Here is a 57,398-nt window from a genome sequence, read left to right as displayed (position 1 = left end):
GCCGCCACGACCCGTGCGTCGGCATCCGCGCGACGCCCATCGCCGAAGCCATGCTGGCGCTGGTGGTCATGGAGCACGTGCTGCGCAACCGCGCGCAGTGCGGCGACGTGCAGGCGCAAGCCGGCAAGACCGAGGCCGCGTCGCCGCAGGCGTCCTTCCTGTAGTGTCCGCCCCGCCACCAGTGGCCGCAGCACGCGGCCACATGCTGGCATTCGCTGGTCTGTCGGCCAGCTATTTCGCGCACATCGGGTTCTTCAATCCGTACCTTCCCCTGTGGCTCAAGGATTTGGGGCTGCCGATCTTCACCATCAGCCTGCTGGCTTCGGTGCAGTCGGTCACGCGGGTGTTCGCGCCCTATGCCTGGGGCGCGCTCAGCGACCACACGGGGCAGCGCGTCAAGCTGCTGCGCTTCAGCGCGGCGGTGGCGCTGCTCAGCTCCTTCGGGCTGTGGTGGCACGGCGGCGCGTGGTGGCTCGCGTTGGTGCTGCTCGTGATGTTCACCCACACCAGCTCGATGATGTCGCTCACCGAGGCCGCGATGGCGCAACTGGTGGCCGGCGACTGGGGGCGCTATGGGCGCATCCGGCTGTGCGGATCGGCCGGTTTTCTGCTCACGGTGTTCGTGGCGGGCGAGTGGTTCGAGCGCTTCGGCATGAAGCACTTTCCGGCCTGGGCCGGGGGCACGCTGGCCATCGTGCTGATCGCGACCATGAAGCTGCCCGACGTGCGCGAGCCGCCCGCGGCGCACGACGCAGTGAAGGAGCCCATCGGGCCGGTGCTTCGCAATCCGGCGGTGCGGTGGTTCTTCGCGGCGCTGTTCTTCCAGGTGATGTCGCACTTCTCGGTGTACGCCTTCTTCTCGCTGTACCTCGATTCGATCGGCTACGGCAAGAGCACCATCGGCCTGCTGTGGGCGCTGTCGGTGGTGGCGGAAATCGTGTGGTTCTTCTTGCAGGGCCGGCTCATCGGCCTGATGCCGATGCCGCGCTGGATGCTGGTGTGCGGCATCGCGGCCGTCGCCCGGCTGGGGCTGACCGCAGGGTTGGGCGGCTGGATTGCGGCGCTCATCGTGGCGCAGTGGTTGCATGCGCTGAGCTTCGCGGCGCACCACACGACCTGCATCGCAGTGGTGTCGCGCCGCTTCCCCGGCCATCTGCGCGGGCGGGGGCAGGCGCTGTTCACGGTGATCGGCTATGGCTTTGGCGGCGTGCTGGGCGTGTTGCTTGGCGGTGCGGTCGCGCAGGCCTTTGGCTATCGCACGATGTTCACGGCGGCGGCGCTGCTGGCTGTGCTCGGCAGCTTGTGTGCGTGGCGTGTGGTGAGGCTGGATCGGATGGAGCGCGCGGCCAGTAAGAGGTAGGGCCTGACGGGGAAACAATGTGTCATGGGCCTTGCATGCCCCTGTCACCGCAGCTTTCTACGCTGCGAGCTTCGCAATTTCTCCTCCTTTCCCATGTCCGTTTCCGACGACCCGCGCGGCGCTCGCACGCCGCGCATTGCTTCGCCTGCCGAATCGAATGATTCCAAACAGAACAACAACAAGCCGCCGCGCCGCCAGATGCTCAAGCTCGGCGCATCGCTGCTGACCGTTGGCGGCAGCAGCGCCTTGCTCGCGGCCTGCGGCGGTGGTAGCGGCGGTTCACCCGCCTTGGGCCCGCTGCCGGCGCCTGCACCCGCCCCGGCATCGGCGCCGCCGCCCGCTCCGCCGGCCGTCGCAGCCAAGATCTCAAGCTTCGCGCTCGCCGTGATGCCCGACACGCAGTTCTATGCACGCTATGCCACTGCCGCCGAGAGCGACCAATATGACAAGCGCTTCGGCAGCGCACCCTTCGCCGCCCAGACGAAGTGGATCGCCGCCAATGCCAAGGCGCTGAACATTCCCTTCACCGTCCACCTTGGCGACGTGGTCGACCAGGTCGGCAAGCCCGATCAGTGGAAGGTGGCCGATGCCGCGATGAAGGTGCTCGAAGACGCGAAGCTGCCCTACAGCGTGCTCGCCGGCAACCATGACGTGCTGAAAGATATCGACTACAGCATCGACCCGGTCGGCGGCACCGATGCCAGCCGTACTCCCGCCAACGAGCCCTACATCCAGTGGTTCGGCGCGGAGCGTGCGAAGAAGCAGGCCACCTTCGGCGCGCGCGACCCCAGCGGTTTCCACGAGTACCACGTGTTCGAGGCGCAAGGCCAGAAGTTCATGGTGCTGTCGCTGTCATGGCGCATTTCTGACGCAGGCATCGCCTGGGCCCGCCAGGTGATTGCGAAGAACCCGACGTTGCCCGTCATCCTGGTGAACCACCAGTTGCTCAACATCGCGCCCGACGGCACCAGCCCGCTCGAGACCGACTACGGCAAGATGCTCTGGGAGAAGCTGATCCGCGACAACGACCAGATCTTCATGACGCTCAACGGCCATCACCATGGCGCCGCGCATCTCACGAAGACCAACGACTTCGGCCGCAAGGTCGAGGAGATGGTGGTCGACTACCAGATGGCCTACCAGGGCGGCAACGGCCTGATGCGCCTCTACGAGTTCGACCTGACCAACAAGCAGATCAAGGTGCTGTCGTTCTCGCCGTGGGTGCCGCAGAAGCCGGCCGCCACGCTCAACAGCTTCGACCAGGCCGTGCTCACCACGCCCAACGAGGCCTTTGTCATCGACATGGATTTCGCGCAGCGCTTTGCGGGCTTCAACAAGAGCTTCGGCACCGGCAGCGCCACCATCGAGAGCTCGCTGGTGGACAAGGCCCGCGCGATGATCCTCGCCAACTACAAGGAGCCCGCGACGGTCACACAACGGCCCGCCACGAACTCGGATGACTATCCCAAGGTGGCGAATACGTTGGCGCACTGGCGCTTCTTTGGCGGCACGGCGAATCAGCCGGTGCCGGTGGACACCAAGATCGACGACGTCACCGGCAATAACCCTCTGTACCGAGACAAGCTGAACCAACTCGGGGTCGCAGGTGCAGTGGAGGGAGACATCGTATGGAGCGATGACCGCCACTATCTCTCGGCCGCGCCTGGCTCGGTGCGTTTCCTGAACACCATGAGGGACAAGAATGGTGCGCCGCCGCGCATGAGCTATTTCCTGACCAAGGATGCCGCTCCGATCAACGCGCAGACACTGGAGAACGGCTACACCATCGAAGCCTTCGTCAAGCTCGACAAGAGTTGGACCGCCGACAACAATCAATGGATGAACGTCATGACGCGCGATGGCCGCCGTGGCGAACTCTCCGGCTATTCGGGCGGCGACCCCGAATCACCGCCGATGTTGTTTGCTATTTCCAGCCTGCGCGAGGTGCAGTGGGAAGTGGTGCCGAGTCCGATTGGCGCGGGTAAGCCCAAGACCAACTGGTCGGGTGAGGTCATTGCTGATCGCTGGGTGCACATCGCAATCGTGAACGACCCTGTGTCGCACGACACCACGATGTACGTCGAAGGAGCGCCGGTCTTGCGCAACGTCTCGGCCAATCCAGGGCTGGCCACGCTCTCGGCCGCATCGCCATGGGTCGTAGGCGGTGGCTCATGGTGGGATCGCAAACTCGCAGATGGCTCGTGGGGGTTCAAGCGTGTCGACGGCTTCTTCGGCAACATCGGCGAAGTCCGCGTGGTGGCAGCGGCGCTGGCCCCGGCGCAGTGGCTCACGGCACGCAAGCCGGCCTGAGCCCCCTTGGCACGGAAAGGCCGGCTTACTGCTTCTTGCCGGCCTTTCCCGCCTTCGCTGCTGTCTTCGCGGGACCCTTGCCGTTCCCCTTCTCTAAGATCGCAAAGTACTCCGAAGCCAGTTTGCGCAACGACCGTCCGATGTTCGGGTAGTCGTATTCATCGAGGTTGGCCAGCGATACGCGCCCTGACGCGTTTTTGCCGCCAAAGCCCCGGCCCGGCAGTGGCTTCGTCACGCATAGCCAAGGGCGAGCATCGGAAATAGCGCAATTCGGGCTCGCTTTTCAGTCTTCCGACCAGTGCTCACTCATCACGGGCCGAGCCTTCTCCGGCATGGCAATTGATTCGGACCAGTAATTCATCACGCATTGCCCCTCCGCGTGACTTCCTGCACTGGCAGTGGCAGGGGGCGAACTTTATGCTGATTTAATTGGCCATCTATTTTTCGCATCGATTCTTACGATAAATCAACATTTAAAATAATTGTCAAAATGTGCAGCGGGAGGTGGGCATGAAGCTCATTGCTAAAACAATATTCTTATCTTCTAAGTCTTTATTAATTAATTGGGGCTACAGGGCTGACGGGGCGTTGCAATGACGCGCCGAGTAACGATCCAGACGCCCGCAGGCGAAGCGTTGCAATTCCGCCAGCTGGTAGGCCGCGAAGCGCTGAGCCAGCTGTACGCCTTCGACATCGAGTTGCTGGGCAACAGCAACAACATCGACCCCAAGACCCTGCTGGGCAAGGCCACCACCGTGTCGGTGGAGACCGAAGGCGGCGTGCGCTACCTGGGCGGCATCGCCACCCGCTTCGGACTGGAGCAGGAAGATGCGCGGCACTCCTTCTACCGGATGCGCCTGCGCCCCTGGCTGTGGCTGGCCACGCGGCGCAGCGACTTCCGCATCTTCCAGGGCAAGAGCGTGCCCGACATCGTGATGGAAGTCCTCGGCAGCTACGGCTACCCCATCGAGAAGAAGCTCACGCGCGGCGACTACCGGCAGTGGGACTACTGCGTGCAGTACCACGAGAGCGACTTCGACTTCATCTCGCGCCTGTGCGAACTCGAAGGCATCTACTACCACTTCAGGCACGAGGCCTCGCAACACGTGCTCGTGTTCGCCGACGACATCGCCCACTCGCACAGCCCGCTGCCCGGCGGGGAAGAAGTGCGCTACCACCCGCTGGAGAAGTCCGGCATGGGCCAGCGCGAGCGCATCTATGCGTGGGAGATCGCGGAAGAAGTGCGCTCGGGCCATCACTACAACGACGACTACGACTTCCAGAAGCCCAAGGCCGAACTGTCGCACCTGCGCCAGATGCCGCCCGGGCACGACCACGACGCCTACGAACAGTACGAATGGCCCGGCGGCTTCGTGCAGCACGGCGACGGCGAGACCTACGCGCGCATCCGCAACGAAGAACAGCTGAGCCAGCGCAGCCGCGTCACCGGCCGCGCCAACCTGCGCGAACTCGCCACCGGCCACACCCTGCGCCTGACCGGCCACCCCAAGGCCGACCAGAACCAGCAGTACCTGCTCGTGGGCGTGAGCTACCACCTGCAGGAGAACCTGCAGGCCAGCGAAGGCGCGGATGGCACCGAAGGCTCCGTGCAGCGCTTCGCCTTCGATGCGCAGCCCACCAGCTACGCCTGGCGCCCGCAGCGAACCACGGCCAAGCCGCGCACCCGTGGCCCGCAAACGGCCATGGTGGTGGGCCCGCAGGGCGAGCAGATCTGGACCGACCAGTACGGCCGCATCAAGGTGCAGTTCCAGTGGGACCGCATCGGGCAGGAGAACGAACACTCCAGCTGCTGGGTGCGCGTGTCCACCGCGTGGGCGGGTGCCACCTTCGGCATGACCTCCGTGCCGCGCATCGGCATGGAGGTGATCGTCGACTTTCTGAACGGCGACCCCGACTACCCGATCGTCACCGGCTGCGTGCACAACGCCGACACCATGCCGGCGTGGCAGCTGCCCGAGCAGAAGCACCTGTCGGGCATCAGGAGCCGCGAGTTGGGCGGCGGGCGCAGCAACCACATCGTGCTGGACGACACGCAGGGCAAGATCCAGGCGCAGTTGCGCAGTGACCACCAGGCCAGCCAACTGAGCGTGGGGCACATCGGGCGCATCGAGGACACGGCGGGGCGCAAGGATGCCCGGGGGCAGGGCTTCGAGTTGCGTACCGATGGGCATGGGGTGGTGCGTGCGGGCAAGGGGCTGCTGGTCACCACCGAGGCGCGCGCGAACGCGCAGGCGCACATCACCGACATGAGCGAGACGGTGGGCCGTCTCACTCAGGCGCGCGATCTGCATGAAGGCCTGAGCGGAGTGGCGCAAGGTGCACAGGCCCACGAGGCCGGCGACCAGGACGAGGTCACCACGAGCCTCAAGGAGCAGAACGATGCCATCAAGGGACAGGGCGGCAATCGCGAGCAGGGCGACTTTCCCGAGTTCCAGGAATCGCACCTGACATTGGCCAGCGCCAAGGGCCTGCAAACCGTGGCGCAGGGCTCGACCCACATCGTGAGCAATGAGCACAGCGCGCTCACCAGCGGTGGCCATACGAGCGTGAGCGCGGGCAAGAGCCTGCTGGTGAGCGTGCAGAGCGCGATCCGCATGTTCGCCTCCAAGGCCGGCATGCGGCTCGTGGCGGCCGGTGCCGACATCGACATCAAGGCGCTGAAGGACAGCGTCAACGTGCTGGCCAAGCTCAACATCACGCAGACCGCCAACAAGATCACCATCCACGCGAAGGAAGAGGTGGTGATCAACGGCGGCTCGAGCTACAGCCGCTGGAGTTCGGGCGGGATCGAGCACGGCACCTCCGGCATCTGGCGCGAGCATGCATCGGTACACAGCCTCGTCGGGCCCGCCAACGAGGGCAAGCCTGCGCTGCCCAATCCGCCGCAGGTGCCGAAGGGGCAGCTCGACCTGTACCACCAGTACATCAAGCCGACTGGCGAAAAGCGCCAGGGCGTGGCGCAGGGCGACTTCACCGTGGTCGATTCGGAAGGCGGCACGCACGCCGGCAACTTCGACCGCAACGGGTTCGCGACCGTCTCGGGCCTGCCCATCGGCACCGCCAAGGTCACATTCGGCAAGGACCCCCGCGACCCGTGGGAGGAGGGGAGCTACTTCGGCACGCCCAAGGACTGGAAGGCAAAGGGTGCGACGGGCGCAGGCGCCGAGGGGGGCGGCGGCGCAGTATCAGGGCTTTCGGGCTTGACCAGCGGCTTTGCGGGCATGACCGGTTCGGCAGGCGGCGCCGCGGGCGCGCTCGCCGGTGTCGCGGGCATGGGCAGCAAGGCCGCGAGCACGCTGGGCCAGGTAACCCAGGCGGCCGGTGTCGCGCAGCAGGCTGTGGGTGCAGCGCAGGCCATCCAGCAAGGGGGCGCCAAGGCGTTGCTCGGCCAGGCGAGCCAGGCAGCAACCGGCATGGCGATCCAGGCGGCCGGCGCCAAGCTGGGGCCGATGGGTGCGCCGATCACCGGTGTGATGAGCGGCATGGCTTCGGGTGGCATGAAGCCGGGCGTTGCAACAGCTGCCGCCAACCCTGCACTGACAGGCCGAACACCAGGCTTCATGGGCTGACCCGCCGCGGCGCGCCGCACTCCACCAACCCAACGCGCAAGCTCGAAGAGAACAAGAAAAAATGGCAGGACCGGAAGCAGCGCCGACGCCGCAGGCGACGGAGCGCGAACCCCAGACGGCGGTTGCGCCACTGAACACCATCGTCACGGAAGACATCGCCGCCGCGAGCAAGGCGGTGGACGACTGGCTGCGTTCGTTCAGCGGCGGCTACGTCACGCTGGAGCGGTTGACGATGGTGCTGGGGAGCATCCCGATCGTTGGCAACATCATGGCGTTGGTGGATGTGTTCCTGGACATCATCAACATCGTCGAGAAGAAGGCCAAGGACGGGATCGACGCTTTCCTGAACTGGGTCAGCCTGGGCATCAACCTGATCGGGTTGATCCCGTTGCCGCCGAGCATGGCGGCAGCGCGCATGAGCCTGCGCCCCACGCTGCATCTGGTGAGGCAGGAGCTGAAGGCGGCCGCCTCGAACCTGGGCGAAGCCATCGTCACGACGCTGGTAGGACACCTGAACGCCACCATCGTCGGCGAGCTGGAGGTCTTCATCGACGGTGCCATCGCCAAGCTTGGAGACATGTTGCAAGGCTGCGCCAAGCTGGGCGACAGCATCGTGGACAACCTGGTCGACATCCTGCAGCGGGTGCTGGGCCAGAAGGACATGTTCACGGTCAGTACGCCCGTCGTGGCGGAAACCAGCGTGCACGACCCGAAGACCCAGAGCACGTGGAACCGGTTGTGGGGCAGTGCCGTCAAGTACACGAAGCAGTCGGCCAACTACGTTGCAAAGACGGCGGCCAACCACTTACCCGATGGCGTGGCGGTACAGGTCAACGGCGTGATCGGGAGTCTGCTGGACTTCAAGAAGACCTTTAGAAACCAGCTCGTGCGCCTGGCCGACAAGGAGGCGCAGGCCAGCATCATGTGGCTGCTGCACAAGCTGCTGGCTGCCATCCAGCGCAAGAAGGGACAGCGCGGCGCGATCGTCTCGCCGAACGCCGGCGCGGTGGCCCAGAAGGACAAGCCGGGCGACCAGCTCGGCCACATTGGCAAGCAGGCGGACGGCCAGAAGGACGCAGGCTGCAAGAATTGCCCGGCGCCTGTTGCGCTTGGCAAATCGATCAGCCTGGTCACCGGCTGCGAGAGCTTCACCCACACAGACTTCGTGCTCGCTGCGCCGTTGCCGATCGAATGGGCGCGCACCTACCGCAGCCAGCTCGATGCCTACGACCGCGGCATCCTGGGCGCGCGCTGGCTCACGCCCTACAGCACGCGCGTGGAGCTGATGACACCAGTCAGGGGCGAGCGCAAGGGCCAACCGAGTCTGGTCTATCACGCAGCCGATGGCCGCAGCCACGCCTACCCTTTGCTGGCAGTGGGCCAGGTCTATCGGGATTCCGTCGAGGAGGTGACCGTCTCTCGTCTGAGCGAGGCGCTGCTGACGCTGGACTTCGGCAAGCCACTGCCTCTGGGTGAGCAGGGCAACTGGCGTGAGATCTACGAGCTTGTGGAAGGCCGGTCGCACTATCGGCTTGTGACGCTGCAAGCCAGGGACGGCGCCTCCATCGGCCTGCGCTATGACCATGTGATCTCGGACACGGGCGAGCAGGTGCTGAGCGACATCATCAGCAGGCAAGGCGAAGCCATCATGGCGCACGTGGGCACGCAGCCCGATGCGCGCACGGGCCTGATCAAGTCTCTGTGGGAGTTGAAGGACGGCCAGGTCGTGCGCCAGCTTGCCGCCTACACGCACGATGCAGAACGCGATCTCGTGTCCGCGAAGGACGAGAACGGCGCCAGCTGGAGCTACAGCTACAGCCATCACCTCGTGACCCGCTACACCGATCGCACCGGCCGCGGCATGAACCTCGAATACAACGGCACTGGCGCCGATGCCAAGGCGGTGCGCGAGTGGTCCGACGATGGCAGCTTTGCACTGAAGTTCGAGTGGGACAAGAACATCCGCCTGACCTACGTGACCGATGCCCTGGGCGGCGAGACATGGTTCTACTACGACATCCTGGGCTACACCTACCGCATCATCTATCCCGACAAGCTGCAGGAATGGTTCTTCCGCGATGACGCCAAGAACGTCACCCGTCATGTACACACAGACGGCAGCACCGACGACTACACCTACGACGTCGCCGGCAACCTGCAAATGCACACGCGGGCCGATGGCAGCCGTGTTCATTTCGAATACGACCGGCTGAATCGCCTGACGGGCTTGCGCGACGCCGAAGGCAGCATCTGGAAGCGCGACTACGACGCACAGGGTCATCTCACCGAAGAGATCGACCCGTTGGGTCACAAGACCGAGTACGCCTACGACAAGGCCGGCCGGCCGGCGTGCATCACCGATGCCAAGGGCGGTTCGAAACAGCTGACGTACACACCTGCTGGCCAGTTAGCCAGCTACACCGACTGCTCGGGAAAGACCAGCCGGTGGGAGTACGACAGTCGCGGGCGGCTGACCAAAACCATCGATGCGGCAGGGCAGGCCACCCGATATCGCTACACCCCGGAAGGCGAAGCTGCTTCAAGGAGCGATGGCAATCATCCGGGGCAGCTCGAAGAAGTCTCCCTGCCCGACCAGACCCGCGAGCACTTCACGCATGACGCCGAAGGGCGCTTGCTCGCTCACACCGATGCGTTGGGTCGTCGTACTCGCTATAGCTACAACCGCGCCGGGCTCGTGGCCGGACGCACTGATGCCGCGGGCCAGACGCTGCAATACCACTGGGATCTGCTGGGGCGCCTGACTGAACTGCGCAATGAAAACGGCAGCCGCTACAACTTCAGCTACGACCCGGCGGGAAGACTGCTGGAGGAAACCGGCTTCGACAGGCAACGCAGGCAGTACCTCTACGAGGAATCCACCGGCGCGCTGGTGCAAGTCGTCGAGGCGCAGGCGCACACGACGCGATTCCGTTTCGATCCGATGGGGCGCCTCGTCGAGCGCAATGCGGGCGAGGGGCAGGTCGAGACCTTTGCCTTCGATCTCAACGGCATGTTGATCGAAGCAGTCAATTCCGACGCAAGGTTGCAGTGGTTCTACGATCCCGCCGGGAACCTGACGCGCGAGCACCAGCACCATCTGGCCAGTGCGCAGACGGCAGTCTGGCAGCACCGCTACGACGAGCTCAACCAGCGCATTGCGACCATTCGCCCCGACGGCCATGTCACGCAATGGCTGACCTACGGTTCGGGCCACGTGCATGGCTTGCTTGTCGATGGACAGGACATCCTGGGATTCGAACGCGACGATCTTCATCGGGAGATCGGCCGAACGCAGGGCAATGGCCTGAGCCAGCGGCTGAGGTACGACCCTGCCGGCAGGTTGCTGGAGCAGCAGATATCGCATGCGAAGCCGGACGCCGTTGGCGCACTGAGTCTTCGCCGGAGCTATGGCTACGACAAGGCCGGTCAGCTGACCGCCATCGGGGACAGCCGGCGCGGCAATCTGAACTACAGGTATGACCCCGTGGGCCGCCTGCTCGAAGCCAACAGCCGCCTGGGCCGCGAGACCTTTGCATTCGACCCGGCCGGCAACATCGCCGACGCCGCACGTGGCGATGCGCCGCAAGGCCTGCGCGCAGTCAGCAAGCTGTTGGACAACCTGCTGAAGGAATACGCGGGCACCACCTACCGCTACGACAAGCGCGGAAACCTGATCGAGCGTGTCAGGAACGGGAAGAAAACGGTCTTCGAGTGGAACGGCTTCAACCGCATGACCGCGGCCACAAGCGAAGAGGGCTCCACCACCTTCAGCTATGACCCTGTGGGGCGACGCATCGCCAAGCGCTCACGCGAAGCCATGACGCTGTTCGGCTGGGACGGCGACACGCTGGCCTTCGAGAGCACGCAGAGCATGGCCGGCGAGAGCGAGCGGCAGGGCCGGGGCTGGAGCGTCCACTACATCCACGAGCCGGATTCGTTTGTGCCGCTGGTGCAGATCAGGCAAGCGCGAGCCGTCGCGCTGAGCTCGACCACGGACGTGAAAACGCTGATGGATGCCAATGGCGGGGAGTACGACATCGAGCAGGACCCGCTGTGGAACGGCGAGCAACTGCCGAGGCCGGGTGCCTTCGCGAAGGAGGAGATTGCTTTCTACCAGTGCGATCACCTCGGCACGCCCCAGGAGCTGACGGATCATGAAGGCCAGGTTGCCTGGTCGGCGCAGTACAAGGCATGGGGCGAGGCAAGAGAGGTCATCAGCGAAGCAGGAAGACGGGCCGGCTTTGCCAACCCGATCCGTTTCCAGGGACAGTACCTGGACGATGAGACCGGGCTGCACTACAACAGGCATCGTTACTACGATCCGCAGGCTGGCAGATTCATCAGCAGCGATCCGTTGGGCTTGGGCGGCGGTCTTAACACCCATGCATACGTGCCCAATCCCGTGGCGTGGGTCGACCCGTTGGGCTTGCAAGCTGCGCCTGTCAAATGCAAGACAGCCAAGGGAGGCCGTTTCGCCACGGCGGACGGCGCGGCCAAGGCGGCGATGATGCGTTACAACGACAAGTCCATTCGAGACAACGTGGAGTACGGCGGCCTGGTCTACAAGACGCCGGATGGCAAATACGACTTCACCAAGGCGACCAGGGGCGAGAAGGACACCGTCAACCCCTGGGGCCCTACGGCCAAGAGCATTCCGAAGTGCGCCCAGGAAGTGGGCTACTGGCACACCCATGGGGATCACTCGGATCAATACGGGAATCGCACAACGCGGGCCAAGGACTACTACGGAAGCAACAACTTCTCTCCCGAAGACAAGGACGCCGCCAAAGCAGGAATGCAACATGATCATCCGGACTACCGAGGCTACGTCGGCACGCCAAGCGACGGCTACAAGGGCTACAACCCGAAGGCGAATCAAACCTACAGGCTTTAAGGGCCTGATCATTGCGTTGGGAATTTTCATGAACTTCAATGCCTCTGCCGCACCCATCTTCGAAGTCGAGTCGCCGGATCAGCTGCTGCTCAATACACCTGTGGTCGTTGCGTTGGGCAACGCGTACAAGCTGTTCGAGAAGACCGGGCAGGACCTGAACAATTTCAACGTTCACATCGCCGAGAGGAAAAAGGAAAACGGCGAAGACGAGAACGGAGTCAACACCATCGGCATTGCGTTCACCGCCAAGCTGCCTCCGGGGCAGAAGGGGCTTGGCAACGCCAGCAAGCTGGGGCGGTCGATTACGTACATCGCCTCCAAAACCACGGGCGAAATACTCCGGGAGCAAGGAAGCCGGTAATGACGCTCGGCACCGGGTCTGGCTCGAAAGACGTTGCGCCTGCCTGGACTCGGTGCTTTCAATTTTGCAGAGGGAGGAAGAATGAGAATGAACGAAACCATCGAAGTTGATGGTCTGGCGGCGCAGGCGATTGCGGCAGCCTGTGAAGATGCAAGGTCTTCAGGCCTGCAGCTCGCAAACTACAAACTCGTCCTGGCCGAAGAATCCGACGACTACAGCGCGTCGTGGGTGGCGAAGGGCAAGCCGCAAGGCCATCGGGGCGCCTTGCCGGGCCTGCCCGAACCCAGCCTGCTGATCGAGAAGCGCGCTGGCCGGATCCTCCGGAAGCAGCTCTCGCGTTGAGTCGACGGCGTCATCCAAGGATTCGACATGTCTTCTCAAGTCATCATCCTCGCCCACGACATGTGGCGCAAAGGCGCGGGCGGTGCGCCCGCCGGGCTCGTGGGTCAGGCCGACAGCTTCGCTTATGCAGGGCTCGACCTGGGGCTCGCTCAGTTCGCCGCAACGACCTTCACCGGCACCAGTTTCACCGCCACCAGCTTCAAGCAGGCGGGCTGGAGCGCCTGCCAGTTCACGGGCTGCAGCTTCACGCAGTGCGACTTCGGCGGCATTTCGATCACCGGCTGCACTTTCATCAACTGCAGCTTCACGCGCGCCAACTTCGATGGCGGCAGCATCAGTACCAGCACCTTCACGCAATGTCAGTGGGACGACATCAGCTTCGCGGGCGGCCACTGGAACGACGTCGGGGTGCTGAACTGCGGCGGCACCGTGGTGCGTGCGCAGGGACTGCAGGGGCGCAGCGTGGACTTCACGGGCAGCACATTCGAGCAGCTCGAGTTTCAGGGCGCGAATATCAATTGAGCCCTGACGGGCAACGCCATCACTTCATCGATTCCATGTTCATGAAAAACATCAAGACCGTCTTTATCGCCACTGCCCTCCTGGGCGCCGTCTCTCTGTGCTTGGCGCAAACGGAAACGAAAACCACGCTGACCAAGCTGCACCAGAGTTACGAGAAGCAGGGCCGCCGCGCGCTCGGCATGCCGGAGTACGGCAAGCGTGTGCAGTTCCCGGCTGTGGTTGTCGAAGCGTCTGATTCCTTCGGCGGTACGTCGATGATCCGCGCCGCCGATGTGCGCAGCAATCAGGAACTGGCGCGCCTGACCCCGGCGGACGACGCACAGAACCAGAAGATGGGCGAGATGAGCAGCGGTGCGAAGTTCACTGCGAGCTGCGAGGTCGGCTTTGCGATGGGCTCGGCGTTTCTCACGATGAAGGACTGCGTGATCCGGCCCTGAAGCCGCATCCGCAGCAAAGGCAACGTACCAGTTCGAGGCAGGGAGAGAAGATGGCAGGAAACGAAGGCCCGCAACAACAAGGCCAGAAACCAACTGAGAGAGAACCCCAGACGGCGGTAGCGCCGCTGAACACCATCGTCAAGGAAGACATCGCCGCCGCAAGCAAGGCGGTGGACGATTGGTTGCGTTCGTTCAGTGGCGGCTACGTGACGCTGGAGCGCCTCACGATGGTGCTTGGCAGCATTCCGATCATCGGCAACATCATGGCGTTGGTGGATGTGTTCCTGGACATCATCAATATCGTCGAGAAGAAGGCCAAGGACGGGGTCGAGGCATTCCTGACCTGGGTCAGCCTGGGCATCAACCTGATCGGGCTGATCCCGTTGCCGCCGAGCATGGCTGCAGCGCGCATGAGCCTGCGGCCCACGCTGCATCTGGTGAAGCAGGAGCTGAAGGCGGCCGCCTCGAACCTGGGCGAAGCCATCGTCACGACGCTGGTAGGGCACCTGAACGCCACCATCATGGGCGAGCTCGACAAGTTCATCGATGGTGCCATCGACAAGCTCGACGGCATTCTCAAGAGCTGCGCCGACCTTGCCGACAAGATCATCGACAACCTGGTGGACATCCTGCGGCGCGTGCTGGGCCAGAAGGATTTGTTCGACGTCGCGAAGCCCGGTGCGACGGAAACGCGCGTGCACGATCCGAAAACGCAGAGTACCTGGAGCCGCATGTGGGGCACGGCCGTGCGCTACACCAAGCAGTCGGCGAACTATGTCGCCAAGACGGCCGCCAGCCAGCTGCCCGCGGGCGTTGCCGGCAAGGTCAACGGCGTGATCACGCAGATGCTGGATTTCAAGCGCCTGCTTCGCAGCCAACTGTCGGCGCTGGCCAACAAGGAGGCTCAGGCCAGCATCATGTGGCTGCTGCACAAGCTGCGGGATGCACTGCTGCGCAAGAAGGGGAAGCGCGCGGCCATCGTGCCGCCGCAGGCGGGCGCCAAGGCAGAGAAGGACAATCCGGGCACGCCGCTTGGACACATCAGCAAGCAGGCACCGGCGCAGGGAACTTCGGGCTGCAAGAACTGCCCCGCCCCCGCGCGCAAGGGCGCTTCCATCAGTCTTGCCACCGGCAACGAGAGCTTCACGCACACCGATTTCGTGCTCGCCGCGCCGCTTGCGATCGAGTGGGCGCGCACCTATGCCAGCGACCTCGAGGCCTTCGACCGCGGCAGCCTGGGGGCCCGGTGGATCACGCCTTACAGCATGCGGGTGGACGTTGCCACGCCAGTGCGCGGCGCACGCCAGGGACAGGCGAGCTTGGTGTATCACGCAGCCGACGGGCGCAGCCACGCCTACCCGCTGCTGGAGGTGGGGCAGACGCATTTCGATGCCATCGAAGAGGTCAGCATCTCGCGGCTGAACGAGAGCCTGTTGGTACTTGACTTCGGCAAGCCATTGCCCGCAGGCGAGCAGAGCGAGTGGCGGGAGATTTACGAGTACGTCGACAGCAAGCAGCAGCACTTCCGGCTCGTCGCGCAGCAGGCGAAAGACGGCATGTCCATCGGCCTGCGCTACGACCACGTGATCGCCTCGACCGGCGAACGCGTGCTGAGCGACATCATCAGCAAGCAGGGCGAAGCTGTCATGGCGCACGTGGGCACGCAGCCGGATGCGCAGACCGGCCTGATCAAGTCGCTGTGGGAGCTGAAGGACGGCCAGGTCATTCGTCAACTGGCCGCCTACACGCACGACGCAGAAGGTGACCTCGTCGCCGCGCAGGATGAAAACGGCGAAAGCTGGAGCTACACCTACGCGCACCATCTCGTGACCCGCTACACCGACCGCACCGGCCGAGGCATGAACCTCGAATACAACGGCACCGGCGCAGACGCCAAGGCCGTGCGCGAGTGGTCGGACGACGGCAGCTTCGCGCTCGCGCTGGAGTGGGACAAGAACATCCGCCTGACCTACGTGACCGACGCGCTGGGCGGCGAGACCTGGCACTACTACGACATCCAGGGCTACACCTACCGCATCATTCACCCAGACAAGCTGCAGGAATGGTTCTTCCGCGACGACGCGAAGAACATCACGCGCCACGTGCACACCGACGGCAGCACCGACGACTACACGTACGACGAAGACGGCAACTTGCAGACGCACACGCGCGCCGACGGCAGCCGTGTGTATTTCGAGTACGACAAGCTGCATCGCCTCACGGGCATCCTCGATGCCGAAGGCGGCGTTTGGAAGCGTGACTACGACGCACAGGGCCATCTCACGGAAGAGATCGATCCGCTCGGCCACAAGACCGAGTACGCCTACGACAAGGCCGGCAGGCCCGTGCGGATCACCGATGCGAAGGGCGGCGTGAAGGCGCTCGCCTATTCCCCGTCGGGGCAACTGCTCAGCTACACCGACTGCTCTGCCAAGACCAGCCGCTGGGAGTACGACGAAAGGGGGCGTCTTGCCAAGGCGACCGACGCCGCTGGCAACACCACCGGCTATCGCTACACAGCCGGCCAGCTCGAACAGATCGTGCAGCCCGACGAGACGAGCGAGCATTTCGAGCACGATGCCGAAGGCCGCCTGCTGACGCACACAGACGCGCTCGGACGAGCCACGCGCTACAGCTACACGCGCGCCGGGCTGATCGCCGGTCGCACCGACGCCGCAGGCCGCTCGCTCAAGTACTACTGGGACCTGCTGGGCCGCCTGACCGAGCTGCACAACGAGAACGGCAGTCGCTACGACTTCCGCTATGACCCGGTGGGCCGCCTGCTCGAGGAAACCGGCTTCGACCGCAAGACCACGCAGTACATCCATGAGGAGACCACCGGTGTCCTCGCCGGGGTGATCGAAGCGGGGCACCGCACCGAACTCGAGTTCGATCCGCTCGGCCGTTTGAGCGAACGCCGAGCCGGCGATCAGTCGGAGCGCTTTGCCTACGACCGCAACGGCCGCCTGCTCGAGGCGACCAACAGCGACGCACGCCTGCAGTGGTTCTACGACCCGGCCGGCAACCTGACGCGCGAGCATCACCACTACCTGGAGCGCAAGCGCACGGCGGTCTGGCAGCACCGCTACGACGAACTCAACCAGCGCATCGCCACCGTGCGACCCGACGGCCACGTGACCCAGTGGTTGACGTACGGCTCCGGCCATGTGCACGGGCTGATGCTCGACGGCCAGGACATCCTTGGCTTCGAGCGCGATGACCTGCACCGTGAGGTTGCGCGGGAGCAGGGCAATGGTCTGAGCCAGCGGCAGAAGTACGACCCGGCTGGGCGGTTGCTCGAACAGCAGATCTCGCGCACCAGGCCCGGTGCCATCGAGGCAGCGGGCATTCAGCGTAGCTACAGCTATGACAAGACCGGCCAACTGGTGGCCATCGGCGACAGCCGGCGCGGCAACCTCAGCTACCGCTACGACCCGGTGGGCCGCCTGCTCGAAGCCAATAGCCGCGTCGGACGCGAGATCTTCGCCTTCGATCCCGCAGGCAACATCGTCGACGCTTTGCCGACCAGCGACCCGCTCAGGCATCCAGCCAACAAACTGCTGGACAACCTGCTGAAGAGCTACGCGGGCACCAGCTACCGCTACGACGAACGCGGCAACATGACCGAGCGCGTGCGCAACGGCTGGCGGACCGTCTTCGCGTGGGACGGCTTCAACCGCATGACGGCGGCGACCGACCAAAGCGGCATCACCACCACCTTCAGCTACGACGCGCTAGGGCGTCGGTTGGCCAAGCGCTCGGGCGAGACCATGACGCTGTTCGGCTGGGATGGCGACGTGCTCGCGTTCGAGAGCACTCAGAGCAAGTCAGCGATCGAAGAGGGCGGCGGGCACGGCTGGAGCGTGCACTACATCCACGAGGCGAACTCGTTCGTGCCGCTGGTGCAGGTGCGCCGGGCAAGCGCAGTGGCGCTGAGCGAGACGACGGATGCGAAGGCGTTGATGCAGGCCAATGGCGGCGTCTACGACATCGAGCAGGATCCTTTGTGGAGCGGCGAGCACAGGCATGTGCCGCGCGCGTTCGACAGGAGGGAGATGGCGTTCTACCAGTGCGATCACCTGGGTACGCCGCAAGAGCTGACGGATCATGAAGGAAGCGTTGCCTGGTCTGCGCAGTACAAGGCGTGGGGAGAGGCGCGGGAGGCGATCAGCGAGGCGGGGCGCCGTGCAGGCATCGCAAATCCGATTCGATTTCAAGGTCAATATTTCGACGCTGAAACCGGGTTGCACTACAACCGTCACCGCTACTACGAGCCCTTGAGTGGAAGGTACGTAAGTCGAGATCCAATTGGTTTGGATGGCGGAAATAATATTTACCAATATGCTCCAAATCCCAGTCAATGGGTGGATCCACTTGGCTTGGCTAAGAAAGATCAAAAAAGCCAAAAACCGTGCCAAAGCAAGAAAAATTCTACAGAACCTAAATTGCCTGAAAAAATTATTGCGCAAGATGGCGGGCTACGCTTGGAGCACTATGTCCGAAGCGGTGATCATGCGCCTGCGCATTTCCATTTGAGAGGTGAAGGTGGTTTGAATATTCAGATTGGGCAAAATGGAAAGCCGATTAATGGGTCTGAGGAATTAACTGCCACTCAACGGGATTTTATTGAAAATAACAAGGCAAAGTTAAGATCGTCTGTCGATAGAATTCAGCGATGGCATCGTTATAGTAACTTACCCGAGGAGTGTGAATGACTGAGATTAAGGAAGTTTGGGTTTTCAATGGGGTAAATGCGAAATTCCCTTCGGCGGTTTTCCTGGTCAAAGAGGATGCGTTCGGTTGGATAAAAAAGCATGCATTGACTGGGGTCTTGACTAAATATCCAGTGGGTATTTCGGTTTATGAGTGGGCAATTGAAAGTGGTAATTTCAAAGTGAAATCAGAAAAAGATTCAACGCCGGAGTTTATAGGAAAATTTTCGAGCGCCGCGCAAGAGCATATGCATTTTGAAAATGGAATTTTTGATTAATTGGTGTTGATGGGTCAGAGATCGGCGGAATTCAACATGCACCTCGTTATGCCGAAGAGAAGTATCAGACTGGACAAGGCTGTGGGCGCGACTATGTTGAGTTTGATGTGCTAGCGTCAAGGCTTGAATGGGCTGGGAACCCTCGGTATCACAGGCAGAAGCTAACGATTAAAGGTGACGCTCCAGCATGCAGCCTGAAAGTTTTTAGGAGAGCTTAGGTGATCGAAAAGAACAAGGAATTGCGGATCGACGGAGAGAAGCTATTGCATGTCCTGCGAGACATCGAATACGTGCTCATTTCTCTGCACAAGATTGGCTCCTACTACGCGCTCGATTTTCCCGGGAAGAAATCGGAGTACTACGCGGAAACGACAAAATTCATTGATGACGGGGAAGTGACCGGACGGCTCGCCAAGATTCGATTCATCTTGTCCGGGGCTTTCGACGAAACGCGGGGAGTCGATGACTTGACAGACATCGAGCGCGCTTTGGAGGGGCTTGAATTCTGGAAACCAGGAAGTGCGAGTTAGTTTGACTGGCTCAAGCCGTTTACGCCACACCAGACTACAACCTGTATCGGTACTACGACCTAAAGCAGGACATTCCCGATTCCAAGTGAATATGGTGACTTACGCTTTGAGGTTGTGCGGGAGCAGGGTAACGGCCTGAGCCAGTGGCAGAAATACGACCCGGCGGGGCGGCTGTTTGAACAGCAAATATCGCGTCCAAAGGCCGGGGCCATCGAGTCGGGTGTCGGCATTCAGCATCGCTACAGCTACGACAAGGCGGGCCAACTGGTGGCCATCGGCGACAGCCGGCGCGGCAACCTCAGCTACCGCTACGACCCGGTGGGCCGCCTGCTCGAAGCCAACAGCCGCGTCGGACGTGAGATCTTCGCCTTCGATCCTGCAGGCAACATCGTCGACGCTCCACCGAGCGGCGACCCGCTCAGGCATTCAGCCAACAAGCTGTTGGACAACCTGCTGAAGAGCTACGCCGGCACCAGCTACCGCTATGACGAGCGCGGCAACATGACCGAGCGGTTGCGCAACGGCTGGCGAACCGTCTTCGCTTGGGATGGCTTCAACCGGATGACGGCAGCGACGGATCAAAGCGGCACCACCACCACCTTCAGCTACGACGCGCTGGGGCGCCGGCTGTCCAAGAGCTCGGGGGAGGCCACGACCCTGTTCGGCTGGGATGGCGACGTGCTCGCGTTCGAGAGCACGCAGAGCAAGTCAGCGATCGAAGAGGGCGGTGAGCACGGCTGGAGCGTGCATTACATCCACGAGGCGAACTCGTTCGTGCCGCTGGTGCAGGTGCGCCGGGCAACAGCGATGACGCTGAGTGAGACGACGGATGCGAAGGCGCTGATGCAGGCCAATGGCGGCGTCTACGACATCGAGCAGGATCCTTTGTGGAACGGCGAGCAGAGACATGTGCCGCGTGCGTTCGACAGGAAGGAGATGGCGTTCTATCAGTGCGATCACCTGGGCACGCCGCAGGAGCTGACAGACCATGAGGGAAGCGTTGCGTGGTCGGCGCAGTACAAGGCGTGGGGCGAGGCGCGGGAGGCGATCAGCGAGGCTGGCAGGAGGGCGGGGTTCAGGAATCCGATTCGGTTCCAGGGGCAGTATTGGGATGAAGAGACGGGGCTGCACTACAACAGGTATCGGTACTACGATCCGCTGTCTGGAAGATTCGTTAGTAGCGATCCGATTCGGCTGATCGGAGGCAGCAACCTTCATGCAGCTGTTCCCAATCCGACGGGCTGGGTTGACGCTAACGGTCTTTCTCCCGCTGGAATTCTCAAAAAGGCTGGGCAGGTCAAGGCGGGGAGAAGTGTCACGGTCTGTTCGTTCAAGGAGGCGTCGGCCGTCTTGTTTGCCGCATTCCCAGACGCGCAAAAGTCAGCCGGAGCAGCAGACAAAGATCCTGCAAAGACTGCGAGGGACAAAGCTGCATTCAAATCGAATCGTCAGAACGGCACCGGAAGGGCCTCGTACCACATGGACTTCAAGACGAATCCTGCAACAGGCGTGCTTTACGGGCACGAATCACTTCCCGACGGGCATCCGCATAAAACAATGCCGCATTTCAATGTCATCACGCCCGAGGGCGATCGCGTCGATATTTTCGTGGACCGTCCCACCCAATGTCCTTTGGCGAAGAAGAAATGAGCGACGCAGAAATAATTTCAAAATTAGGTTCAATTGTTCGATCCAAGAAGGTACTCTGGATCGAAGGCGATTATGTGCGGGACGGCGAAATGGTTCATTGGGAATGTTTTATCAAACTACTGGGAGATACGGCTGCAGTTGGTTTTGATGAATATTTGGAGAAATATGAAGATGCTGTCGATTTGTATGATATGTATGTGCGAAATAAATTGCCAGACATTGAATCGGCGTTGAGATTTGTTTTGGATTCATTTCCTCTTGCGGCTGAGAAAATGCGTCGAACTTGATTTTTTAAGAACTAATTGGTCTTGAAGGCCTTGTGGTTGGGTTCGAAAATACTCTCTGAAAAACCCCGTGGTTGGTTATCAAATCTTGGAGAAAATTTCGGGTGATGCTAATTTTATCGGGCTGCATGACCAGCTTCGCCGATATAGGGAGCAAGGCACCTCATTGGAAGAAATGATGCATTGCCTCGAGAGGTTGCGCGTGCGGGCTGAGACGGTACCCATTGAGGAAAAAATATTAGAATTGATGAATGTCGTAAGCGGGCTTTGTGCCTCGACTATTCGAGTATGGCGACTCCGATGAAATTTTGCTTTGACGAAAAATCTCTTTCTCTTTTGAGGCGGGCTGGATGGCACTCGCAGCGAAATGTCAAAACAGATCTATATCTACTGAATTGGCGTAAAGACGGCTATACCGTATTCCCGCATGCACTGGAATTCGCTCGCTCCTTCGGCGGGATTCACCTAGCGCACCGCGGATATGGCAGCGACGCTCCTGACGAAAGCCATTTCGATCCGTCTGTCGCAACGCGGCGATTTGATCGGGCTTGGGCGGTTGATAAGTACGAGGGGCTTGCGAAAGAAATTCTGATTCCCGTCGGGCAAGGTTATTCAGGACATCTCACATTTCTCATCGGGACCCAGGGCGGTTTTTATGGCGGGTACGACGACTACTTCTGCAGGATAGGGGAAACTGTGGAAGAAGCATTGGCCAATATTCTTTTCGGCAGAGCGTTCGAGAAGCTTCCCGGTTGATATGGGCGTGCAGATGAATGCAAACCCTCTGCCTCTAGCCGTGAGTGAGGCACTCAACCTCGGGTTTCCGATAACTAAATCAGCTTGATTTAGTCCTTCTCCTGCCCGATAGTCCCCCTGCGCCCGGATACCGAGCCTTCAAGGCCCGAGCGATCCGGATCCAAAGACCGCAGGCGCCTCGCCGCCCGCCCAAGGAGACAAACCATGCACAGCACCTCCCGCTCCATCCTGGCCATCGCGGCCATGTCCCTCGCCGCAGTGACCGCATCTACCGCCGCTTTCGCCGCAGACCAACCCATCATCGGCCTCGTCACCAAGACCGAAACCAACCCCTTCTTCGTCAAGATGAAGGAAGGCGCGCAGGAAGAAGCCAAGAAGCAGGGTGCCAAGCTGCTCTCCGGCGCGGGCAAGGCCGACGGCGACAACGCGGGTCAGATCACCGCGATGGAAAACATGATCGCGGCCGGCGCCAAGACCATCCTGATCACGCCTAGCGACGCGAAAGCCATCGTGCCGGCGATCAAGAAGGCGCGCGACAAGGGCGTGATGGTGATCGCGCTCGACAGCCCGGCCGATCCGCCGGATGCGACCGACGCGCTGTTCGCCACCAACAACTACACGGCCGGCGTGCTGATCGGCGAATACGCCAAGGCCGCGATGGCCGGCAAGCCCGCAAAGATCATCGCGCTCGACCTGCTGCCAGGCCACCCGGTGGGCGCGCAGCGCCACAACGGCTTCATGAAGGGCTTCGGTCTGCCGGCCAACGAGGCGAAGTCGAACGAGCTGTCGAAGGCGCCCGAGATCGTCTGCATGGCGGACAGCTATGGCGATCAGGCCAAGGCACAGACGGCGATGGAAAACTGCCTGCAGAAGGCGCCTGACGTGAACCTGGTCTACACGATCAACGAGCCCGCCGCGGCCGGTGCCTACAACGCGCTGAAGCGCGCAGGCAAGGAGAAGGGCGTGCTGATCGTCTCGGTCGACGGCGGCTGCCAGGGCATCAAGGACACCAACGCCGGCATCATTGCCGCGACCTCGCAGCAGTACCCGCTGAAGATGGCCGCGATGGGCGTCGCCGCGGGCGTCGAATTTGCCAAGACGGGCAAGAAGGCCTCGGGCTATGTCGACACGGGCGTGACGCTGATCGCGGGCAAGAGCGTGGCGGGCGTCGACAGCAAGGACACCAAAACTGGCGCCGAGCTGTGCTGGGGCAAGAAGTAAATAGCTGACAGCCCCCAGGGAGTATCTCGATGGCGAAATCTGCGACGCACCACATTCCGTGGGGCGCCTTGGGGCCGTGGCTGGCCCTTCTTGGCGCGTGCATCTTCTTTGCAACCCAGTCAGACCGTTTTCTTACGGGCGGGAATCTCTCGCTGATCCTGCAGCAGGTGATGGTGGTCGGCGTGATCGCCATCGGCCAGACGCTGGTGATCCTCACGGCGGGCATCGACCTGTCGTGCGGCATGGTGATGGCGTTGGGCAGCATCATCATGAGCAAGTTCGCCACCGAACTCGGGCTGCCCGTGCCGGTGGCCATCCTGTGCGGCATCGGCGTGACGACGCTGTTCGGCCTGCTCAACGGACTGCTGGTCACGCGCATCAAGCTGCCGCCTTTCATCGTGACGCTGGGCACGCTGAACATCGCCTTCGCGATCACGCAGCTGTACTCGTCGTCGCAGACCATCACCGACCTGCCCGGCGGCCTCACGGGCCTGGGCACCACCTTCACCATCGGCAACGCCGAGGTGGCGTGGGGTTCGGTGCTGATGGTGGTGCTCTATGCGCTCACCTGGTTCGTGCTGCGCGAGACGGCGGCGGGCCGGCATATCTACGCGGTGGGCAACAACGCGGAGGCCACGCGGCTGGTCGGCATTCCGACGCAGCGTGTGTTGCTGGGCGTGTACGTGGCGGCGGGCGTGCTGTACGGCATCGCCTCGCTGCTGTCGGTGGCGCGCACCGGCGTGGGCGACCCGAACGCGGGGCAGACCGAGAACCTCGACGCCATCACGGCGGTGGTGCTCGGCGGCACCAGCCTGTTCGGCGGGCGCGGCATCGTGCTGGGTTCGTTGATCGGCGTGCTCATCGTGGGCGTGTTCCGCAACGGGCTCACGCTGATGGGCGTGTCGTCGATCTACCAGGTGCTGGTGACGGGCGTGCTTGTGATTCTTGCGGTGGCGGCCGACCAACTCTCGCGCCGGGGAGCCCGCTGATGAACACCGTCACCAACCCCAAGATCGTCATGCAGGCCAAGGGCCTGGTGAAGCGCTATGGCCAGGTCACGGCGCTCGACGGCGTCGACTTCGAACTGCGCGAAGGAGAAATCCTCGCGGTGATCGGCGACAACGGCGCGGGCAAGTCGTCGCTCATCAAGGCACTGTCGGGTGCGGTTGTGCCCGACGAGGGCCAGATCCTGCTCGACGGCCAGCCGGTGCACTTTCGCAATCCGCTGGATGCGCGCCGCGCGGGCATCGAGACGGTTTATCAAGACCTGGCCGTGGCCCCGGCCATGACCATCTACGAGAACCTGTTCCTCGGCCGCGAGCTGCGCCGCCCCGGCTTCCTGGGCAGCGTGCTGCGCATGCTCGACAAGAAGCAGATGCTGCTCGAAAGCACGGCCCGCATGGCAGACCTGAAGGTCGGCATCCAGTCGATGACGCAGGCGGTCGAAACGCTCTCGGGCGGCCAGCGCCAGTGCGTGGCCGTGGCGCGCAGCGCGGCCTTCGCGCGGCACGTGGTCATCATGGACGAGCCGACCGCCGCACTGGGCGTGAAAGAGGGCAACATGGTGCTGGAGCTGATCCGCCGCGTGCGCGACCGCGGCCTGCCCGTGGTGCTCATCAGCCACAACATGCCGCACGTGTTTGAGGTGGCCGACCGCATCCACGTGGCGCGTCTCGGCAGGCGCGCGGCGGTGCTCGACCCGAAGAAGATCAGCATGAGCGACACGGTCGCCGTGATGACCGGCGCCATGACGGCCGACCAGTTGCCCGCGGAGGCGCATGCCTGATGCGGACACTTCTGCGCGCACGCCCGACCTGTTGCGGCCCCGTGGCTCCAACCAGGTCGGCATGCGCCAGTTCAACGAACGCACGGTGCTGCAGGCATTGCGCGTTCACACCAGCCTGCCAAAGGCCGACCTCGCTCGGCTGACCGGGCTCAGCGCGCAGACCATCGGGCTCATCACCGCGCGGCTGGAAGAAGACGGACTCATCGTCAAGCAAAGCCGCGTGCGCGGGCGCATCGGGCAGCCTTCGGTGCCGCTGGCGCTGAACCCGGACGGCGCCTTTGCCATCGGCATCAAGGTGGGCCGGCGCGGCGCCGAATGGCTGCTGATCGACTTCACCACGCAGGTGCGCGAGCGCCATGCCATCAGCTACGACTTTCCCGACGTGGACGAACTGCTGCCCGCCATCACGCAACACATGCACCGGCTGCGCGACGGGCTGGGGCCGCTGGCGGCGCGCAACGTTGGGGCCGGGCTGGCCGCACCGTTCCAGCTCGGCGGCTGGCACCGCACGCTGGGCCTGTCGAAAGCGCAGTCCGACCTGTGGAACCAGATGGACCTGGCCGCCGAGGTGCGCGCGCGCACCGACGTGCCGGTGAGCTTCGCGCGCGACACGGTGGCCGCCTGCGTGGCCGAGCTGGTGGGTGGGCGAGGGCATGACCTCAAGAGCTTCCTGTACATCTTCGTCGACACCTTCGTGGGGGGCGGGCTGGTCATCAACTCGCATCTGCACACCGGTGCGCACGGCAATGCGGGCGCGCTCGCTTCGCTGCCGATGCAGCCGCCGGGCAGTCGCGGTGCATTGCCGCCCCAGCTGGTTGCACAGGCGTCGCTCTGGGAGCTGGAGCAGCGCCTGATCGGCGAGGGCCTCGACGCCATGGCCGCCTATGACGACCGCGCCTTGCAGCCTCCCTATGCCGCGACGACGCAAGCTTGGCTGGAAAGCGCATCGCAGGCGCTGGCGCATGCCATCGTGAGCGGCACCGCCATGCTCGATCTGCCGGATGTGGTGGTGGATGGTTCGATGTCGCGCTCGCTACTGCAGGCGCTGCTCGACCAGACCCGCGCCGCGCTGGACCGCTGCAACTGGGAAGGCCTGTGGCAGCCGCGTCTGCATGGTGGCAAGGCGGGGGCGCAGGCTTGTGCGCTGGGCGGCGCGATGCTGCCGCTGCACGCGAACTTTGCGCCGGACCACGATGTGTTTTTGAAGGCGGCCTAACCTGCTTTACGCGAGCGCGCGAGGCTCAATGCCTCGGCGATCAGCGGCTTCACCGTCTCGAAGGTCTTCGCACTCGGATTGATCACGCTGACCCAGTACATCTTCGCATACACCGGGTGCGGCATCAGCGTGTCGAGCGCGGCGTGGTTGGCGGTAGCGGGCACTTCGCCGAACAGTGCGCGAAAGGTCTCTTTGCCCACGCCTATGTTCAGGCGAAACACGCCCGGGCGGTTCAGCTGCGAGGCGCTGTCGAAGTCGTTGTCCTTCGTCACGATCGTGGCGAAAGGAAACTTGTTGTCCCCGTCGTGAAAGAAGAAGGTGTTGTCGTCGGCGATCTGAAAGTGGCCGCCGGCCAGCATGTCGATGATGTGTTGGGTGATGGCGTCTTCGGTCATGAGCGCGATCTTGCCTGCGTTCATCAGGAGGGCCAGCGCCGCAGTCCCAGTTCGTCCGCCAGCCGGCGGTAGGCCTTGATCTGCGCCTGCACGTAGTCGTCTAACGCTGCGCCGGTGAGCGCGAAGGGGTACAGGCCGTGCTGCTCGCGCAACGCGGCGTAGCCGGGCGCGGCACTCGCTTCGCCGAAGGCCGCGACCCATGCGCGTACCGCGGCTTCAGGCACGTCAGCGCTCAGGTACAGGCCGCGCACGGTCGGCCACACCAGGTCAATGCCTTGCTCGCGCGCGGTCGGCACGCCGGTGAGCGCGCCGCCAAGCCGGTTCTCCGACAGCACCGCGAGCAGTCGCACCGCCGCGCCGCCCGCAATGGCCTGCAGGGCTTCGGCTGCATCGCCGGGGAACACGTCGACATGCTTGCCCTGCAATGCGCTCAGCGCATCCCCGCCACCTTCGAAAGAAACGAAGCGCATGGCCTTGTGATCGCGCCCCGCCGCGCGCACCAGCAGTGCGGCCTTTACCCAGTCCTGGCTGCCCACAGTGCCGCCCGCGCCAAAGGCGATGCGCGACGGGTCTTGCCGCAGCGCGGCGACCAGGTCTTGCAAGCGCTTGTAGGGCGAGTCGCGATGCACCGCGATCACGCCGTAGTCGGTGCCCAGCGTGGCGATCCAGCGTACAGCCGAGGGCGAATGCGGACCGAAGCGGCCTTGCGCGAGGTTGAGCAGCGAGCCGCTGGAAAACGCCACCAGCGTGCCCGGGCCACCGAGCTTGCCTGTGGCGACACGGTCGAAGGCTACGGCGCCGATGCCGCCCGGCAGGTAGCGCTGGGTGAGCGGCGGGCGCACGGGTCGCACGGCCTGCAACGCGTCGCGCGCCAGCGCGCAGGTCAGCGCGAAGCCGCCGCCGGCCTTGGCGGGGATCACGCAGTCGGCAGCGTTTTTGGAGGGGTCGTTCGCGGCGGCCATTGCGCGCACGCTGAAAGGCATCAGCAACGCGCACAACGCGCGAAGTGCATGGCGGCGGGTGGGGGGCGTGGACATGAAAATGGGCCCGTCAGATGGCGGCCGGGCGAGGCCACCAGATGATCGCATGCAGCCCCGGGCCGGCCTCGCGCGCTTCGAGCCGCAACTCGCCCCGGTGCCGCTGCGCAATGGAGCGCGCAATGGCCAGCCCGAGCCCGAAGCCGCCCTTGCCGGCGCGCGCGCCGCGCCGGAAGCGCTGGCCCAACGCGGCGCGCTCTTCGTCGTTGAGACCGGGCCCGTTGTCCTCGACGTTGAGGCTCCAGCCCGCTGCGTCGCCCGCGGCAAAGAGCGTGATCGTGCCTTCGGCCGGCGTGTAGGTGATCGCGTTGCTCACCAGGTTGCCCAGCGCCTCGCGCATCAGCCCCCGGTCTGCCACGGCAAGGAACTCCGGCGTGGGCGAATGAATGCCCAGGTCGATGCGCTTGGCGCGTGCCAGCGGCAGCAGGTCGACCGCCACTTCGCGCAGCAGCGCCGCAAGGTCGAACTCGGCGGGTTCCACCGACACCGTGTCGCTGCGGCCCAGCGCCAGCAGCTGCTGCGCGCTGCGCGTCGCGCGGCCGATTTCGGTGCCCAGCGCGTCTAGCGCCACTTGTACTTGCGCCGGGTCTTGCTCGCGCCGTGCGTAGTCGGCCTGCATCTGCAGCGTGGTGAGGTGGGTGCGCAGCTGGTGCGAGGCGTCGTCCAGAAACTGGCGCTGCTGCGTCACGAGGTCTTGCGTGCGCGACATCTGCTGGTTGACTGCGGCCACTAGTGGGCGCACCTCGGCGGGCAGGTCGGTCTCGGCGATGCGCGTGAGGTCGTCGGGCGTGCGCGAGCCCACCTCGCGCGCCAGTCGCGAGAGCGGCCTCAGCGCTGCCGCGAGCGCCAGGGCGGTGCCGCACAGCAGCATCGCCAGCACCAGCCCGTCGCGCAACGCCGCGCTGCGCACGAAGCGCGCGCTGAACTCCTGCCGCGAGCGCGTGCTTTCCCCCACCTGGATCAGCACGCTGCGCCCGGTGCTGCCGGCCGGCGCGCGGTCGAGATCGCGGCGGTAGGCCGCGAGCCGTACTGCTTCGCCGAAGTAGGTGGCGTCGTAGAAGGCCGGCACGCCCATCGCCAGTTCGGTGGGCGGCGCGGGCAGGTCGGCGCTGCCGAGCTCCACCAGCCCGTCAGACGTGGACACGCGAAAGAAGACCTGGCCGCTCGCCGTCAGCTCGAAGAACTCGAACATCGTGTACGGCAGCTCGACCGACAGGCCGCCCGAGGCGGTCGAGATGTTGGCGTCGATGGACTTGAGCGCGCCCAGCAGCGAGCGATCGTAGGCCGCGTTGGCGGCGGCCAGTGCGTCGTGCCGCGTCATCCACAGTTCGAGGCCGGTCACGACCAGCAGGGCAGGGAACAGCAGCAGCGCGAGCCGCTGCCAGAGGCTGGCGCGGCGCAGGCGTTCACGCAGGCCGCTCACTCAGTCTGCTTCCAGTACATAGCCGAGCCCGCGCAGCGTGACGATGCGAACCCCGGTGCCGTCGAGCCGCTTGCGCAGCCGGTAGACGAAAACTTCGACCGCCTCGGGGTGCACCTCTTCGTCGTCGGAGAACACGCGCTCGAGGATCTGCTGCTTCGACAGCGGCTCGCCGCTGCGCTGCACCAGCACGCGCAGCACCGCCAGTTCGCGCGGCGAGAGCGCCAGCGCCTCGCCGTTCAGCGTGAAGTGCCGGCGCGCGCCGTCGTACACCAGCGGGCCGCAGGCCAGCCGCGGATGCTCTACGCCACGCGCGCGCCGCACCAGCGCGTGCAGGCGCGCTTCGAGCTCGGCCAGCGCGAAGGGCTTGGCGAGGAAGTCGTCGGCGCCCGCGTTGAGCGAAGCCACGCGCTCGTTCAGCGAGTCGCGCGCCGTGAGGATCAGCGCCGGCAAGCGCTGGTCACGCTCGCGCAGCCGTTGCAGCACCGTGTGCCCGTCGAGCCCGGGCAGGCCCAGGTCGAGCACCAGCGCATCGTGGTCGCGCTGCTGCAGCGCCCGGTCGGCCAGGCGCCCGTCGTCCACCCATTCGACCTGGATGCCCGCATGCTCCAGCGCCTTGCAGAGCCAGGTGCCCAGGGTGTGTTCGTCTTCCGCCAGCAGGATGCGCATGGCGCCGATGCTAGGGCCTGCCGGGATCAATCAGGCTTGATGTTTGCCCTTGCGATGACCTTTTGCCAGCGGGTTTGCTCGGCAGCGATGAACTGCGCGAACTGCTCGGGCGTGCCGCCAATGGCTTCGGCCGCATCGGCCGTCAGGCGCTGCATGGAGTCGGGCGACTTCACCGCCTTCATCGTCTCGGCCGAGAGCTTGGCCAGGTTGGCGGGCGTGATGTTGGCGGGCGCGAGCATGCCGTACCACTGCGTCATCTCGAAGCCCGGGAAGCCCTGTTCGGCCACGGTCGGCACGTCGGGCAGCTGGGGCAGGCGCTTGGCCGATCCGGTCGCGATGCAGCGCACCTTGCCCGCCTTGATGAACGGAATGATCGCCGCCGCGCCGATGGCCGATGCGTCGAGCCGGCCCGAGAGCAGGTCGGTCACCATCGGGCCGGTCCCGCGGTAGGGCACGTGCAGCATGAACACGTCGGCTGTCATCTTCAGGTACTCGAAAGCCAGGTGGCCCGCGCTGCCGTTGCCTGCCGAACCATAGCTGAGCTTGCCCGGCTTCGACTTGGCGTATGCGATGAACTCCTTGAGGTTCTTCGCCGGCACGTCGGGGTGCACCACGTAGAGGCTGGGCACCTTGGCCAGCAGGCTCACGGGCTTGAAGTCCTTGTTCGCGTCGTAGGGCAGCTTGGCGAAGATGTACGGGTTGACCGCCAGCGTGCCGATGTGGCCGAGGATGATCGTGTGCTGGTCGGTGCTGCGCGCCACTTCGCTCATCGCGATGTTGCCGGCCGCGCCCGGCTTGTTGTCGACGAACACGCTCTGGCCCAGCGTGCGCGAGAGCTCGGCGGCGGTCGAGCGCGCGACGATCTCGGAGCTGCCGCCCGGCGCGAAGGGCACGACGAAGCGGATCGACTTGCTTGGCCAGGCGTCCTGGGCCGAGGCCAGCGAAGGCAGCAGGCCGCCGAGGGTGAGGGCGCCGCCGGCCTGCAGCCAGTGGCGGCGGCTCAGGCTGTGGGCGTCGTCAGGGGAAAAGAGATCGGACATGGTGCTTGTGTCTCCAGCGCTTTTGGATTGAAAGCGCGCATCGTGCCCGGTCGATGCTGTCGGAAAGCTGTCAGTTGCGGTTCGTCCAGTAATCCCGACCGAATTCGCCCGCGAGCCGGGCAATCAAGGTTTCCACGCGCGCCAGCACGATTTCGACCTGCGCGCGCACTGGAGCGTATGCGAAGCGCAGGTTGTGGAAGGTCTTGCCTTCGTCGGGGTCGTCATCGCGCAGGTACAGCGTGCCGTCGTGCAGCCGCAGGTCGAGGAACCAGCCCTGCTCGTAATCGGAGAAGACTTCGCCGGGTGTGCCTCTGGTCAGCGATTCGATGAAGGCTCGGCCCTCGCTGAAGCGGTCGTGCCATGGGAAGCTCAGGAGGAAGCGGCCGGGCGCATGGACTACCGGCCTGTTCCAGAAGTAGGGGCCTTCGGCCGGGTCCTTGCCGTGGCGCGCGGCCTTGGCCAGCAGGTCGCGGTAGTGACTGCCGAGCTCGTCCTCGTGGCCGACGCAGTCGGCCGACAGCACGAAGCCTTGTGCCGCGCCCGGAATTGCCGGCTGGTACAGCGGTTCGCACAGGTTCGCCCATTGTTCAGGCGAGATGCGCGACGACGGGCCGTAGTAGAACGAGTGCTCGACGATGAATGCAATGTCGATGTGCACGTCTTCCAGGGGCTCCGACTGCGCCGCCCAGTCGGGCAATGTCGTCTGGCTCGAAGAACCCGAGGCGTTTACGGTCATGGCGCTTCTCAGATCAGATTGCGCATCGCCTGCGCCGTCTCACGCAGCACCGGCAGCACTCGCGCCACCGCATCTTCCGAGCTCTCGTGCCCCATCGGCATCGTGATGTTCAGCGCCCCCACCAGCGTGCCGTGCCGGTCGCGCAGCGGCACCGCGATGCCGCGAGAGTTCAGGTCGAGCTGTTGTTCGGAAAGGGCCCAGCCCTGCGCCCGGATGCGGGCGAGTTCGAGCTTCATGCGCTCCATGCTTGCGATGGTGTGCGAAGTGAAAACCGTCAGCTGCCGTGTCGTCAGCCATTCATTCAGCTCGGCGTCGCTGCGCAGCGCCAGCATCAGCATGCCCGAGGCCGTGACCTGCGCCGGCACGCGCGCGCCGAGCACGTAGCCGGTGCTCATGCTGCGGTTGGGGCCGTTGCGCGCGATGTAGACCACCTCGTCGCCGTCCATCACGCTGAGGTAGGCGATCTCGTTGGTGCCCGCTGCCACCCGCTGCAGAAAGGGCTGCACCACGCGCGGCAGCCGGGCCGATTCCAGGTACGACTGGCCCAGCCGCAGCACGCGCGGCGTGAGCCAGAACAGCTTGCCGTCGCTCGCCACATAGCCCATGTGCTGCAAGGTCAGCAGATAGCGCCGCGCGGCTGTGCGGGTCATGTTCGTGCGCTGGCCGGCCTGGCTGGCAGTCAGGCGCGGGTTGGCGTCGTCGAAGGCCTCGATGATGCTCACGCCACGCTCCAGGCCGGCGATCCAGTCGCGCTTGTCCAGGCCGGGCGGCGGCGCCGGGTCGTCCTTGCTGTCCTTGCTCATGGGCGGAAGTGTGCCTGCGTGGATGGGGTCGGAGTTTGCATTTGATGACAGTGAAAACCCTTGAATTGAACGATCAGTGATTTTTTGAGTTCGATAATCGCACGATTCAAGGTGCCGAAGGCTGCGTGATTCAGGCGAAGCGACTATAAAGCTCGGCATCCGCCCTCGAAAAGAGCGATTGACGAACGGAAGCACGCACATGAGCCATTCCATCCGCGGCAGCACCCAGGCTTACCTGATCCCCGGCGACCCGGTTCGCAATGTGCGGCTGCCCCGCATGTTCAACGCCGCCTTCGAGCGCTTCGGCATCGACGCTGTGCTGCTGCCCATGCAGGTGCCGGTGCGCGACTTCGCGGTGTTCTTCAAATCGGCCTTTCTCGCGCGCAACGTGCGCGGCATGGTGATCGCGCCGCCGCACAAGCCGCTGGTGGTCGACCTGCTCGACGGCTGCGGCCTCTTCGGTCGCGTGGCCGGCTCGGTCAACGTGGTGCGCCGCACCGAGGGCGACCAGCTCGAAGGCGACCTGTTCGACGGCGAAGGCCTGATCGGCGCGCTCGATCACTACAACATTCCGTTCCGCGGCAAACGGGTGCTGATCCTCGGCGCGGGCGTGAGCGCCGCAGCCATCGGCGTTGCGCTGGCCGAAGGCGGCACGGTGAACGGCGCGGAGTACATCGCGTTCTACGACAGCGCCGCAGGCAAGGCGGCCGGTGTGGCGGCCAAGCTCAACGCCTTCTTCGACGCGACTGTGGTCTCGGCCGACAGCAACGCGCCCGAAGGCTACGACCTCGTCATCAACGCCACGCAGTTGGGGCTGGTCGAAGGCGATGCGTTGCCCCTCGACGTGTCGCGCATGGACGGCCACGCGGCACTGTTCGACATTCTTCTGCGCAACCAGCCCACGCCGCTGGTGCAGGCAGCGCGAGCGCGCGGACTCAACGCACAGGCGGGCTTCGAGATGCTCATCCAGCAGATGCCGCACTACTTTCGCTACTTCGGCCATCTCGATGCGGCTGCCGCGATGCAGGCCGACGCCGACTTCCTGCGCGAAATCATCTACCCACCGGCCATGCAAGCCGAAATTGCGCAGCCCTTGCGCTACCACTCGCCCAGCGTCGCCTGAGCCCCGATTTTTCAAAGAAACAACCGACATGATTTCCGGCAAGACCACGCTCATCGCCCACATCGGCTATCCCACCGAGGCCTTCAAGGCCCCGATGATCTACAACCCCTGGTTCGACAAGCACGGCATCGACGCTGTGGTGGTTCCGATGGGCGTGAAGCCCGAGGACTACGCGGCCTCGCTGCCGCAGATCTTCAGGTTCAGCAACCTGCGCGGCGCGCTGGTGACCATGCCGCACAAGGTCACGACCATGTCGTTGGTCGACGAGGTGACGCCCACTGCGCGCGTCGCGGGCGCTTGCAACGCCATCCTCAAGCGGCCCGACGGCACGCTGCTGGGCGACCAGTTCGACGGTGCGGGCTTCGTGCGCGGCGTGGAGCGCAAGGGGCGCCTGTTCAAGGGCACGCGCGTGCTGGTGTCGGGCACGGGTGGCGTTGGCTCGGCCATTGCCGCATCGATTGCCGCCGCCGGAGCCGCCGAGCTGATGCTGTTCGACATGAGCGAGGCCTCGGCCGGCGCATTGGCCGCGCGGCTGCGCGAGCACTATCCGCAAATGAAGGTGGCCACGGGGTCGAAAGACCCGGCCGGCTACGACGTGGTCGTCAACGCCACGCCGCTCGGCATGAAGGAGGGCGACCCGCTGCCCTTCGACGTGGACCGCATCGACCCCGGCACTTTCGTCGGCGAGGTGGTCATGAAGACCGAATACACGCCGCTGCTGCAGGCCGCCAAGGCCAAGGGCTGCCAGGTGCAGGTCGGCACCGACATGCTGTTCGAGATGATCCCTGCCTACCTCGAGTTCTTCGGATTCGGCACAGCCTCCCCGGAGGAATTGCGTGCCGTGGCCCAATTGAAATACTGAAAGGCCAGGTCATCGCATGAGTATTTTTGAAGGCTTCCTCTCCACATCCGAAACGCTCGGCGCTTTCAGCGACCGCGCCTTCGTCGACGCCATGCTGCGCTTCGAAGCGGCACTCGCGCGCGCACAGGTTGCCGAAGGACTGATCCCCGAGAGCGCTGCGCATTCGATCGTCAGCAGTTGCAAGGTCGAGCTGTTCGACGTTGCCAAGATCGTGCGCGAGAGCGGCCGCGCGGGCAGCGTCGCGATTCCGCTGGTGAAGGCGCTGCGCGAAGCCGTCGGCCTCTTCAATGCCGACGCCGCGCCCTTCGTGCACTTCGGCAGCACCAGCCAGGACGTGATCGACAGCGCAATGGCGCTGGTCACGCGCGAAGCGGTCGCGCTCATCGAGACCGATCTTGCCAAGGCCGCCGACGCGCTGCTGCGCCTGGCCGTCACGCACGCCGAAACGCCGATGCTCGCGCGCACGCTGATGCAGCCGGCCTCGGTCACCAGCTTCGGCTTCAAGTGCGCGGGCTGGGCGGCGCCGCTGGTGCGCAGCCGCATCCGCCTGCGCGACGCTGCGAAGCACGCACTGCAATTGCAGCTGGGCGGCGCCGTCGGCACGCTGGCGCAGATGAAGGGGCAGGGCGCTGCCGTGCGCAAGCGCATGGCCAAGGAGCTTGGCCTGGGCGACCCCGGCGCAACGTGGCACACGCAGCGCGACGAATGGGTGGCGCTCGGCTGCGAGCTGGGCCTTATCACCGGCAGCCTCGGAAAGATCGCGGTCGACATCGCGCTGCTCGGGCAGTACGAAGTGGCTGAAGTCGCGGAGCCCAGCGAGCCGGGCCGCGGTGGTTCGTCGGCAATGCCGCACAAGCGCAACCCGGTGGCTTCGATGGTCGCCATCGCCGCCGCGCACCGTGCGCCGCAGCGCGTGGCCGCATTGCTTGGCGCCATGCCGCAACAGCACGAACGTGCCCTCGGCGCCTGGCAGGCCGAACTGGCCGAATGGCCGCAGCTGCTGATGTCGGCGCACGGCAGCGTGCGCGCAATGGCAGGCGCATTGCCCGGCCTGCAGGTCGACGCCGCGCGCATGCGCGCCAACATCGACCGGCTGCGCGCCGAACTCCCTCGCGACGCGGCCGACGAATGGTTCGACCCCGCGCTCGCTCACAACGCCGGACAGACAGCCCTCGCCGAGGTGAAGGCGCTGCAGGCCCGGCTCACAGACAAGGAACTTGCCCAATGACCGCCCCCGAAACCCCGGCCAACGACTACGAAGCCGGCCTCGTCAACCGCCGCCGCGTGCTCGGCGATGCCTGGGTCGACAAGTCGCTCGCCAACCGCAACGGCTTCAACGCCGAGTTCCAGGAACTCATCACACGCCACGCGTGGAACGACATCTGGGGCCGCCCCGCACTGGGCGACAAGACGCGCCGCTACATGGTGCTGTCGATGATGCTGGGCATCCACGCGTATGAAGAGTTCGCCATGCACGTGCGTGCCGCGCTCGACGGTCCGCCCGAGTCGCGCCTCACGCCGGACGACATCAAGGAAGTGATCATGATGGCCGCCATCTACTGCGGCGTGCCGGTGGCCAACCACGCCTTCGGCATCGCGACCGGCATCCTGCGCGAAAAAGGCCTGCTGCCTGCGTTGCCCCAGTGACCGCGCCGGTCGCCCGCAAGAAGGGCCGGTTCGACGTCACTTTCACCTTGCTGCTGCCGCTGCTGCTGGCGGCGCAGCCGGTGGCCACCGACAGTTATTTGCCGGCGCTTCCCGCCATTGGGAAGGAGCTCGGTTCGGCCAGCACCAGCCTCACGCTGTTCGTGCTGGCCTTCGGCTTTGCGCAGTTGCTGTGCGGCCCGCTGGCCGATCGCTTCGGTCGCAGGCCGGTGCTGCTGGCGGGGCTCGGCTGCTACGCCATTGCCGCGCTGGGCGGCGCGTTCGCAGGCAGCGTGGCGCTGCTCGCGGGCTGGCGCACGCTGCAGGGCTTTTCGATGGCGGCGATTCTCGTGTGCTCGCGCGCGGCGGTGCGCGACCTGTACCCCGCGCACGAAGGCCCGCACGTCATGGCGCGCGGCCTCACCGGGCTGGGCGTGGTCGGCCTGATGGCGCCGCTGCTCGGCGCGTGGCTGGTGCAGGGCGCGGGCTGGCGCTGGGTGATGGTCGCGATGGCGGTCTATGCCTCGCTGCTGTTCGCGTTGTGCTGGCGCTCGTTCGGCGAAACGCGCAAGCCGATGCTGGGCGAGGGCGAGTCGTCCGCGCCGCGCGGCAGCACGCGCGCGGTGTTCGCGAGCCGGTCTTTCCGCGCCTGGGCCTCGGTGGCAGCGACGACCTACGGCGGGCTGTTCTGCTTTCTGCTGCTGTCGCCGATGGTCTACATCGGCTATCTGGGCTGGTCGCCCGCGTGGTACGGCTGGATCCCGGCTGGCGGCTCGCTGGTCTACATCTTCAGCACCACCATGTGCCGCACGCTGTTGCGGCGTTACGGGCCGGTGCGCACCGTGCGGCTCGGTGCTTCATTGAGCCTGACCGGCGCCGTCATCCAGGCGCTCGGCTGCTGGCTGATGCCGTTGAGCGCCGTGCCGCTGCTGTTCGGCCACGCCGTGTACTGCCTCGGCCATGGCATCCACCAGCCTTGCGGGCAGGCGGGCGCGGTGGGCGACTTGCCGCATCTGGCGGGCCGGGCCGTGTCCTGGTCGGGCTTCGGCATGATGATGGTCGCGTTCTGCGTGGGGCAACTGGCCGCAAGATTTGTCGATGCCGATTTTTCCAACGGCGCCTGGCCGATGGTCGTGCCGATGCTGCTGGCCGGCTGCGTGCTGATGGCCATCGCGTTCCTCTGGCTGCCGCGTCTTCAACACCCGAAAAAGGAAACCACACCATGACCCGTTTGAATGTCGTTCGCGAGGGCGAAGGTCCGATCGTCGTGCTCAGCCATGCGCTCGGTTGCGACCTGAGCATGTGGGACGGCGTGGCCGCGCAGCTCTCGCGCGCCCACACGGTGCTGCGCTACGACCACCGCAACCACGGCGCGTCGGAGGTGGTGCCCGGCGCGCTGCGCGTCGAGACGCTGGCACAGGACGTGGCCGAACTCATCCAGCGCGAGGCGGACGGCGAGCCCGTGCATTTCGTCGGCCTGTCGATGGGCGGCATGACCGCGCAGGCGCTGGCGGTGCGGCACCCCGAGCTGCTGAAGACGATGGTGATCGCCAATTCGGCCGCTTACTACCCCGACCAGGCCCCCTGGCGTGCACGCGTCGAGACGGTGGCTGCCAAGGGTGTGGCCGCCATCGCCCCTGGCGCCGTGGCACGCTGGCTCACACCGGCCTACGTGGGCACGCCCGAAGGCGCAGTCGCCGCGAAAACGCTGCACGACGTGCTGGTGCGCACCGATGCGCAGGGCTACATCGAGAGCTGCAATGCCGTCGCGGCCATCGATTTCCGCGAGAGCAACCATCGCATTGCAGTGCCCACGCTGGTGATCGGCGGGCTGCAGGACGAGGCCACGCCAATGGCCATGTCGCAGGCCATGGTGGGTGCCATTCCAGGCGCGCGCCTGGCCACCATCGACGCCGCGCACCTGAGCGCGGTCGAACGGCCGGTGGAGTTCACACAGCTGCTGATCGATTTCTGGCGCAGCCTTTGAGAGCTACTGGCCGGGCAGCCGGCCTAGGTGTATCCCGTATTTCGTGCGAATAATGCACGTATGTGATCGATGATCGATCAAAAGCTCGCTGAATAGATTGTGGCGGGGCCCGGGTGTTCCTAAAGTCCACCCCCATGCATCGCTCCATTGCCACCGTCTCGCTCAGCGGCACGCTCCGCCAGAAGCTCGAAGCCGTCGCCGCCGCCGGTTTCGACGGCATCGAGCTGTTCGAGGCCGACTTCATCAACTTCAAGGGCACGGCCGCCGAACTGCGCCGCATCGCGGGCGACCTTGGCCTGACCATCGACCTGTACCAGCCGTTCCGTGATTTCGAAGGCATGCCCGAGCCGCAGTTCCGCCGCAGCCTCGAGCGCGCCGAGCGCAAGTTCGACCTGATGGAGGCCATGGGCGCGCCGATGGTGCTGTGCTGCTCCAACACTTCGCCGCTGTCGGTGAACGATCCGGCTCTGGCCGCCGCGCAACTGCACGAACTGGCCGAGCGCGCTGCGCGCCGCAACCTGCGCGTGGGCTTCGAGGCACTCGCCTGGGGCCGCCACACCTCGCTGTACGGCCAGGCCTGGGAGATCGTGAAGCAGGCGAACCACGCGCACCTGGGCCTGATCCTCGACAGCTTCCACACGCTGTCGCTGAAGGACGATCCGGCGGGCATCGCCAGCATTCCGGGCGACAAGATCTTCTTTCTGCAGATGGCTGACGCGCCGCTGCTGTCGATGGACGTGCTGCAGTGGGCGCGCCACCATCGTTCGTTTCCGGGGCAGGGCGATTTCGACGTGGTCGGCTTCTTCGAGCAGGTGCTGCGCGCGGGCTACACCGGGCCGCTGTCGCTGGAGATCTTCAACGACATCTTTCGCGAGACGCCGAACCGCCGCACTGCGGTGGATGCGATGCGCTCGCTGCTGTACCTTGAAAGCGAAGCGCGGCAGCGGCTGGACGACGTCGAGCCCGTGCAGCTGTTCAGCCCGCCGCCGGTGCCGGCGCTCTCCGGCCTGTCGTTCATCGAGTTCGCGGCCGACGAGGCATCTGCAGCAACGCTGTCCACGCTGGTGAAGCAACTCGGCTTCCGCCGCATCGGCAAGCACCGCTCGAAGGCCGTGACGCTGTACCGCCAGGGCGAGATCAACCTGATCGTCAACGCGCAGCCTGATTCGTTTGCGCGCGGCCGCTTCGAGGCGCACGGCACCTCGGTGTGCGCGCTGGGTGTGCGCTGTGACGATCCCCTCGCGGCCGTGGGCCGAGCCACCGCCATGCGTTCGCAGCGGCACGACAGCCCGGTCGGCCCCAACGAACTGCGCGTGCCGGCCATCGTTGCGCCGGGCGGCAACCTGATTCATTTCGTGCCCGAAGCGCTGGGCGCCAACGGCTTGTACGAAGCCGACTTCATTCTCGAAGACGACGGTGCCGGCGCGAACGACGCAGGCCTGCAGCGCATCGACCACGTGGCTCTTGGCCTGGCGCTAGACCAGCTCGACACCTGGGTGCTGTTCACGCGCGCCGTGCTCGGCCTGGAACCCGGCGAGAGCCTGGAGCTTGCCGACCCCTTCGGCCTGATCCGCAGCCGCGGCGTCGCCAACGCCGACCGCAGCCTGCGCCTGGTGCTCAACGTGTCGCTGAGCCAGCGCACCCGCACCGCGCGCACGCTGAGCGTGACCGGCGGTGGCGCGGTGCATCACATTGCGCTGAGCTGTGCCGACATCTTCGAGACGGCCGCCAAGCTGCGCGCCAACGGCACGCGCTTCGTGCCCATCTCCGACAACTACTACGACGACCTGGCCACGCGCATCGACATCGCGCCCGAACTGCTGGCGCGCATGCGCGAAGCGGGCGTGCTGTTCGACCGCTCGCCAGCCGGCGACTACCTGCACATCTATACCGAGAGTTTCGAGGGCGGACTGTTTTTCGAGGTCGCACAGCGCGTGGGCAACTACGACGCCTACGGTGCCCTCAACGCACCGGCGCGCATGGCTTCGCAGGCGCAGGATTGATTTGATTTCTTGATCTGATTTTTTCGTCAACACTGGAGACAACACATGGCAACCAACACAGCCCATGAGCCGCAAGGCAGGCACCAGTCGAAGAAGGCCGCCGCAAGCGGCTGGATCGGCTCGGCGCTGGAGTACTACGACTTCTTCATCTACGCCACCGCGGCGGCGCTGATCTTTCCGCAGATCTTCTTCCCGAAGGGCGACCCGACGACGGCCATCGTCGCCTCGCTCGCGACCTACGGCGTGGGTTATGTCGCGCGTCCCATCGGCGCCTTCGTGCTCGGCCACTGGGGCGACACGCACGGGCGCAAGCAGGTGCTGGTGCTTTGCATGTTCCTGATGGGCTTTTCGACCGTGGCCGTCGGCCTGCTGCCGACCTATGACCAGGTCGGCCTGCTGGCTCCGGTGCTGCTGGTTCTGCTGCGCCTCATCCAGGGCTTTGCAGTGGCCGGCGAAATCTCGGGCGCGAGCTCGATGATTCTCGAGCACGCACCGTTCGGGCGTCGCGGCTTCTTCGCGAGCTTCACGCTGCAGGGTGTGCAGGCCGGCCAGATTCTGGCGGCTGCCGTGTTCCTGCCGCTGGCGCACTACATGCCCGAGGAGGCCTTCAACTCGTGGGGCTGGCGCATTCCCTTCCTGCTGAGCTTCCTGGTCATCGTGGCGGGCTACATCATCCGCCGCGAGGTCGACGAGACGCCGGCTTTTGCTGAAGTGGACAAGAAGGGCGAAGTGGCCAAGGCACCGATCATCCAGGCCTTCACCGACAGCTGGGCCGACATGCTGCGCGTGGTCTGCATGGCGCTGATGAACGTCATTCCGGTGGTGGCCACAGTGTTTGGCGCGGCCTATGCCGTGCAGGCGGCCTACGGCATCGGATTCCAGAAAGACGTGTACCTGTGGATTCCGGTGCTCGGCAACATCCTGGCCGTGATCGTGATCCCGTTCGTGGGCAACCTCTCGGACCGCATCGGCCGCCGCCCGCCGATCATCGTCGGTGCGCTGCTCTCGGGGCTGCTGTCCTTCGTGTACCTGTATGCCATCAGCATCCGCAACGTGCAGCTGGCCATCGTCATGTCGCTGCTGATGTGGGGCATCGTGTACCAGGGCTACAACGCGACCTTCCCGAGCTTCTATCCGGAGCTGTTCCGCACCCGCAATCGCGTCTCGGCCATGGCCATCTCGCAGAACATCGGCACCACCTTCACCGCACTGCTGCCCGCTCTGTTCGCCGCCGTGGCGCCTCCCGGCTCGACCAACGTGTGGTTCACCGTGGGTGCCATCACCTTCGCGGTGACGGTGCTGGCGGCACTGGCCGCACTGAGTGCACGGGAAACCTACCGCATCCGGATGAACGACCTGGGCAAGCCCGATGCGGTGCCGGTCGACAAGCAGGAGTACGACCGCATGCGCGAGAAGACGCTGCAGGACGCGCGCCTGGCCAAGGCCGCGGCCTGAAAACCTTTCGTGCACCAAGGGTTGTGGCGCCGTGAAGAATGGCGCCATGACTACCCCTACCTCTTCCCACCTCAAGATCGACTTCGTCTCCGATGTGTCCTGTCCCTGGTGCGCCATCGGCCTGAGTTCGCTCGAGGCGGCGCTCAGGAAGGTGGCCCCCGAGGTCACCGCGGAGCTGCACTTCCAGCCCTTTGAGCTGAACCCGCAGATGCCGCCCGAAGGCCAGGACACCTTCGAGCACCTGAACCAGAAGTACGGCTCCACGCGCGAGCAGCAGGCGCAGTCGCGCGAAATGATCCGCCAGCGCGGCGCGGCAGTGGGCTTCGAGTTCAGCCCCGGAGGCCGTCCGCGTGTCTACAACACCTTCAACGCACACCGCCTGCTGCACTGGGCCGAGCTGGAAAGCCCGGCCAAGCAGGCGGCGCTGAAGAAGCTGCTGCTGAAGGCCTACTTCACCGACAGCCAGAACCCCTCGGACTCTGAAGTGCTGGTGCGCGCAGCCACCGAGGCCGGGCTCGATGCAGCCCGTGCCCGCGAGATCCTGAACAGCGACGAGTTCGCACGGGAAACCCGCGAACGCGAGCGCATGTACACCGACGCCGGCATCCACTCGGTGCCCGCGATCATCATCAACGACCAGCACCTCATTTCGGGTGGCCAGCCCGTCGAGGTGTTCGAGCGCGCCCTGCGGCAGATTGCCGGCGCTGCACCGTCCAGCCTGTCTGCAGCCTGACTTAGCTGGCGCTTAGGCGCTGCCTTTGCGCGGCGTTACGAGGGTAAAGAGCGTCAACGCGGAGCGGGTCCCGATGGTTGAGGATGCGTCCTCGATTCGCCATCACTCCCAGGAGCTCCGAAGATGAAGAAGAAAAGCCTAATCGCCGCACTCGCCCTCATGGCTGCGGCTTCGTTGCCCGCATTGGCCGACGAATACGGCAGGCACCCGTTCTACCTCCACGCCTTGTCCGACCTGCAAACGGCCGCCTGGAAGGTGGAGCATCGCCGCCCCGAAGACGGGCAGATCTCGCGCGACGAGCAGGTGGTGGTCGACGAGATCCACGCCGCCATCGGCGATCTCCAGCACGCTGCATGGCTGGACGGCAAGCCCCTCGAATGGCGCGAGCCCACCGATGCGTGGCTGCCGCGCGAAGGCCGCCTGCATGCCGCGGTCGACCTGCTGCGCAAGGTGCGCTCCGATGTGGCGCGCGAAGAAGACGACCCGCGCTCGCGGCCGTTCCAGCAACGCGGCCTGGCGCACGTCGACGTCGCGCTCAACACCGCACAGCACGCCATCGGCGACGTGCGCCATCACGACATGCGCAAGGAGTGATGGCGGTGCCGGCCGCCGCCTCGTTGTTCTCCATGCGTCGCGCCTCGATGGCGCTCGGTGCATGTGCGCTGGCCTTGCTCGCGGCCTGCGCAAGTGCACCGGGCGACCAGCGGCCGGTGGTGTCGGTGTCGTTGCCTTCCGCACCGCTCAATGACGCCGCCCGCCTGCGCTGGCTCGACCGCGTGAGCTGGGGTGCCAACGCGAGCAGCGACGCGCAGCTCGCAAAGCGCGGCCTGTCGCTGTGGATGCGCGACCAGCTCAATCCACGGCCCGTGCCGCTGCCGCCTGCGGCGCAGGCGCAGATCGATGCGATGAGCATTTCGCGCACGCCGCTCGACCAGCTCGTCACCGAACTCGACGCACAGCGCAAGGCGGCCGATGCGCTACCCGACGAAGACCAGAAGAAAGCCGCGCGACAGGCCTACCAGCAGCGACTCAACGACCTGGCACGCGAGGCGCAACAACGCTTCGTGCTGCGCGCCCTGTATTCGCCCAACCAGCTGCAGGAGCAGATGACGTGGTTCTGGATGAACCACTTCAACGTCAACCTGCGCAAGGACAACATCCGCGCGATGGTGGGCGACTACGAAGAGAACGCGATTCGCCCGCACGCGCTCGGCAAGTTCCGCGACCTGCTCGGCGCAACGCTGCACCACCCGGCGATGCTGCGCTACCTAGACAACGCGCAGAACGCCGCCAACCGCATCAACGAGAACTACGCACGCGAGCTGATGGAGCTGCACACGCTGGGCGTGGGCGGCGGCTATTCGCAGGCCGACGTGCAGGAGCTGGCGCGCGTGCTCACCGGCGTTGGCGTGAGCAACCAGCCGCTCGATGCGCCGCCGCCGAACGTGCGGCCGGCCGTGCGCGCCGACTACGTGCGCAAGGGCCTGTTCGAGTTCAACCCCAACCGTCACGACTACGGCCCGAAGACGCTGCTGGGCCAGTCCATCAAGAGCAGCGGCCTGGCCGAGGCCGACGAAGCGCTCGACCGCCTGGCACGCGCGCCGGCCACCGCGCGCTTCATCTCGCGCAAGTTCGCCGTGTACTTCGTCTCCGACGATCCGCCGCAGGTATTGGTCGACCGCATGGCTGCAGCCTTCACCCGCAGCGACGGCGACATCGCCATCACGCTGAAGGCGCTGTTCGAGTCGCCCGAGTTCGCCGCCTCGCTGGGCCGCAAGTTCCGCGACCCGGTGCACTACGTGATGGCCGGCGTGCGGCTCGCCTACGACGACCGCGTGGTGGTGAACGTGAACCCGATGCTCAACTGGATCAACCGCATGGGCGAACAGCTGTACGGCCACGAGACGCCCGACGGCTATCCGCTCAACGAGGCAGCCTGGGCCAGTGCGGGGCAGATGAACACGCGCTTCGAGATCGCGCGTGCCATCGGTGCGAACGGCGCCGTGCTGTTCCGCACGGATGACAAAGCGCCGCTGGAAAAGCCCGCGTTCCCGCAATTGGCCGATTCGCACGCGGTGCGCGCAATGCAGGTCGGCATGAGCGCGGACACGCGCGAGGCGCTGGCGCAGGCGAAGAACCCGCAGGAGTGGAACACCTTCCTGCTGGCGTCGCCAGAGTTGATGCGTCGTTGATCAAGAAGAAGGACACACCGTCATGCAACGTCGAGAACTCTTGAAGCTCATGGCCGCCGCCCCGTTCGCGGGCGCCGCCGGCCAGTTGATGGCCGCGCCCGCGGCCGAAGGTGCAAAGCTGCTGGTCGTGTTCCTGCGCGGCGCGTATGACTGCAGCAACCTGCTCGTGCCCACGAGCAGCGACTTCTACTACGCCTCGCGCCCCAACATCGCCATTGCACGCCCCGGCACGCCCAACGGCGCGCTGCCGCTCGACGGCAACTGGGGCTTGCACCCCGCGCTGGCACAGAGCGTGATGCCGATGTTCCAGCAGAAGCAGGCATCGTTCATCGCCTTCGCGGGCACCGACGACCTCACGCGCAGCCACTTCGAAACGCAAGACTCCATCGAGCTCGGCCAGGCGCTGGACAAGCGCCGAGACTACCGCTCGGGCTTTCTCAACCGGCTGGCGGGTGTGCTCGGCGCAGGGCCTGTTACCGACGTGTCGCCCATCGCCTTCACCGACCAGTTGCCCATTTCAATGCGCGGCAGCGCCAAGGCCGCCAACATGGCGATCGCGGGTAACGCACGTTCGGGCATCGACGCGCGGCAGAGCCAGATCATCACGAGCATGTACCGCAACACCGCGCTGGCCCAGCCGGTGGCCGAGGGCTTCCAGGTGCGCGACGAGGTAACGCGGGCGGTGCAGGCCGAGATGGACGCCGCCAGCCGCAACGCCATGACCGCCAAGGGCTTCGAGCTGGTGGCGCGCCGCATGGCCTTGCTGATGCGCGACCGCTTCGACCTCGGCTTTGTCGACGTCGGCGGCTGGGACACGCACGTGGGGCAGGGCGGCGCCACCGGCTACCTCGCCAACCGTTTCGAAGAACTGGGCCGCGGCGTAGCCGGCTTCGCACAGGAGATGGGCGACGACGCATGGCACCAGACCGTGGTGGTCGTCATCAGCGAGTTCGGCCGCACCTTCCGCGAGAACGGCAACCGCGGCACCGACCACGGACACGGCACCGTCTACTGGGTGCTCGGCGGCGGCCTCTCGGCGCAGGCTGGCGGGCGCGTCGTGGGCGAGCAGCAGGCGCTGACGCAGGCCACGCTGTTCCAGAACCGCGACTACCCGGTGCTCAATGAATACCGGGCGGTGTTCGGGGGGCTGTTCAAGCGGATGTATGGGTTGTCGCCCGCGCAGCTTGCGCGGGTGTTCGATGGGGTGGCGCCGAAAGATCTGCAGCTGGTCTAGCGCGCGGAGGCCAAGGCCGAAGCCGAAGTACGCGAAGTACGGTCAGGCGATCATCGACTCGAGGTCCGCAGCAAGCTCACGCGGCGCCGGCATTTCCTGGACCATGTCCTCGGTGATACCGACGGCCAGCGCCGACTGGCTCGGCCAGAAGCCACCGATATTGCTCAGGTCCACCCCCTGGCGTTCCAGTGCCACGCGCCACACGGCCAGATGAAGAACGCCGCCGAGCGGATCGGCATGTTCCGACTTTGCCGGGCTCACGAAGCTCGAAAGCCCACCGACGAGGTCGGGAGCGAAGCCCCAGCGCTGCGCCAGGGATGCACTCACATCGCCGTAGTGATACCCGAATTCGACGAGCTCGAGTTGCGCGCGCCCCAGTGCGTCCAAGGGGTGAACGGCATTCAGCGCGGCCATGCGATCGGGCATTGCCTGCGCCATGATCAGGTGGCCGATGGCATGCATGCTGCCCGCGGTGAACGCCAGGTTGGGGTCGACGTGCCGGGTCTTCGAAGCCAGATACCTCGAGACCGACGCCACGCGCAAGCTGTGGGCCCAGAAGGCCGGAAGGTTGACTCCGTCCACCTTCCGGAAGGCGCCCGACAGACCCGAACTCACCACGAATGACCGGATGGCGGAGAGCCCGAGCATCAGGATTGCGCCCTGGATCGAGGAAATCTTTCGCCGGAGCCCGAAGAACGGCGAGTTGACCATCTGCAGCACCCTGGCCGCGAGCACCTGGTCAAGCTCGATCCGATGCGCGATGGCCGCGAAAGGCACGTCGTCGTCGCGCAGCATCTCAATCAGGTCGGACACCACCTTCGGCACGGTGGGGAGCGACTCGTCATTGGCAAAGAGTTCGTCGAGTGTCATGGCGTTATGGGTGTATTGCCTTTGTATGCAATGGATTTTCCTCCAGTGCAGGGCCTGCCAGAGCCTCTATCGGCGCGAATGTGTAATTTCTACGGATTCCGGTGGGACCGAGAATCGGCGCATGCCCCACGCCGTCTCCCTCCTTCGCGCCGCCCGCCTGGCGCGAAGCTCCAAGCCCTTTCTCGCCCGTGGTGGCTTCAAGCGCGAACGCTGCGCGGGCTGCCGCCTGGTGCCCAGCCATTGCATGTGCGCCGTGCGCCCTTCGGTGGCAACGCGCGCGGGGGTGTGCCTGCTCATGGCCGACATCGAGCCGCTCAAGCCCACCAACACCGGTTGGCTGGTCGCCGACGTGGTGGCCGATACCTTCGCCTTCGGCTGGGCCCGTACCGAAACCGATCCCGCGCTGCTGGCACTGCTGAACGACCCGCAATGGCAACCCTACGTGGTGTTTCCGGGGCAGTACGCGGCGCCCGAGCGCGTGGTTCTGACCGTTCCGTCGCCTGAGGTGACCAGCACCGGCACCGCGAAACGCCCGCTCTTCATCCTGTTCGACGCGACATGGGCCGAGGCACGCAAGATGTTTCGCAGGAGCCCCTACCTCGACCGGCTACCGGTGCTGAGCCTGCAGCCGGAGCAGATCACGCAGTACAAGCTGCGCAACTCCGGCCGCGACGACCATTTCTGCACCAGCGAGGTGGCCGCGATGTGCATGAACCTCGCAGGCGAGCATGCCGCCGAACAGACGCTGGATGCCTACCTGGTGGTGTTCACGCACCACTATCTGAGCGCGAAGAACCAGCAGCCCGTGGCGTGGGATGGTGCAGCGCATCAGCGCCTGCGCGAAGTGTCCGCCTCGCGGCCCTGAAGACTCTGCCCGCCGCCGCCGCGGCGCTGCGCGGGCGGGCGCAGCCGTGCCTCGCTCCGCCATCTACCTAGTTCCGGTGATGGTGAAGAAACAAATAGTTAACAAGAATCAACGATCTGAAACCGCCGGTAGCACTTCGGCCGGAGCGCGGGTTTCTCTTCGTGAATCGACAAAACCAAAGAGGGCAGTGGATGTTTTCCAATCGAGTGAGTTTTTACGGGCGCTGCGGTGCCGTGGCCAGTGCGATCGTGTTGCTGGCTTCCTGCGGCGGTGGGGGTGGCGGCGGCTCGGGCTTCGTGCCGATCGCCGCGCCGGCGCAACCCCAGACCCCCGTCGTCGTGACGCATACGGTCGGCGGCACCGTCACCGGCCTCACCGGCAGCCTGGTGCTCCAGAACAATGCTGGCGACGACCTGAAACTCACGGCCGACGGCAAGTTCACCTTTGCCGCCGCGCTCACCGAAGGCTCGGCCTATGAGGTCAGCGTGCGCACCCAGCCCCTGTGGCAGTTCTGCACCGTGACCAAGGGCAGCGGCAAAGCCTCGGCCGATGTCGGCGACGTGGCGGTCGCCTGCTCGGCGGCGGTGGCGCAGGTGTCCACGCTCGCTGGGTCCGGCACTACCGGCTCGGTCAATGGCAACGGTACCGCCGCATCGTTCTATCTCCCGTACAGCGTGGTCGTCGACAAGAGCGGAAACCTGCTCGTGTCGGATACGGCAACGAACCTTGTGCGAAAGATCTCGCCCGCTGGCGATGTCACGACATTTGCGGGCGGTGGCGGCAGCGGTACTTCGCAAAACGGCAACGGCACTGCAGCCTCGTTCTCGGGCCTGTCCGGTCTTGCGCTGGACTCCACGGGCAATGCCTATGCTGCGGAATTCGGCGGCAACCGCATCCGCAAGATCACGCCCGCGGCCGACGTGATCACGATCGCGGGCAGTGGGGCCATCGGGTCGCTCGATGGCCACGGCACCTCTGCCACGTTCAATACCCCTTCGTCGGTGGCCACGGACGCCGACGGCAACATCTATGTGCTCGAATTCATCGGCGCCGTTGTCCGCAAGATCACGCCTGCCGAGGACGTCACCACGCTGGCCGGCTCGGGCACTGCAGGCTTCGCTGACGGTACGGGGACTGCGGCATCTTTCGGGCAGGCCTACGGCATAGCGACTGACGCGGCCGGCAACATTTACGTTGCCGACAGCGGCAACAACCGGATCCGCAAGATCACGCCCGGCGGCGTGGTCATGCCGCTGGCCGGTTCGGGCCAGGTTGGTGCGACCGACGGGGCCGGCAGCTCGGCATCTTTCAGCAGGCCCGGCGGCTTGACGGTGGACAGCGACGGCAATGTCTACGTGGCCGACACAGGCAACAGCCTGCTGCGCAAGATCACGCCGGCAGGCGTGGTCTCCACGCTCGCCGGCCAGCCCGGTGTGCTGGGCGCGCAGAACGGCATCGGCGCGGCTGCCACGTTCAAGCAGCCTTACGGGGTGACGGTGGATGCTGCCGGCAATCTGTACGTGGCCGACACCTTCGGCAACCTGATCCGCAAGGTCACGCCGGTTCGCGCACCCTGAGGTCGTCGAAGACGCAGGGTCCACCGTCGGTAACGGAATGAAAAGGCTGCATCCGGAGCATCGGCATATGTCTCCTGGAGTGCGGGCGCGCAGAATCGCGCTCGCACTCCCGAGGACTTGACCATGACGATTCCGTACTTTGTCTTGACGCCCGACCGGCGTGAACTTCCTCTGAACGTGCTCGGCACGAAAGTGACGGTGCTGGCATCGAACGCGGCGACGCAGAGCTATGGCATCACCCTGCAGCGGGGTGACGAAGGAACCGGGCCGCCGCCGCACAGCCACGACTGGGACGAATCCTTCTACGTGCTCGGCGGCGAGGTCGAGTTTCTCTGCGACGGTGCTGCCCACATGTGCCGGCCCGGCACGCTCGTGCACGTACCGCGCGGCACGGTGCACGGCTTTCACTACGGCAAGGGTGGCGGGCAGATGCTCGAGATCACCGGGCAGAACGCGCTGGCCGCCCAGATGTTCGCCGCCGTCGACCACGAGATCCCGGCCGGGCCGCCCGATATTCCAAAACTGCTGGCGGTGCTCGAGCGCAACGGCGTTACCGTCGCGGCCTGACATCGCTTCGGCCGTCGACAGGCGCGTGGCGTGCCATCAGCTCGACGACCCAATCGATGAACACCCGCAGCTTGGCGCTGACATGCCGGTTCGGCGGAAACGCCACGTACAAGGGCATCGGATCGAGTTGCCAGCCTTCGAACAGAGGCACCAACTCGCCGCTCGGCAGATGTGGTTCGGCCATGTAGTCCGGCAGCCAAAGCACCCCCATGCCCGCCAGCCCGGCCGCGAGGTAAGCGTTGCCGTCATCGACCGACAGCACATAGCGGCCTTGCACTTCGATGCTCTCGTCGCCGAGGCGCATGGCATACGGAAAGGTCTTGCCGCTGCGCGACCACAGGAAGCCCACGATGCGGTGATGCGTGTCTTCCAGCTCCCGCGGGTGTGAAGGCATGCCTGCGCGTTCCAGATAACTCGGCGCTGCGTAGACCCCCAACTGCAGGTCGCCCACGCGGCGCGCCATCAGCGACTGGTCGGTGAGCTCGCCGCCGCGCACAACGCAATCGACGTTCTCGCCGATCACGTCCACCATGCGATCGCTCACGCCCATGTCGAGCTGGATGTCGGGGTAGCGGGCGTGGAACGCCGGCATTGCCGGCACCAGGATCATGCGGGCCAGCGGGCTCGGCACATCAACCCGCAGCCGTCCGCGGGGCAACGCCGAGGCGCTCGACAGACTGGTCTCCGCATCGTCCATGTCGGCCAGCAGGCGCACCACGCGCTCGTAGTAGGCCGCCCCGTCGGCCGTGACGTTCACCTTCCGCGTCGTGCGGTTGAGCAGCTTCACGCGCAGCCTTGCCTCCAGTTGCTGCACCAGCTGCGTCACGCTGGTCTTGCTCATGTGCAGTGTCTCGGCCGCCTTGGTGAAGCTGCCTGCTTCCACCACGCGGGCGAATGCCTGCATTGCGTCAAAACGATCCATGCCTGCTGTTCCTGTTGATCCGACGATTGTTTGGGTTCTGCAAACAGTGATTGTTGGCTTTGCCCGTTTATCGGAGAAGCACGGCTGCCTAAAGTCCCTTCATCGCCATCAAAGAAGGAAGAAGCAACTCATGGCCAAACGCGACGTCGTTTTCCCGCCCGGGCGCCAGGCGCTCTATGAAAAGAACCGCTACTCGCCAGCAGTTCGGTCCAACGGCTTCCTGTTCGTCTCAGGGCAAGTCGGCAGCCGCGAAGACGGCTCGCCCGAGCCCGACCTCGAGGCGCAGGTGCGGCTCGCGTTCGAAAACCTGAACGGGATCCTCGGGGCCGCGGGCTGCACCTTCGACGACGTGGTCGACGTCACCGTCTTCATCGTCGACCCGGAATCGAACTTCGACACGGTCTGGAAGGTGCTGCCTGACTATTGGGGCAGCGCGCCGCATCCGACGCTGACCGGCATCGGCGTGACGTGGCTCTATGGCTTCAAGTTCGAGATCAAGGTGATTGCGAAGCTTCCCTGAAAGCCACGGCACGCCAGTTCTTCGCAATCAGGGCCGAGCGGCTACTCCTCGTCGAGTCGATCCCTTCGCATGGCACGCCAGAGCGCAAGGTCGTAGGAAATCTTGAGCAACCCGCATGCGACGAGCGGCAATGAGATCCACCCGGCCGCGAACAGCGCGCCGCTGAGCGTCGGGCTGATGGCTGCGGCCAGACTCCGCGGCACGGCGGTGAAGCTCGCCGCGGCGCTGCGTTCCGCTGGCGTCACGACCGCCATCACGTAGGCCGTTCGCGTGGGCACATCCATCGACGACAGTGCGCTGCGGATCATCAGCAGGCCCAGCGCAACGGGCAGGCTTGGCGCCAGCGCTGCCAGCACCAGGCAGACGTTGGCCGGCAGGTGCGTGAAGACCATGGTGTTGAGCAACCCGATGCGTCGGGCGACCAGCGGTGCAGCGAGCTGCGACGCTGCGCTGAGCAGTCCGGTCCAGAAGAAGAACACGCCGGCCTGGGTGAGCGAGAAGCCGAATCGCTCCAGCAGCCACAGCGACATCAGCGCGTTGACCGTCAGTCCGCCGGCAAACGCGTCGACGCTGAAGAGTGCCGCCAATCGCACCACGACGCGGCGCGACGGCCCCAGGGGTGTTGGCGCGACGGGCAGGCTGTCTGCGTTGTTGGCGCCGGCGTGGGCCGGCAGATTCCGATAGAGCCAGAAGACGATCAGCCCGATTGCCGCGTAGACCACGAACATCCCGCGCAGCGCGTCGAGCCGCGCGAGCTCGCTGTGCCGAACCAGCCAGTCCGGTACGGCGGCGGCCAGCGCGCCCAAGGCTGCGCACAGGGCACCCAGGAGGCTGTAGCGTGCAAACAATGCTGTTCGTGCATGGCCTTGTGCCGCCGCTGCCAGGCGGGCGTGCTCAAGCGGAAGAAACACGCTGACGTCGCCGGAACTGGGGTTGAGCGTGCCGACCAGCGCGACCACCAACAACGGCCAGAACGAGGACAAGCCCGCAAAGCCCAGGCCCGTAGCGGCCATCAGCAAAGCAGCGCCGCGCAGCAGCCGACCGCCAGCAAAGCGGTATCCCCAAGCGCCGACCGCGAGCGTGGCCAGCGCCGAGCCCAGCATCGTCGCGGTACTGACGATGCCTACCTCCAGCGTTCCGAGCCCGATCGACAGCAGGTAGGCCGGCAGCAGTACCGCCATGTACCCGTCCCCGAAGGCGCGAAGCCCCCGCGCCGCGAGCAAGGGCAATGCGCCAGGATCGACTCCGGAAGGCAGCAGGCGCGCGAAGCCCATGCGTGGGCGAGATGCGGAAGTGGTGCTCATCGGGTTTTCACAGCCAGAAGCGCAGGGGCTTCGATGAGAGAGATGGGCTGGGGTGGCGCGGCAAGCGCAATGGGTGCGTCAGGAAAGGCGGTGTCCACGGATAGCTCCGTTGTGAGTCACCAGCGCTTGGACGGGACACCGTCTGACTTTGCAGAACGGGAGGCTGTTTTCCCGCGAGCGGCATCGTAGCAGACCCAAAACCAGATTGTGTGGTTCTACGGCTTCCAGTTCGGGATCAGCGCCGCACCTGCAAGGCAAAGACAGGCGAGCATCGCGAAAGCATTTCTCGCCCCTTGAGTGAATGCAGCGACATCGACGCCCGAGAGCCCTGAACCGCCATTCCCGAGAATCATGAGCTGCGAGCTGTAGGGCAGACCGGCCATCGCCACGCTCAACGCCAAGGCCGTTCCCATCATGATTCCGGTGTTCTGCAGCGTCGAGCGCACGCCGTTCGCAATGCCCCGGCGCTGCGGCACCACGCTTTGCAGAATCGACGCGTTGTTAGGCGTCACGAAGCTCCCGATGCCCAGGCCCAGCATCCACAGGCATGCGGCCAGTTGCCCGGCGCCGATGGCCGGCTGCAGCATGGCCGCCAACAGCGCCAGCGCGCTTGCGGCAAGCAGCATGCCCGCCACGCAGATGGCTGCGGGCGAGAAGCGCCGCATCAGGCTGCCGGCAGTAGGAGCGGCCATCAGCATCCCCAGCGCGACCGGCGCGATGCGCATGCCCGCCTCCGATGGCGCCAGCCCCGCGCAAGCCTGGAGATACAGGGCCACGAGCAGCAGTGGCGCAGCCTGCGACATCGACAGGAGCAGGATGCCTGCGTACGCCGTGCGACGCCCCGAGTCCCTGAACAACGCCGGGTCGACCAAGGGGCTCGCCGTGCGCTGCTGCACCTTGGCGAACAGGAGGAGGGCGCAGACGCCTGAGAGCATGAAGGCCCACACTGGCGTGCTCGCCCAGCCGCGTGTTCCTACCATCGAGAGTGCATAGATCACGCCTCCGATGCCGGCGAACGACAGCAGGGCACCGGCCAGGTCGAAGCGCTCGGCCTTGGCCGCTGCCGCGCTCTTCGGCAGAACCCGCCATGACCAAGCCAGCACGCTAAGCCCGACAGGCACGTTCAGCACAAAGAGAACGCGCCAGCCCCACCACGACACGACAAAGCCGCCAGCCAGCGGCCCCACGACCTGCGCAAGCGCGGCCACCATGGCGAGTACGCCGAGCGCCAGGCCCACCTTCCTGCGGCCGAAGGCATCGCCTACCAATGCGCTGGAGTTGGCCATGACGCCAGCCGCACCCACGGCCTGGCAGATGCGAAAGAACAGCATGGCGCCGAAGCTCGTTGCGGCCGCACAGGCCGCACACGCAATCAGAAAAAGCCCCAGCCCCGCAAGAAAGAGCCGCCGCCGCCCCCACAGATCGGCCAGCCTCCCGAAGCTGAGGATGCACACCGTGCTGACCAGCATGTAAGACAGCAGGATCCAGCTCGCCTGCGACGGCGAAGCGTTCAGGCCGCGCGCCACCGAAGGCAGCGCCACGTTGAGCGCGCTGAGGTTCAGGAAGCAGAGAAACGCACCCAGGCTTGCAACAACGAGCACCGCCCACGCGGCCCTTTCCTCGTCTTCCGCCGCCGCTTCACTCATCGCTCTTGAAGCCCGAAGCCTTGACGATGGGCCGCCAGTACTCGCGGTCTTCGTTCATGAGGCGCGTCACTTCGGCGCCGGGCAGCCCGGTTGCGTCGAGCCCCATGCGGTCGAGCTGGCCGCGCACCTGCTGGCTGCGCATTGCGGCCAGGAAGGCTTTTTCAAGCTTCGCGACAACGTCCTTCGGCGTGCCCGCCGGCACGAAGGCGGCATAGGACGCGTTGGCACGGTCGAAGGCGTCGTAGCCCGCTTCCTTGAGGGTCGGAACATCGGGCAGCCAGCTAAGCCGCTTCGTGCCCGCCACGCCAAGGATGCGCAGCTTGCCTGAGCGGTGCAGCTCCAGCTGCGTGGCCAGCGCGTCGGCGCCCAGCGGCACGTGGTCGCCGATGATGTCCGTCGCCAGCGGAGCGCCGCCCCGGTAAGAGACGGCCGTGAGCGGCACGCCGATGGCCTTCGACAGCTGCCACACGCTGAAGTGCAGGCCGCCGCCGAGGTTTGTTATGCCCACACTGCCCTGAGCGGGGTTCTTCTTGATCCACGCGATGTATTCGGGAATCGTCTTGTACGGCTGGTCTGCGCCGGTGGAAACGACACTGGGCACGTTGGCCAGATGCGCGACGGGAATGAAGTCTTTGTCGACGTCGTAGTTCAGCCGTGCATAGGTCATCGGAAACAGCACGAAGGGCGGTGTTGCGCCGATGAGGATCGTGCGGCCATCGGGTCGAGCGGCCTTCACCGCCTCGATGGAAATGCGCGTGGACGCACCAGGGCGGCTCTCCACCAGAACGGGCTCCTTGAGCGAGCCGCGCAATTCTTCGGCGATGGAGCGTGCCAGGTTGTCGAGCGCTCCGCCCGGCGGAACGCCGATGATGAGGCGCACGGGCGCGTTGTCGGCGTGCGCGGTGATGCCGGCCAGGGCAATCGACGCGCCGAGCACGAGTGTCTTCAGGAACGAGGTCATGGTGGCTACCTGTTGGTTGGGTTGAAAAATCGGAAGAGAGAAAAGGGCAAAAAGGGGTGGTGGCTTCAGAAAGCCACGACCGGCAGCGGATTCGCCGGCCAGTGCTCCGCTTCGAACGAGGCAGCGGCTTGCAGCAGTTGCCCGTCTTCGCGGAAGCGCCCGACCAGCTGCATGCCGATGGGCAGGCCCTCGCGGTCTGCGCCGCAGGGCAGGCTGATCGCGGGGTGACCCGTGAGGTTGAACGGCATCGTCCAGGGGAACCAGTTCGCGCGCACCTCGGCGTATTCCTTGCCGTCGATCTCGATGCTGCCGAACAGATCCTGGTCGATGGGCAGGGCCGTGCGCGAGAGCGTGGGCGTGAAGATGAAGTCGTGCGTTTCCAGCCGCGCCTGCACCTCGCGGAACAACGCTGTCCGCGCGAACATGGCCTGCTGGAACGCAACGCCATCCACATGCTCCGCCAGTGCAAGCTGCTTCAGCAGCGACGGGCTCATCTGGTCGCCATGCGCCGCAGCCATGGGCGCGAAGCGGCCGCGCCAGCTGGTGTGGTTGATCACGCGCCACACAGGCTCCACGTCGAAGCCTTCGCCCGACATCGGCTCCAGCACGGCACCCATCGACTCCAGCGTTGCCAGAGCGGCTTCGAAGGCAGATGCAACCTCTGCCGCAATCGGCCGCCCAGCAGGCGCGGCGCAGAAAAGAATGCGCTTGCCGCGAAGGTCGCCGCCGGCTTGCAGGTCGTCGAAGTAGCGCTTGGCCTGCACGCCCAGCGACCACGGGTCGGACCCGTGCGCGCCGGTCATGGCCTGCAGCATCAGTGCCGTGTCGGCCACGTTGCGCGTGGTGGGCGTCACGTAGGTGTAGTTGCCGAACGCGTCTTGCACCTGGCTGTGGGGCACCACGCCCAGGCTCTGCTTCAGGCCGACCACGCCGTTGCACGAGGCGGGAATGCGCGTGGAGCCGCCGCCGTCGGTGGCAATGGCGAGCGGCGCGATGCCCGCCGCCATCGACGCCGCCGCACCGCCGCTGGAGCCGCCGCTCGTGCGCGAAGCATTCCACGCGTTGCGGGTGCTACCGAACAGCGGCGCATCGGTCAGGCACTTGGCGCCGAATTCCGAAGAGGTGGTCTTGCCGATGAGGATGGCGCCGGCCTCGCGCATCCGCGCCACGGCCACCGCGTCTTTCGTGGGCACATGGTCGCGGTGCAGCAAAGAGCCGTAGGTGGTGCGCACGTTCGCCGTATCGACGATGTCCTTCACCGTGAAGGGCAGGCCATGCAGCAGGCCCGAAGTCGCGCCGCGCATCAGCGCCTGTTCGGCCTCCCTGGCCTGCTGCAGCGCCTGTTCATGGCACAGCGTGATGAAGCAGTTCAGGTGCGGCTGCAGCGCATCGGCGCGGCGCAGCACCTCTTCGACGATCTCCACCGGCGAGAGTTCGCGCTGCGCGACCAGCCTGCGCATGGTTGTTGCTGGCATCTCGCAGATCTCGGACTTTGGAAGAAGGACGGGAAAGTTTTTCATGGCGCAAATGATTGATGCGCCGCAACAAGTCGTCCAATACTGTTTTCCAGAAAAGGCATATGCACAGCGTATGGCTACCCCAGACCTTCGAACCCTTCGCTATTTCGTGGCCGTTGCCGAGGAACGCAGCGTCGGCAAGGCCGCGCGCCGCCTCAACATGGCGCAGCCGCCGCTGTCCGTTCACATCAAGAACCTCGAGGCGGCGGTGGGCACGCCGCTCTTTCGCAGGGCAGCGCACGGCATGGAAATAACCGATGCAGGCAACGCACTGTTTCGGCGCGCGAAAGAGGCACTGCTGCTGGCCAACGAAGGCTTCGACGCCGCGCGCGCCGTCGGCTCGGGCAGCCGGGGCCGGCTCACCATCGGCACGATGGTCGTGCTGTCTTACCTCGTGCTGCCGCGCCTGGAAAACGAATTGCGGCGCAGGCTGCCCGAGGTGGAGATCCAGTATGCGGAGCTGAACGCCGTCAACAACGTATCGGCCCTCACCAACTCGGATGTGTCGGTGGCCATCTGCATTCCTCCCATTGCGCAGGCGGGCATTGCGGCAGAGCGCATCGGCAGCCAGCCGCTGATGCTTGCGGTGCGCTCCGATTCACCGCTGGCGCGATTGCCCAGCATTCCGCTGGCGCGCCTCTCGGGCCTGCCGCTCATCGGGCTGCCCATGCCCGAGGGCGACGTAGACAAATCGGTCGTCGCGTCGCTGCTGCGACGGCACGACGTGAGCATGCCGATTGCGCAGCGGGTCGAGACGATGGTGTCGGCACTGGCGCTGGTGCTGGCGGGGAAGGGCGTGGCGATATTGCCCGCCTGCGCGCAGATCGGGCGGCCGCCCGGGGTGGTGTTCAGGGCTTTGCGCAATGTCGATGCGCGGATGGAGATTGCGGCTTGCTGGCGGAGCGATTGGGATAGTCCGTTGATTGAGCCGTTTTTGGTTTGTGCGCGGGCGGCGGTGCGGGAGTTGGCGTAGATAAATCACGAAGCCCACTAGGGAAGGTCTGAACAAGAGCACGTTTCTTGCATGAAGGACTGAACCCTGCAAAGGAGCACGAGCGATGAGCCAG

50 protein-coding genes (1 of these 50 running past the window's edge) are annotated in these 57,398 nt (G+C 65.1%); 36 read left to right on the top strand and 14 right to left on the bottom strand.

The features are described from left to right. From aroC to AC07O3_RS17185, 3 genes are all read left to right on the top strand, one after another. A protein-coding gene (gene aroC / locus AC07O3_RS17195) for a chorismate synthase (protein WP_307616726.1) crosses the window boundary here: on the top strand, positions 1 to 164 show its final stretch. Its footprint begins 949 nt before the window's first position; the window shows 164 of its 1,113 coding nt (coding positions 950–1,113); its start codon lies beyond the left edge, outside the window; it ends in the stop codon at positions 162 to 164. Between the two features lie 38 nt (positions 165 to 202). After that, positions 203 to 1,360 carry an MFS transporter gene (locus tag AC07O3_RS17190; RefSeq protein ID WP_495339904.1) on the top strand — a complete coding sequence of 386 codons (1,158 nt, stop codon included), beginning with the start codon at positions 203 to 205 and terminating at the stop codon, positions 1,358 to 1,360. 93 nt (positions 1,361 to 1,453) lie between these two features. Further along, positions 1,454 to 3,670 carry a LamG-like jellyroll fold domain-containing protein gene (locus AC07O3_RS17185; RefSeq protein WP_495339903.1) on the top strand — a complete coding sequence of 739 codons (2,217 nt, stop codon included), beginning with the start codon at positions 1,454 to 1,456 and terminating at the stop codon, positions 3,668 to 3,670. A gap of 25 nt (positions 3,671 to 3,695) precedes the next feature. Here the strand turns inward: AC07O3_RS17185 and AC07O3_RS17180 are convergent, their stop codons facing one another. Next, entirely contained in the window at positions 3,696 to 3,905 is a 210-nt protein-coding gene (locus tag AC07O3_RS17180; protein ID WP_495339902.1) for a hypothetical protein, read from the bottom strand. A gap of 358 nt (positions 3,906 to 4,263) precedes the next feature. Between AC07O3_RS17180 and AC07O3_RS17175 the strand changes: the two genes are divergently transcribed. The 16 genes from AC07O3_RS17175 to AC07O3_RS17100 all read left to right on the top strand — a co-directional run bounded on the left by AC07O3_RS17175 (position 4,264) and on the right by AC07O3_RS17100 (position 26,249). Then, on the top strand, positions 4,264 to 7,260 hold the full coding sequence (locus AC07O3_RS17175) for a type VI secretion system Vgr family protein (protein ID WP_495339901.1): 2,997 nt from the start codon (positions 4,264 to 4,266) through the stop codon (positions 7,258 to 7,260). Positions 7,261 to 7,321: 61 nt separating this feature from the next. Further along, positions 7,322 to 12,154, top strand: coding sequence for an RHS repeat-associated core domain-containing protein (locus AC07O3_RS17170; RefSeq protein WP_495339900.1), 4,833 nt, complete (start codon positions 7,322 to 7,324; stop codon positions 12,152 to 12,154). A 28-nt stretch (positions 12,155 to 12,182) separates the two neighbouring features. Continuing rightward, entirely contained in the window at positions 12,183 to 12,515 is a 333-nt protein-coding gene (locus tag AC07O3_RS17165) for a hypothetical protein (RefSeq protein WP_093050587.1), read from the top strand. An 87-nt stretch (positions 12,516 to 12,602) separates the two neighbouring features. After that, positions 12,603 to 12,857, top strand: a complete 255-nt coding sequence (locus AC07O3_RS17160) for a hypothetical protein (protein WP_093050584.1) — start codon at positions 12,603 to 12,605, stop codon at positions 12,855 to 12,857. A gap of 27 nt (positions 12,858 to 12,884) precedes the next feature. After that, on the top strand, positions 12,885 to 13,379 hold the full coding sequence (locus tag AC07O3_RS17155; protein WP_093050581.1) for a pentapeptide repeat-containing protein: 495 nt from the start codon (positions 12,885 to 12,887) through the stop codon (positions 13,377 to 13,379). Positions 13,380 to 13,420: 41 nt separating this feature from the next. Next, positions 13,421 to 13,816: a hypothetical protein gene (locus tag AC07O3_RS17150; RefSeq protein ID WP_495339899.1), complete on the top strand. Its 396-nt coding sequence runs from the start codon at positions 13,421 to 13,423 to the stop codon at positions 13,814 to 13,816. Positions 13,817 to 13,866: 50 nt separating this feature from the next. Next, on the top strand, positions 13,867 to 18,531 hold the full coding sequence (locus tag AC07O3_RS17145) for an RHS repeat-associated core domain-containing protein (protein ID WP_495339898.1): 4,665 nt from the start codon (positions 13,867 to 13,869) through the stop codon (positions 18,529 to 18,531). Beyond that, entirely contained in the window at positions 18,528 to 18,806 is a 279-nt protein-coding gene (locus AC07O3_RS17140; protein WP_093081525.1) for a DUF7710 domain-containing protein, read from the top strand. Before AC07O3_RS17145 ends, AC07O3_RS17140 begins: the two co-directional genes overlap by 4 nt. Positions 18,807 to 19,024: 218 nt before the next feature. Continuing rightward, the gene (locus AC07O3_RS17135; protein WP_495339897.1) at positions 19,025 to 19,336 is read left to right on the top strand and encodes a hypothetical protein; all 312 of its coding nucleotides are present in this window, start codon (positions 19,025 to 19,027) and stop codon (positions 19,334 to 19,336) included. Positions 19,337 to 19,450: 114 nt separating this feature from the next. Continuing rightward, entirely contained in the window at positions 19,451 to 20,986 is a 1,536-nt protein-coding gene (locus tag AC07O3_RS17130; RefSeq protein WP_495339896.1) for an RHS repeat domain-containing protein, read from the top strand. Continuing rightward, positions 20,983 to 21,273, top strand: coding sequence for a hypothetical protein (locus AC07O3_RS17125; RefSeq protein WP_177192879.1), 291 nt, complete (start codon positions 20,983 to 20,985; stop codon positions 21,271 to 21,273). Before AC07O3_RS17130 ends, AC07O3_RS17125 begins: the two co-directional genes overlap by 4 nt. 297 nt (positions 21,274 to 21,570) lie before the next feature. Continuing rightward, positions 21,571 to 22,026, top strand: a complete 456-nt coding sequence (locus tag AC07O3_RS17120) for an SUKH-3 domain-containing protein (RefSeq protein WP_177192878.1) — start codon at positions 21,571 to 21,573, stop codon at positions 22,024 to 22,026. Positions 22,027 to 22,269: 243 nt separating this feature from the next. Continuing rightward, a complete protein-coding gene (locus AC07O3_RS17115; RefSeq protein WP_177142476.1) occupies positions 22,270 to 23,247 on the top strand; it encodes a sugar ABC transporter substrate-binding protein in 978 nt (325 codons plus the stop codon). Positions 23,248 to 23,276: 29 nt separating this feature from the next. Continuing rightward, entirely contained in the window at positions 23,277 to 24,236 is a 960-nt protein-coding gene (locus AC07O3_RS17110; RefSeq protein WP_093050562.1) for an ABC transporter permease, read from the top strand. After that, entirely contained in the window at positions 24,236 to 25,033 is a 798-nt protein-coding gene (locus AC07O3_RS17105) for an ATP-binding cassette domain-containing protein (RefSeq protein ID WP_093179500.1), read from the top strand. The genes AC07O3_RS17110 and AC07O3_RS17105 overlap by 1 nt, the downstream gene beginning before the upstream one ends. Then, on the top strand, positions 25,026 to 26,249 hold the full coding sequence (locus tag AC07O3_RS17100; RefSeq protein WP_495339895.1) for an ROK family transcriptional regulator: 1,224 nt from the start codon (positions 25,026 to 25,028) through the stop codon (positions 26,247 to 26,249). Before AC07O3_RS17105 ends, AC07O3_RS17100 begins: the two co-directional genes overlap by 8 nt. On the opposite strand, the gene AC07O3_RS17095 is transcribed toward AC07O3_RS17100, so the two are convergent. The 7 genes from AC07O3_RS17095 to AC07O3_RS17065 all read right to left on the bottom strand — a co-directional run bounded on the left by AC07O3_RS17095 (position 26,246) and on the right by AC07O3_RS17065 (position 32,349). Continuing rightward, the gene (locus tag AC07O3_RS17095) at positions 26,246 to 26,668 is read right to left on the bottom strand and encodes a DUF6194 family protein (RefSeq protein WP_495339894.1); all 423 of its coding nucleotides are present in this window, start codon (positions 26,666 to 26,668) and stop codon (positions 26,246 to 26,248) included. The genes AC07O3_RS17100 and AC07O3_RS17095 overlap by 4 nt on opposite strands. After that, a complete protein-coding gene (locus AC07O3_RS17090; protein WP_495339893.1) occupies positions 26,668 to 27,681 on the bottom strand; it encodes a Bug family tripartite tricarboxylate transporter substrate binding protein in 1,014 nt (337 codons plus the stop codon). The genes AC07O3_RS17095 and AC07O3_RS17090 overlap by 1 nt, the downstream gene beginning before the upstream one ends. 13 nt (positions 27,682 to 27,694) lie before the next feature. Next, complete coding sequence (locus AC07O3_RS17085) at positions 27,695 to 29,104, bottom strand: sensor histidine kinase (protein ID WP_495339892.1); 1,410 nt, start codon at positions 29,102 to 29,104, stop codon at positions 27,695 to 27,697. Next, complete coding sequence (locus tag AC07O3_RS17080) at positions 29,105 to 29,770, bottom strand: response regulator (protein WP_093050550.1); 666 nt, start codon at positions 29,768 to 29,770, stop codon at positions 29,105 to 29,107. Positions 29,771 to 29,796: 26 nt separating this feature from the next. Beyond that, positions 29,797 to 30,810, bottom strand: coding sequence for a Bug family tripartite tricarboxylate transporter substrate binding protein (locus AC07O3_RS17075; protein WP_093081501.1), 1,014 nt, complete (start codon positions 30,808 to 30,810; stop codon positions 29,797 to 29,799). A gap of 70 nt (positions 30,811 to 30,880) precedes the next feature. Next, complete coding sequence (locus AC07O3_RS17070) at positions 30,881 to 31,546, bottom strand: hypothetical protein (protein ID WP_143042544.1); 666 nt, start codon at positions 31,544 to 31,546, stop codon at positions 30,881 to 30,883. 8 nt (positions 31,547 to 31,554) lie between these two features. Then, positions 31,555 to 32,349 (bottom strand): IclR family transcriptional regulator domain-containing protein, encoded by a 795-nt coding sequence (locus AC07O3_RS17065; RefSeq protein ID WP_093050543.1) that lies wholly within the window; start codon positions 32,347 to 32,349, stop codon positions 31,555 to 31,557. 199 nt (positions 32,350 to 32,548) lie between these two features. Here AC07O3_RS17065 and AC07O3_RS17060 point away from each other — a divergent pair, with 199 nt between their 5' ends. The 12 genes from AC07O3_RS17060 (at position 32,549) to AC07O3_RS17005 (ending at position 45,582) form a co-directional block, all read left to right on the top strand. Next, positions 32,549 to 33,472, top strand: a complete 924-nt coding sequence (locus tag AC07O3_RS17060; RefSeq protein ID WP_093179496.1) for a shikimate dehydrogenase family protein — start codon at positions 32,549 to 32,551, stop codon at positions 33,470 to 33,472. A 28-nt stretch (positions 33,473 to 33,500) separates the two neighbouring features. Then, positions 33,501 to 34,334 carry a shikimate dehydrogenase family protein gene (locus AC07O3_RS17055; RefSeq protein WP_093179494.1) on the top strand — a complete coding sequence of 278 codons (834 nt, stop codon included), beginning with the start codon at positions 33,501 to 33,503 and terminating at the stop codon, positions 34,332 to 34,334. A 16-nt stretch (positions 34,335 to 34,350) separates the two neighbouring features. Then, positions 34,351 to 35,562: a 3-carboxy-cis,cis-muconate cycloisomerase gene (pcaB, locus tag AC07O3_RS17050; protein ID WP_093050537.1), complete on the top strand. Its 1,212-nt coding sequence runs from the start codon at positions 34,351 to 34,353 to the stop codon at positions 35,560 to 35,562. Beyond that, positions 35,559 to 35,981 (top strand): carboxymuconolactone decarboxylase family protein, encoded by a 423-nt coding sequence (locus AC07O3_RS17045; RefSeq protein ID WP_093050534.1) that lies wholly within the window; start codon positions 35,559 to 35,561, stop codon positions 35,979 to 35,981. The genes pcaB and AC07O3_RS17045 overlap by 4 nt, the downstream gene beginning before the upstream one ends. Beyond that, a complete protein-coding gene (locus AC07O3_RS17040; RefSeq protein WP_495339891.1) occupies positions 35,978 to 37,204 on the top strand; it encodes a multidrug effflux MFS transporter in 1,227 nt (408 codons plus the stop codon). Before AC07O3_RS17045 ends, AC07O3_RS17040 begins: the two co-directional genes overlap by 4 nt. Then, positions 37,201 to 37,965 carry an alpha/beta fold hydrolase gene (locus AC07O3_RS17035; RefSeq protein WP_495339890.1) on the top strand — a complete coding sequence of 255 codons (765 nt, stop codon included), beginning with the start codon at positions 37,201 to 37,203 and terminating at the stop codon, positions 37,963 to 37,965. The genes AC07O3_RS17040 and AC07O3_RS17035 overlap by 4 nt, the downstream gene beginning before the upstream one ends. A gap of 134 nt (positions 37,966 to 38,099) precedes the next feature. After that, positions 38,100 to 39,968, top strand: a complete 1,869-nt coding sequence (locus tag AC07O3_RS17030) for a bifunctional sugar phosphate isomerase/epimerase/4-hydroxyphenylpyruvate dioxygenase family protein (RefSeq protein ID WP_495339889.1) — start codon at positions 38,100 to 38,102, stop codon at positions 39,966 to 39,968. A 45-nt stretch (positions 39,969 to 40,013) separates the two neighbouring features. Further along, the gene (locus AC07O3_RS17025; protein WP_093050522.1) at positions 40,014 to 41,423 is read left to right on the top strand and encodes an MFS transporter; all 1,410 of its coding nucleotides are present in this window, start codon (positions 40,014 to 40,016) and stop codon (positions 41,421 to 41,423) included. A 46-nt stretch (positions 41,424 to 41,469) separates the two neighbouring features. Next, positions 41,470 to 42,156: a DsbA family oxidoreductase gene (locus AC07O3_RS17020; RefSeq protein ID WP_495339888.1), complete on the top strand. Its 687-nt coding sequence runs from the start codon at positions 41,470 to 41,472 to the stop codon at positions 42,154 to 42,156. A 123-nt stretch (positions 42,157 to 42,279) separates the two neighbouring features. Beyond that, positions 42,280 to 42,750, top strand: coding sequence for a hypothetical protein (locus AC07O3_RS17015; RefSeq protein WP_495339887.1), 471 nt, complete (start codon positions 42,280 to 42,282; stop codon positions 42,748 to 42,750). Beyond that, complete coding sequence (locus AC07O3_RS17010) at positions 42,750 to 44,348, top strand: DUF1800 domain-containing protein (RefSeq protein WP_495339886.1); 1,599 nt, start codon at positions 42,750 to 42,752, stop codon at positions 44,346 to 44,348. Before AC07O3_RS17015 ends, AC07O3_RS17010 begins: the two co-directional genes overlap by 1 nt. A 22-nt stretch (positions 44,349 to 44,370) precedes the next feature. Continuing rightward, positions 44,371 to 45,582 carry a DUF1501 domain-containing protein gene (locus AC07O3_RS17005; protein ID WP_093050516.1) on the top strand — a complete coding sequence of 404 codons (1,212 nt, stop codon included), beginning with the start codon at positions 44,371 to 44,373 and terminating at the stop codon, positions 45,580 to 45,582. Positions 45,583 to 45,624: 42 nt separating this feature from the next. On the opposite strand, the gene AC07O3_RS17000 is transcribed toward AC07O3_RS17005, so the two are convergent. Further along, a complete protein-coding gene (locus AC07O3_RS17000; protein ID WP_495339885.1) occupies positions 45,625 to 46,452 on the bottom strand; it encodes an HDOD domain-containing protein in 828 nt (275 codons plus the stop codon). A gap of 121 nt (positions 46,453 to 46,573) precedes the next feature. On the opposite strand from AC07O3_RS17000, the gene AC07O3_RS16995 reads away from it, so the two are divergent. The 3 genes from AC07O3_RS16995 (at position 46,574) to AC07O3_RS16985 (ending at position 49,461) form a co-directional block, all read left to right on the top strand. Next, the gene (locus AC07O3_RS16995; protein WP_495339884.1) at positions 46,574 to 47,317 is read left to right on the top strand and encodes a tRNA-uridine aminocarboxypropyltransferase; all 744 of its coding nucleotides are present in this window, start codon (positions 46,574 to 46,576) and stop codon (positions 47,315 to 47,317) included. Positions 47,318 to 47,508: 191 nt separating this feature from the next. Further along, positions 47,509 to 48,894, top strand: a complete 1,386-nt coding sequence (locus AC07O3_RS16990; protein ID WP_495339883.1) for an NHL repeat-containing protein — start codon at positions 47,509 to 47,511, stop codon at positions 48,892 to 48,894. A gap of 123 nt (positions 48,895 to 49,017) precedes the next feature. Next, positions 49,018 to 49,461 (top strand): cupin domain-containing protein, encoded by a 444-nt coding sequence (locus AC07O3_RS16985; RefSeq protein WP_093050504.1) that lies wholly within the window; start codon positions 49,018 to 49,020, stop codon positions 49,459 to 49,461. On the opposite strand, the gene AC07O3_RS16980 is transcribed toward AC07O3_RS16985, so the two are convergent. Continuing rightward, positions 49,445 to 50,383, bottom strand: coding sequence for a LysR family transcriptional regulator (locus tag AC07O3_RS16980; protein ID WP_495339882.1), 939 nt, complete (start codon positions 50,381 to 50,383; stop codon positions 49,445 to 49,447). The two genes, AC07O3_RS16985 and AC07O3_RS16980, sit on opposite strands and share 17 nt — an antisense overlap. Positions 50,384 to 50,513: 130 nt before the next feature. Between AC07O3_RS16980 and AC07O3_RS16975 the strand changes: the two genes are divergently transcribed. Beyond that, positions 50,514 to 50,903, top strand: a complete 390-nt coding sequence (locus AC07O3_RS16975; protein ID WP_093081464.1) for a RidA family protein — start codon at positions 50,514 to 50,516, stop codon at positions 50,901 to 50,903. A gap of 41 nt (positions 50,904 to 50,944) precedes the next feature. Here AC07O3_RS16975 and AC07O3_RS16970 read toward each other — a convergent pair whose 3' ends face one another. The 4 genes from AC07O3_RS16970 to AC07O3_RS16955 all read right to left on the bottom strand — a co-directional run bounded on the left by AC07O3_RS16970 (position 50,945) and on the right by AC07O3_RS16955 (position 56,289). Further along, positions 50,945 to 52,207 carry an MFS transporter gene (locus AC07O3_RS16970; RefSeq protein WP_093050494.1) on the bottom strand — a complete coding sequence of 421 codons (1,263 nt, stop codon included), beginning with the start codon at positions 52,205 to 52,207 and terminating at the stop codon, positions 50,945 to 50,947. Positions 52,208 to 52,422: 215 nt separating this feature from the next. Next, complete coding sequence (locus AC07O3_RS16965) at positions 52,423 to 53,853, bottom strand: MFS transporter (protein ID WP_495339881.1); 1,431 nt, start codon at positions 53,851 to 53,853, stop codon at positions 52,423 to 52,425. After that, complete coding sequence (locus tag AC07O3_RS16960) at positions 53,846 to 54,814, bottom strand: tripartite tricarboxylate transporter substrate-binding protein (protein ID WP_093050489.1); 969 nt, start codon at positions 54,812 to 54,814, stop codon at positions 53,846 to 53,848. The genes AC07O3_RS16965 and AC07O3_RS16960 overlap by 8 nt, the downstream gene beginning before the upstream one ends. Positions 54,815 to 54,879: 65 nt before the next feature. Beyond that, positions 54,880 to 56,289, bottom strand: coding sequence for an amidase (locus AC07O3_RS16955; protein WP_495339880.1), 1,410 nt, complete (start codon positions 56,287 to 56,289; stop codon positions 54,880 to 54,882). Positions 56,290 to 56,332: 43 nt separating this feature from the next. Here AC07O3_RS16955 and AC07O3_RS16950 point away from each other — a divergent pair, with 43 nt between their 5' ends. Next, entirely contained in the window at positions 56,333 to 57,304 is a 972-nt protein-coding gene (locus tag AC07O3_RS16950; protein WP_495339879.1) for a LysR family transcriptional regulator, read from the top strand. The last annotated feature ends 94 nt before the right edge of the window (positions 57,305 to 57,398 follow it).

This window comes from Variovorax sp. GW821-FHT09D05, assembly GCF_059416325.1.
The sequence above is the reverse complement of the archived record's forward strand: the minus strand, read 5'-3'. Positions and strand labels throughout refer to the sequence as shown.

Coding starts and splice junctions, on each gene's coding strand:
- AC07O3_RS17190 (WP_495339904.1), top strand. CDS start 203: ATGCTGGCATTCGCTGGTCTGTCGGCCAGCTATTTCGCGCACATCGGG.
- AC07O3_RS17185 (WP_495339903.1), top strand. CDS start 1,454: ATGTCCGTTTCCGACGACCCGCGCGGCGCTCGCACGCCGCGCATTGCT.
- AC07O3_RS17175 (WP_495339901.1), top strand. CDS start 4,264: ATGACGCGCCGAGTAACGATCCAGACGCCCGCAGGCGAAGCGTTGCAA.
- AC07O3_RS17170 (WP_495339900.1), top strand. CDS start 7,322: ATGGCAGGACCGGAAGCAGCGCCGACGCCGCAGGCGACGGAGCGCGAA.
- AC07O3_RS17165 (WP_093050587.1), top strand. CDS start 12,183: ATGAACTTCAATGCCTCTGCCGCACCCATCTTCGAAGTCGAGTCGCCG.
- AC07O3_RS17160 (WP_093050584.1), top strand. CDS start 12,603: ATGAACGAAACCATCGAAGTTGATGGTCTGGCGGCGCAGGCGATTGCG.
- AC07O3_RS17155 (WP_093050581.1), top strand. CDS start 12,885: ATGTCTTCTCAAGTCATCATCCTCGCCCACGACATGTGGCGCAAAGGC.
- AC07O3_RS17150 (WP_495339899.1), top strand. CDS start 13,421: ATGAAAAACATCAAGACCGTCTTTATCGCCACTGCCCTCCTGGGCGCC.
- AC07O3_RS17145 (WP_495339898.1), top strand. CDS start 13,867: ATGGCAGGAAACGAAGGCCCGCAACAACAAGGCCAGAAACCAACTGAG.
- AC07O3_RS17140 (WP_093081525.1), top strand. CDS start 18,528: ATGACTGAGATTAAGGAAGTTTGGGTTTTCAATGGGGTAAATGCGAAA.
- AC07O3_RS17125 (WP_177192879.1), top strand. CDS start 20,983: ATGAGCGACGCAGAAATAATTTCAAAATTAGGTTCAATTGTTCGATCC.
- AC07O3_RS17120 (WP_177192878.1), top strand. CDS start 21,571: ATGAAATTTTGCTTTGACGAAAAATCTCTTTCTCTTTTGAGGCGGGCT.
- AC07O3_RS17115 (WP_177142476.1), top strand. CDS start 22,270: ATGTCCCTCGCCGCAGTGACCGCATCTACCGCCGCTTTCGCCGCAGAC.
- AC07O3_RS17110 (WP_093050562.1), top strand. CDS start 23,277: ATGGCGAAATCTGCGACGCACCACATTCCGTGGGGCGCCTTGGGGCCG.
- AC07O3_RS17105 (WP_093179500.1), top strand. CDS start 24,236: ATGAACACCGTCACCAACCCCAAGATCGTCATGCAGGCCAAGGGCCTG.
- AC07O3_RS17100 (WP_495339895.1), top strand. CDS start 25,026: ATGCCTGATGCGGACACTTCTGCGCGCACGCCCGACCTGTTGCGGCCC.
- AC07O3_RS17095 (WP_495339894.1), bottom strand. CDS start 26,668: ATGAACGCAGGCAAGATCGCGCTCATGACCGAAGACGCCATCACCCAA.
- AC07O3_RS17090 (WP_495339893.1), bottom strand. CDS start 27,681: ATGTCCACGCCCCCCACCCGCCGCCATGCACTTCGCGCGTTGTGCGCG.
- AC07O3_RS17080 (WP_093050550.1), bottom strand. CDS start 29,770: ATGCGCATCCTGCTGGCGGAAGACGAACACACCCTGGGCACCTGGCTC.
- AC07O3_RS17075 (WP_093081501.1), bottom strand. CDS start 30,810: ATGTCCGATCTCTTTTCCCCTGACGACGCCCACAGCCTGAGCCGCCGC.
- AC07O3_RS17070 (WP_143042544.1), bottom strand. CDS start 31,546: ATGACCGTAAACGCCTCGGGTTCTTCGAGCCAGACGACATTGCCCGAC.
- AC07O3_RS17065 (WP_093050543.1), bottom strand. CDS start 32,349: ATGAGCAAGGACAGCAAGGACGACCCGGCGCCGCCGCCCGGCCTGGAC.
- AC07O3_RS17060 (WP_093179496.1), top strand. CDS start 32,549: ATGAGCCATTCCATCCGCGGCAGCACCCAGGCTTACCTGATCCCCGGC.
- AC07O3_RS17055 (WP_093179494.1), top strand. CDS start 33,501: ATGATTTCCGGCAAGACCACGCTCATCGCCCACATCGGCTATCCCACC.
- pcaB (WP_093050537.1), top strand. CDS start 34,351: ATGAGTATTTTTGAAGGCTTCCTCTCCACATCCGAAACGCTCGGCGCT.
- AC07O3_RS17045 (WP_093050534.1), top strand. CDS start 35,559: ATGACCGCCCCCGAAACCCCGGCCAACGACTACGAAGCCGGCCTCGTC.
- AC07O3_RS17035 (WP_495339890.1), top strand. CDS start 37,201: ATGACCCGTTTGAATGTCGTTCGCGAGGGCGAAGGTCCGATCGTCGTG.
- AC07O3_RS17030 (WP_495339889.1), top strand. CDS start 38,100: ATGCATCGCTCCATTGCCACCGTCTCGCTCAGCGGCACGCTCCGCCAG.
- AC07O3_RS17025 (WP_093050522.1), top strand. CDS start 40,014: ATGGCAACCAACACAGCCCATGAGCCGCAAGGCAGGCACCAGTCGAAG.
- AC07O3_RS17020 (WP_495339888.1), top strand. CDS start 41,470: ATGACTACCCCTACCTCTTCCCACCTCAAGATCGACTTCGTCTCCGAT.
- AC07O3_RS17015 (WP_495339887.1), top strand. CDS start 42,280: ATGAAGAAGAAAAGCCTAATCGCCGCACTCGCCCTCATGGCTGCGGCT.
- AC07O3_RS17010 (WP_495339886.1), top strand. CDS start 42,750: ATGGCGGTGCCGGCCGCCGCCTCGTTGTTCTCCATGCGTCGCGCCTCG.
- AC07O3_RS17005 (WP_093050516.1), top strand. CDS start 44,371: ATGCAACGTCGAGAACTCTTGAAGCTCATGGCCGCCGCCCCGTTCGCG.
- AC07O3_RS17000 (WP_495339885.1), bottom strand. CDS start 46,452: ATGACACTCGACGAACTCTTTGCCAATGACGAGTCGCTCCCCACCGTG.
- AC07O3_RS16995 (WP_495339884.1), top strand. CDS start 46,574: ATGCCCCACGCCGTCTCCCTCCTTCGCGCCGCCCGCCTGGCGCGAAGC.
- AC07O3_RS16990 (WP_495339883.1), top strand. CDS start 47,509: ATGTTTTCCAATCGAGTGAGTTTTTACGGGCGCTGCGGTGCCGTGGCC.
- AC07O3_RS16985 (WP_093050504.1), top strand. CDS start 49,018: ATGACGATTCCGTACTTTGTCTTGACGCCCGACCGGCGTGAACTTCCT.
- AC07O3_RS16980 (WP_495339882.1), bottom strand. CDS start 50,383: ATGGATCGTTTTGACGCAATGCAGGCATTCGCCCGCGTGGTGGAAGCA.
- AC07O3_RS16975 (WP_093081464.1), top strand. CDS start 50,514: ATGGCCAAACGCGACGTCGTTTTCCCGCCCGGGCGCCAGGCGCTCTAT.
- AC07O3_RS16970 (WP_093050494.1), bottom strand. CDS start 52,207: ATGAGCACCACTTCCGCATCTCGCCCACGCATGGGCTTCGCGCGCCTG.
- AC07O3_RS16965 (WP_495339881.1), bottom strand. CDS start 53,853: ATGAGTGAAGCGGCGGCGGAAGACGAGGAAAGGGCCGCGTGGGCGGTG.
- AC07O3_RS16960 (WP_093050489.1), bottom strand. CDS start 54,814: ATGACCTCGTTCCTGAAGACACTCGTGCTCGGCGCGTCGATTGCCCTG.
- AC07O3_RS16955 (WP_495339880.1), bottom strand. CDS start 56,289: ATGCCAGCAACAACCATGCGCAGGCTGGTCGCGCAGCGCGAACTCTCG.
- AC07O3_RS16950 (WP_495339879.1), top strand. CDS start 56,333: ATGGCGCAAATGATTGATGCGCCGCAACAAGTCGTCCAATACTGTTTT.